The following is a 46,852-nucleotide window of genomic DNA, read 5'->3' as shown; positions in this document are numbered from 1 at the left end:
GCTGGCCGCGCGGCTGCCGGAGGAGGCCGCCGAGGCGCCGGAGGCGCCGATCCCGCCCGCCCCGCGCGACCGGCCCCTGCCGCTGTCCGCCGCCCAGCGGCGGCTGTGGTTCCTGGACGACCTGACCTCCGGCGGCACCGAGTACAACACCGGGGCCGGGCTGCGGCTGAGCGGCCCGCTCGACACCGGCGCCCTGCGCCGCGCGCTCGGCACCCTGGCCGCCCGGCACGACGCGCTGCGCACCACCTTCGTCACCGTGGACGGGCACGGGGTGCAGCGGATCGCCGAGCGGGGCACCGTACCGCTCGACCACGCCGACCTCGGCGGGCGGCCCGCCGCGGAGCGCGACGCCGCCGTCGAGCGGCTGCTGACCGACGAGCTGAACCGCCCCTACGACCTGGCCGAGGGCCCGCTGACCCGGGCGCTGCTCATCCGGCTCGCCGACGACGACCACGTGCTGCTGCTCGCCCAGCACCACATCGTCACCGACGGCTGGTCGGTCGGCCTCCTGGTCCGCGAACTGACCGCGCTGTACGGGGCGGAGGTCACCGGCACCGACCCCGGCCTCCCCGTGCCCGCGCTCCAGTACCCGGACTTCGCCGTCTGGGAGCGGAACCACCCGGTGCCGCCCGGGCAGGACACCGACCTGAAGTACTGGCGGACCCGGCTCGCCGGAATGCAGACCCTGGAGCTGCCCACCGACCGCCCCCGCCCCCCGGTGCGCACCACCGCAGGGGCGGTGCACCGGCGCGAGCTGCCCGCCGATCTGGTGGCCGCCCTCGGGCGGCTCGGCCGGGAGCGGAACACCACGCTGTTCACCCTGCTCGCGGCGTCCGTCGCGGTCCTGTTCTCCCGCTACTCGGGCCAGCGGGACGTCGCCTTCGGCACCGTCACCAGCGGACGCCACCGCAAGGAGCTGGAGTCGGTCGCCGGGTTCTTCGTCAACACGCTGGTGCTGCGCGCCGACGTCGACGGGGACAGCACCGTCGAGCAGTTCGTGGACGCGATGCGCGAAACGGTGCTGGACGCCTTCAGCCACGACCGGCTGCCGTTCGAGCGGGTCGTCGAGGAGCTGGCCCCGAAGCGCGACGCCAGCCGCAACCCGCTGGTGCAGGCCCTGGTCGTCCAGCAGGGCGCCATGGTGCCCGCCCGGGAGGCGGGCGGCGTGACGATCGCCGAGCACTCCCTGCCGCGCCCCGCGGCGCGGTTCGACCTGGTGCTGGAGTTCCTGCCCCGGGACGACGGATCGCTGGGGCTCACCGTCGAGTACAACTCCGATCTGTTCGACGCCCGGACGATGGAACAGATGGCCGGGCATCTGCACCGGCTGCTGACCCGGATGGTGGCCGACCCCGGCAGCACCCTGATCGAACTCCAGATGCTGAGCGACGCCGAGTGGCACAAGCTGCTCGACTCCTGGAACGGCACCGGCCAGGCCCTCACCGACGCGACGCTGCCCGAACTCTTCGCGGCGCAGGCCGCGTCGCGGCCGCGGGCGACCGCCGTGACCTGCGGGGAGACCCGGCTCTCCTACGACGAGGTGAACCGGCGTGCCAACCGGCTCGCCCGGCTGCTGATCGACCGGGGCGTCGGCCCCGAGGGCTTGGTGGCGCTGGCCCTGCCGCGCTCGGCCGACCTGGTCGTCGTCCTGCTGGCGGTGCTCAAGGCGGGCGCCGGATATCTGCCCGTGGATCCCGCGTACCCGGCCGAGCGCATCGCGTTCATGCTGGACGACGCCGCGCCCTCGACCGTCCTCGCCACCGCCGACACCGCGGCCTGCCTGCCCGCCGGCGCCGAACCGCTGGTGCTGGACGACGACGCGGTCCGCGCCGAGCTGGCACGGCGGGCGGACGGCGACATCACCGACGCCGAGCGGACCGGCCCGCTGGACCGGTCCCATCCGGCCTACGTCATCTACACCTCCGGGTCCACCGGCAGGCCCAAGGGCGTGGTGGTCACCCACCAGAGCGTGGCGGGCCTGGCCGCCTGGGCCGAGGCCGAGCTGGGGCGGGAGCGGCTGACCGGGGTCGTGGCCTCGACCTCGCTCAACTTCGACGTGTCCGTGTTCGAGATCCTGTGCCCGCTGCTGGCCGGGGGCAGCATCGAGGTCGTCCAGGATCTGCTGGTCCTCGCCGACCCCGCGAACCGGCCGCGCGCGACCGGGCTGATCAGCGGCGTCCCGTCGGTGTTCGCCCGGCTGCTGAGCGGGGACGCCGGACAGATCGACGCCGGATACATAGAAGCCGGACGCATCGACGCCGGGACCGTCGTCCTGGCGGGCGAAGCGCTGCCCGCCCAGACCGTACGGGACATCAAGGCGGCGCTGCCCTCCTGCCGCATCGTCAACATGTACGGGCCGACCGAGGCGACCGTCTACGCCACCGCCTGGTTCTCCTCGGGCGAGGCGCCGCGGCAGGCGCCGCCGATCGGGCGGCCCGTCGCCGACACCCGCGCCTACGTCCTGGACCCGACGCTGCGGCTGGTGCCGCCCGGGGTGACCGGCGAGCTGTATCTCGGCGGCCAGGGCCTCGCCCGGGGCTACCTCAACCGGCCCGGGCTGACCGCCGACCGCTTCCTCGCGGACCCCTTCGGGACGCCGGGCAACCGCATGTACCGCACCGGTGACCTGGTGCGCTGGGGCAGCGACGGCCAGCTGGAGTACATGGGCCGGGCCGACGACCAGGTGAAGATCCGCGGCTTCCGCATCGAACTCGGCGAGGTCGAGACGGCGCTGCTGCGCCACCCCGGCATCGCCGAGGCCGCCGCCGTCGCGAAGGAGACCGGCGGCCACAAGCGGCTCATCGCCTACGTCGTGCCCGCGCCGGGCAGCACACCGGACCCGGCCGCGCTGCGCACGTTCCTGGGGAGCAGCCTGCCCGACTACATGGTGCCCGCCTCGGTGCTGGTCATGGAGCGGATGCCGCTCAACCCCAACGGCAAGCTGGACCGGAGTCGTCTCCCCGACCCGGACTGGTCCCCGGCGGCGCCGGGCTACGTGGCGCCGCGCACCGCGACCGAACGGACCCTCGCCGCGGTCTGGGCCCGGATCCTCCATGTGGAACGCATCGGGGTGGAGGACAACTTCTTCTCCCTCGGCGGGGATTCGATCCTCAGCATCCAGGTGGTGTCGCAGGCGCGGCAGGCCGGGCTCTCCGTCACCTCCCGCGACGTCTACCGCCACCAGACGATCGCCGCCCTCGCCCTGCACCTGGACACCTCGGCCGCGCAGCCCCGGCCGGACGCCACCGGTGCGGAGGCGGCCACCGGGGACCTGCCGCTGACGCCCATCCAGCACTGGCTGTTCGAGCACGACCCCGAGCGGGCCGGGCACTTCAACCAGACGATCTCCCTCGTCCTGCCCGAGGACGTCGACGAGGACGCGCTGCGCCGCGCCCTGGAGGCGGTCGTGGCCCACCACGACGCGCTGCGCTCCCGGTTCCCCTCCGAGGACGGCGGCGGGAGCCGGTGCCAGCGGATCGACGGCGGCGCGGCACCGGAGCTGACGGACCTGCTGCGCCGCCACACCGGCGACGGCGAACCCCACCTCGGCGGCTTCGACCTGACGGCCGGACCGCTGCTGCGCGCGGTGCTGGAGGAGAACGCCGGGGCCGGAGAGCGGCCGGTGCTCCACCTCACCGTGCACCACGCCGTCGTGGACGGGGTCTCCTGGCGCATCCTGCTGGAGGACCTGGACACCGCCTACCACCGGTCGGCCGGGCTTCCCGCCGCCTCCTCCCCGCTGCGTACCTGGGCCCGGCGGCTGAACGACCACGCGAAGGCCGGGGGTTTCGACGCCGAGGCCGCGTACTGGACCGGCCTGGTCCGGGACTCCGATCCGTCGCTGCCGGTGGACCTGGAGGGGGCGGACGGGGCGAACACCTACGCCTCGGCCCGGTCGGTCACCGTCACGCTCGACCGGGACGAGACCACCGCCCTGCTCCAGACGCTGCCCGAGATCTACCGGACGCAGGTCAACGATGTGCTGCTGAGCGCGCTGGCCCGAGTGCTGGGCGAGTGGACCGGGCGCACCCGTGTACCGGTGGACCTGGAGGGCCACGGCCGCGAGGAGATCTTCGAGGAGGTGGATCTGTCCCGTACGGTCGGCTGGTTCACCACCCGCTTCCCGGTCGCGCTCGACCTCCCCGAGGGTGACTGGGGCGACGTACTCAAGTCCGTCAAGGAGCAGTTGCGGGCCGTGCCGCAGCGCGGCCTGGGGTACGGGGCGCTGCGCCATCTGGCCCGGCCCGAGGACCTTCCGACCGGTCCCACGGCCGGGATCAGCTTCAACTACCTGGGCCAGTTCGAGCTGCCGGGCGACGGCGACGGGCTCTTCCGCGGCCTCCACCGCGAACTGGCCCTGGACGCCGACCCGGAGTCGCCGCGCCCGCATCCGCTGGAGGTGGTCGGCCGGGTCGAGGACCAGCGGCTCGCGTTCACCTGGTTCTACTCGGCGAACCTCCACCGGGAGGAGACCGTCGGGCGGCTGGCCGGGGAGTTCCTGCGGGCGCTGCGCGCCATCGCCGGGCACGCCGCCGCGCCCGGCGCGGGCGGCCGCACCCCGTCCGACTTCCCGCTGGCCTCCCTCGACCAGGCCGCGGTGGACCGGCTGGTGGGCGACGGCAGCGCGGTGGAGGACGTCTACCCGCTGACCCCCACCCAGGCGGGCATGCTGTTCCACGGGCTGTCCCAGGAGGACCGGCGCGCCTACTTCCAGCAGCTCACGTTCGTCCTCGACGGGGTGTCCGACCCGGGCGCGCTGGCCGCGGCCTGGCAGCGGGTCACCGACCGCACACCGGTGCTGCGCAGCCGCGCCGAGTGGGACGGCGTGCCCGAGCCGCTCCAGGTGGTGGAGCGCGGGGTCCGGGTGCCGGTCACCCGTCTCGACTGGCGCGGGCTGTCCGAAGCCGAGCGCCGGGAGGAGTCGCGGCGGTTCCTCGCCGAGGACCGGGAACGGGGTCTCGACCTGGCCGCGGCGCCGCTGATGCGGCTGGCGCTGGCCCGGCTGTCCGACACCGAGGTCCAGGTGGTGTGGACGTTCCACCACCTGATCCTGGACGGCTGGAGCCTGTTCCAGGTGCTGTCCGACGTCTTCGCCTGCCATGCGGCCGGGGCGGCGGCGGCGCTGCCCAGCCGCCGCCCGTTCCGCGACTACGTGGCCTGGCTGCGGGACCGCGACTGGGCGGAGGCCGAGGAGCACTGGCGCTCCCGGCTCGGTGATCTGTCGGAGCCCACCCCGCTGCCGTTCGACCGGGAGCCCACCGAGACCCATCACGCGGAGTCCACCGCCGACGTGCGGGTCACGCTGCCCGCGGACGCCTCCCGTCGCCTCGCGGAGCTGGCCAGGGGCGCGGGGCTCACCATGAACACCCTGCTCCAGGGCGCCTGGACGCTGCTGCTGTCCCGGTACACCGGCCGCGCGGACGTCGTCTTCGGGACCACGGTCTCGGGCCGTCCGCCGGAGCTGCCGGGCGTCGAGGCGATGACCGGCCTGTTCATCACCACCGTGCCGACCCGGCTTCCGGTGCCCACGGGCGGCACCCTGCTGTCGTGGCTGCGGGAGGTGCAGGAGCGGCAGACCGAGGACCGGCGCTTCGACTTCGTACCGCTCACCCGGCTGCGGTCGATGACCCGGCTCGAGGAGCGGGTGAACCTCTTCGACAGCATCGTGGTGTTCGAGAACTACCCCGTCGGCGGAGACCTCGCCGCCGCGCACGGGCTGGCCCTGCGGGACCTCGACGGCGTCGAGACGACGAACTACCCGCTGAGCCTGGTGGTGTACCCCGGCGAGGAGATGGCGCTGCGGCTGGGCTACGACCCGGCCCTGTTCGACGCCGCGACGGTTCGGCGCATGGCCGAGTACCTGTCGGTGCTGCTGACGAACATGGCCACCGGCCCGGACCGGGCGCCCGCGCGCCTCCCGATGCTCACCGACGCCCGGCGCGCCCAGGTGCTCCGCGAGTGGAACGACACCACGGCCCCACTGCCCGAGGGTTCGGTGGCCGATCTGTTCGCCGCCCAGGTGCGGCGTACGCCGGACGCGCCCGCCCTGGACGGCGACGGCGGCCCGGTGAGCTACCGGGAGCTGGACGCGCGCGCCAACCGGCTGGCCCACCGACTCATCGGGCTCGGGATCGGTCCGGAGCGGCCGGTGGCCGTGCTGATGGACCGGTCCGTGGAACTGGTGGTCGCCCAGCTGGCGGTCGTCAAGGCGGGCGGGGTGTACGTACCGCTGGACACCCGCGCGCCCGGGGACCGGCTGCGGCTGGTGCTGGCCGAGGCGACGGCGGACGTCCTGCTGACCGACCGCGCCTGGGAGCGGACCGCCGCCGACATCGGGCACGGCGGGCGGACGCTGCTGGTGGCGCCGGGTGCCGAGGGCGGCGACGGGCCGTCCGGGCCGCCCTCGGTGGAGGTCTTCCCCGACAACACCGCCTACCTGATGTTCACGTCGGGCTCCACCGGGCGGCCCAAGGGCGTCGCGGTCCGGCACCGCGATGTGACCGCCCTCGCCCACGACCGCGCCTTCGCGCGCCACGACCGGGTGCTGGTGCACTCCCCGCAGGCGTTCGACGCCTCCACCTACGAGGTGTGGGTGCCCCTGCTGCGCGGCGGTACGGCCGTCCTCGCCCCGGTGGGCGACGTGGACGCGGACGCGGTCCGCCACGCGATCACCGGGCACGGGGTGAGCTGCCTGTGGCTGACCGCCGGCCTCTTCCGGCTCCTGGCGCAGGAGGCGCCGGACTGCCTGCGCGGCGCCCGGGAGGTGTGGACCGGCGGCGAGGCGGTGCCGCCCGGGGCGGTGCGCCGGGTGCTCGACGCCTGCCCGGAGCTGACGGTGGTGGACGGCTACGGACCCACCGAGACCACGACCTTCGTCACCCGGCGGCCCTTCCGCGCCGGTGAGGAACTGCCCGGGACGCTGCCCATCGGACGACCGCTGGACAACACCCGCGCCTACGTCCTGGACGGCGCCCTCCAGCCCCAACCCCCGGGCATACCCGGGGAGTTGTACATCGCGGGCGCCGGGCTCGCCCGGGGCTACCGGAACCGCCCCGGCCCCACGGCGGAGCGTTATGTCGCCGACCCGTTCGGGCCTCCCGGCTCCCGGATGTACCGCACCGGGGACCTGGTGTCCTGGACCGCCGACGGTGAACTCGCCTTCGTGGGCCGCTCGGACGACCAGATGAAGATCCGGGGCTTCCGCATCGAACCGGGCGAGATCGAGGCCGCGCTGACCCGCCACCCGGCCGTCGCCGAGGCGGTCGTGGCGCTCGCACGGGACGGGGAGCGGAAGCTGCTGGCCGCCTATCTGGTCCCGGTGCGCGATGCCGCGGCGCCCGAACCTACAGAGCTGCGGTCCCTGGTCGGCCGGGAGCTGCCCGACTACATGGTGCCCGCGGTCTTCATCGCCCTGGACGAACTGCCCCTCACCGCCAACGGCAAGGTGGACCGCCGCCGGCTGCCCGAGCCCGACTGGGCGGCGGCCACGGCGGGCACGGAGTACGTGGCGCCCCGCACCGACGCCGAACGGATCCTGGCGGAGATCATGGGGCCGCTGCTGGGCCGGGAGCGGATCGGCGTCGAGGACAACTTCTTCATGCTCGGCGGGGATTCGATCCTCAGCATCCAGGTCGCCTCGCGCGCCCGGCAGGCGGGCCTGGCGGTGACGCCCAGGGAACTCTTCCGGCACCCCACCATCGCCTCGCTCGCCACCGTCGCCACCGCCACCGACCGGCCCGCCGCCGACGCGGGCCCGGTGAGCGGCGAGCTGCCGCTGACCCCGATCCAGCACTGGTTCCTCGGCACGGACAGCCCCCGGCCCGAGTACTTCAACCAGTCCGTCCTGGTCGAACTCGACCGGGACCCCGACCCCCGGGCGCTCCGTCAGGCCCTGCGGGCGCTGCTGGTCCACCACGACGCGCTGCGGACGCGCTTCACGCGCGGGGCGGACGGCACCGTACGGCAGTACTGCCCGCCGCCGGACGAGACCGGCGGCCCGCTGCGGGAGGTGGACCTGTCGGGGCTCGGGGAGCCGGAGCGGCGGGCCGCCGAGGAGGCGGCCATGGCCGAGGCGAACGCCGGGTTCGTCCTGGACCGGGGGCCGCTGCTGGCCGCCCGGCTGCTGCGCCCGGGCCAGGGCTTGCGGCCGTCGCTCTTCCTGACCGTGCACCACCTGGTGGTCGACGGCGTCTCCTGGCGCGTGCTGCTGGAGGACCTGGAGACCGCCTACCGCCAGGTGCTCGACGGCTCCCCCGCCGACCTCGGGGCGCGCACCACCTCCGTGCGGGACTGGTCCCGGCGGCTCGCCGAGCACACCGCGGCCGGTGGCTTCGACGCCGAACTCCCGCACTGGACGGCGGTGGCCGCGGACTGCGCCGCCGGAATTCCGGTGGACAGCGAGGGCGAGGGCGGCAACACCGTCGCGGCCATGGAGTCGGTCACCGTGACGCTGGACCGGGAGCGGACCACCGCCCTGCTCCAGCAGGTGCCCGAGGTCTACCGCACCCGCGTGGACGACGTGCTGCTCTCGGCGCTCGGCCGGGTGCTGGCCGAGTGGACCGGGCGGCGGCGGGTCGCCGTCGACCTGGAGGGGCACGGCCGGGAGGAACACCTGCTGGACGGCGTGGACCTGTCCCGTACCGTCGGCTGGTTCACCACCCTGTTCCCGGTCGCCCTGGACATCCCGGATGCCCCGGGCGGCGGCTGGGGCGAGACGCTGAAGTCCGTCAAGGAGCAGCTGCGGGCGGTGCCCGCCCAGGGCATCGGCTACGGCGCGCTGCGCCATCTGGCCCCGGACGCGCCGCTCGCGGACGCGGCGGAGCCCCGGATCAGCTTCAACTACCTCGGCCAGTTCGACTGGTCGGACACGGGCGGGACCACCGGCGACGACGCCCTGGTCCGCAGCGTGCGGGGCGGTCTGGGCGGTGACGCGGCACCGGAGTCGCCCCGGGCGCACCTCCTCGACATCGTGGGCCGGGTCGAGCGGCGCTGCCTGGAGATCACCTGGTACTACGGCTCCGGGACGCATTCCGAGGAGACGGTGTCCCGGCTGGCCGGGGAGATGCTCCGCGCCCTGGAGGACATCGTCGCCCACTGCGCCGAGCCCGGCGCCGGCGGCCGTACCCCGTCGGACTTCCCGCTGGCCCGGCTGGACCAGGCCGCGGTGGACCGGGTGGCCGCCGACGGGCGGTCGGTGGAGGACATCTATCCGCTGACCCCGATGCAGGCCGGGATGCTGTTCCACAGCCTCGTGGACCCGGCGTCCGACGCCTACTTCAACCAGGTGCAGCTGCGGCTCACCGGGGTGACGGACCCGCAGGCGCTGGCCACGGCGTGGCAGCGGACCACGGACGCCAACCCGATCCTGCGCACCCAGCTGGTCTGGGCGGACACCCCGGAGCCCCTCCAGGTCGTACGGCGGCGGGCCACCCTGCGGATCGCCCACCACGACTGGACCGGACGGTCCGAGGCGTGGCGCGAGGCCGAGCTGAGCAGGCTGCTCGCCGACGACCGGGCCGAGGGAATCGACCTGGGCAGCGCGCCGCTGACCCGCCTGGCCCTGATCCGGCTGTCGGCCGACGAGGTGCGGCTGGTCTGGACGTTCCACCATGTGCTGCTCGACGGCTGGAGCGCGGCGCAGGTCTTCGACGAGGTCTGCGAGCGGTACGCGGCGCTCACCACCGGGCGCGGTGCCGTCGTGCCCGCCCGGCGGCCCTTCCGGGAGTACCTGGGCTGGCTCGGTGAGCAGGACACGGCGGAGGCCGAGCGGTTCTGGCGCGGGGCACTGGAGGGCTTCACCGCCCCGACCGAACTGCCCCGCGACCGGCCCGCGGCCGAGGCGCACCGCACGGCGTCCTCGGGCACGCACCGGGTCACCCTCGGCGCGGAGGAGTCCGCCCGGCTGCGCACCGTCGCCCAGCGCAACGGGCTGACGATGAACACGGTGGTGCAGGGCGCCTGGGGGCTGCTGCTGTCCCGCTACAGCGGGACGGACGACGTGGCGTTCGGCACCACCGTCTCCGGCCGCCCCGCCGCGCTGCCGGGTGTGGAGTCGATGGTCGGGGTGTTCATCAACACCATCCCCACCCGGGTCCGGGTGGACGGCCGGAGCCCGCTGACGAGCTGGCTGCGGGACCTCCAGACCGCGCAGTCGGAGTCCCGGCGCTTCGAGTTCGCGTCCCTGGCGCAGCTCCAGAGCTGGAGCGAGGTGCCCGGCGGCATCGGCCTCTTCGACAGCATCGTGGTCTTCGAGAACTACCCCTTCGACAGCGAGGCCATCGCGGCACACGGCCTCCGCATCCACCAGGAACGGGATCTGGAGCCGACCAACTACGCGCTCAGCGTCGTCGTGGCGCCCGAGGAGCGGCTGTCGATCTCGCTGGACTACGACCCCGCCGCCTTCGACGCCGCCACGGTCGAGCGGCTGGGCGGATGCCTGCACGGGCTGCTGGCCGAGATGGCGGCCGATCCGGAACGGCGGCTGGAGGATCTGCCGCTGATCGGCGCGGCGGAAACCCGCCGGATCCTGGACGCGTTCAGCGGCCCCGTCGCCCCGGCGCCGGGCGCGGTCCTGCCGGAGCTGTTCGAGGCGCAGGCGTCCCGTACGCCGGACGCGGTGGCCGTGCGGGGCGGAGACCTGACGCTGACGTACCGGGAGCTGAACGAGCGGGCCAACCGGCTCGCCCGGCTGCTGATCGGCGCGGGCGCCGGTCCGGAACGCTTCGTGGCGCTGTCCCTGCCCCGTACGCCGGAGCTGGTGGTGGCGCTGCTGGCGGTGGTCAAGAGCGGCGCCGGGTATCTCCCGGTCGACCCCGCGTACCCGTCGGAGCGCATCGAGTTCATGATCGGCGACATCGCCCCGGACATCGTCCTGACCACCGGGGAGACCGCTCCCCGGATCCCGGACGGGCCGGGCCACCGGATCCTGCTGGACGACGCGGAGACCGGGCGTGCGCTGGCCGGGCTGGGCGCCCATGACGTCGGCGACGCCGAGCGCACCGCCCCGCTGGTCCCCGGCCACCCGGCGTACGTCATCCACACCTCCGGATCGACCGGTACGCCCAAGGGCGTCGTGGCCACCCACCAGGGTGTCGCCGCGCTGGCCGCCTGGGCGGCGGAGGAATTCGGCCCGGCGGGGCTCTCCCACGTCGTGGCGTCCACCTCGCTCAACTTCGATGTGTCGGTCTTCGAGATCATCTGCCCGCTGCTGGCGGGCGGTTCGCTGGAGATCGTGGCGGATCTGCTCGCCCTGGCCGAGCGGCCGGAGCCGTGGACGGCGTCCCTGATCAGCGCGGTGCCCTCGGCCCTCGGGCAGGTGCTCGGCAAGGGCGGCGTCTCCGTCACGGCAGACACCGTGGTGCTGGCCGGTGAGGGGCTCGCGGCCCGTACGGTGCGGGAGGTCCGTACGGCCATCCCGGGCTGCCGGGTGGCCAACATCTACGGCCCCACCGAGGCCACCGTCTACGCCACCGCCTGGACGTGCGACCCCGCCGACCCCGGCCGGACCCCGCCGATCGGCTCCCCGGTCGCCGCCACCCGGGCGTACGCGCTGGACGCGCGGCTGCGGCCGGTGCCCATCGGGGTGCCCGGCGAGCTGTATCTGGCCGGTCCGGGCCTGGCCCGGGGGTACTTCGGCCGCCCCGGGCTGACCGCGGACCGCTTCACGGCCGATCCCTTCGGCCCCGCGGGCAGCCGGATGTACCGCACCGGCGACCTGGTGCGGTGGGACGCGGACGGGCAGCTGGAGTACCTCGGCAGGACCGACGACCAGGTCAAGGTGCGGGGCTTCCGGATCGAGCTGGGCGAGGTCGAGGCCGCGCTCGCGCGCCATCCCGAGGTCGCCGAGGCGGCCGCGGCCGTCGTCGAAACCGACGGCCACAAACGGCTGGTCGGCTACACCGTCCCGGCCGCCGGGGCCACGGCGGTCGATCCCGCCGCGATGCGCGCGTTCCTCGCGACGAGCCTGCCGGACCACATGGTGCCCGCGGCCGTCGTCACCCTGGAGCGGCTGCCGCTGAACCCCAGCGGCAAGCTCGACCGGCGGGCGCTGCCCGCCCCGGACTGGGCTGCCCCCGCCACCGGCCATGTGCCGCCCCGTACGGAGACCGAGAAGGCGCTCGCCGGGATCTGGGCCGAGGTGCTGGGGGTGGAGCGGGTCGGCGTCGACGACAACTACTTCACCCTCGGCGGCGACTCCATCCTCAGCATCCAGATCGTCTCCTCGGCCCGCCGGGCGGGCATCGAGCTGACCCCGCGCCATCTGTTCGTCCACCAGACCGTCGCGGATCTGGCCGCCGCCGCGCGGGACGTCCCGGCCACGGCGGTCGCGGCCGAACAGGGGCCGGTCGTCGGCGAGGTGCCGCTGACCCCCGTCCAGCACTGGCTGTTCGACACCCTCACCGACAGCCCCGGCCACTTCACCCAGGCGGTGTCCGCCGAGCTGACCGGGCCGGTGGACGAGGACACGTTGCGCGCCGCCCTGGACACGCTGCTCGACCACCACGACGCGCTGCGGCTGCGCTTCGAGCGCACCGGGAACGGCCGCTGGCGCCAGCACAGCGTGCCGCCGGGCGGCGACCGGGTGCTCGACGTACATGACCTGTCCGCCACCGACCCCGGGTTGCGGGAAGCGGCGATGCGGGAGGCGGAGCAGCGGATCCGGGCCGGATTCCAACTGGACCGTGGGCCGTTGTTCAAGGCCGTGCTGTTCCTGCGGGGCGACGGTGAGCGCCCGGTGCTCAGCCTGATCGCCCACCACCTGGTGGTGGACGCCGTCTCCTGGCGGATCCTGCTGGAGGACCTGGACACCGCCTACCGGCTGCTCGAGGCCGGGCGGCCGGGGAGCCTCGGCCGGAAGACCACCTCGTTCCGCGCGTGGTCGCGGCAGTTGAGCGAGCACACCGTCGCCGGGGGCTTCGACGCCGAACGCGGCCACTGGACCGCCGCGCACGGCTCCCCGGACCTCCCCACGGACGGCGAGGGGCCCAACACCGCCGCCAGTGAGGAGACGGTGACGGTCCGGCTGGACACCGAGGAGACCCGGGTCCTGCTCCAGGAGGTGCCGGGCGCCTATCTGACCCGGATCAACGACGTCCTGCTGTGCGCGCTGGGCCGGGTGCTGGGCCGCTGGACCGGCCGGGACCGGGTGCTGGTCGCGCTGGAGGGGCACGGCCGCGAGGAGATCTTCGAGGGCACCGATCTGTCCCGTACGGTCGGCTGGTTCACCAGCATGTTCCCCGTCGCCCTGGACGGCGGCGCCGAAACCGGTCTCGAGGAGGCGCTGAAGACCGTCAAGGAGCGGCTGCGCGCGATGCCCGGGAACGGGCTGGGCTACGGGGCGCTGCGCCATCTGGCCCCGGACGCGCCGCTCGCCGGTGCGGCGGACCCGCAGATCAGCTTCAACTACCTCGGCCAGCTCGACTGGGACCTGCCCGACGGCGGTCTGCTGCACGCCCTGCGCAACGGCCTGGAGGGCGACATGAGCCCGGAGGCCCCCCGGCCGCATCTGCTCGACGTGGTCGGCCGGGTGGAGGGCAGGAAGCTGGAACTCACCTGGTCCTACTCCCGGGACCGGCACCATCGGAGCACGGTCTCCCGGCTCGCCCGGGAGACCATGGACGAGCTGCGCGCGATCATGCGGCTGTGCACGGGTGAGGGGGCGGGCGGACGCACGCCCTCGGACTTCCCGCTGGCCGCCCTGGACCAGGAGACGGTCGACCGGCTGGCGGGCGACGGCCGGGACGTGGCGGACATCTATCCGCTGACGCCCACCCAGAGCGGGCTGGTCTTCCACGGGCTGGCCCAGCGCGGCCAGGGGCTCTATGTGGAGCAGGCGACCTTCATCCTGGACGGGGTCCGGGACTCCCGGGTCCTCGCCGCCGCCTGGCAGCACGTCGTGGACCGCACCCCGGTGCTGCGCAGCGAGGTGGTGACGCAGGGGGTACCCGAGCCCCTACAGATCGTGCGCCGCGGCGCGGCCGTACCGGTCGAGGAGCTGGACTGGAGCGATCTGACGGAGGACGAGCGCCGGTCCGCGCTGGAGCGGCTGCTCGACCAGGACCGCGCCCGGGGGCTCGATCTCGCCGCGGCGCCGCTGCTCCGCGTCACCCTGGCCCGGCTGTCGCCGACCGAGGTGCAGGTGCTGTGGACCTTCCACCATGTGCTGCTCGACGGCTGGAGCGTCTTCCAGGTCCTGACGGACGTCTTCGCGGCCCACGCCGCCCTGGCCGCGGGGGAACAGCCGCGGCTCCAGGCCCGCAGGCCGTTCGCGGACTATGTCGCCTGGCTCGGACGGCAGGACCGCGCGCAGGCCGAAGCGCACTGGCGCAAGACGCTTGCGGGGTTCACCGCACCCACTCCCCTCCCCTACGACCGCAAGCCGACGGCGGAGGCCCCCACCCGGTCCTCACAATGGCTGTCGCAGCGGCTCGGTGAGCAGGAGACCGCAGCCCTGGAGGACTTCGCCCGACGGCACCGGCTCACTCTCAATACGATCGTCCAGGGCGCTTGGGGATTGCTCGTATCTCGCTTGAGCGGAGAGTCGGACGTCTGCTTCGGGGCGACCGTCTCCGGACGGCCGACCGAACTGCCCGGCGCCGACAGCATCACCGGCATCTTCATCAACACCCTGCCGGTGCGGTGTGCCGTGGACGGCACCTCCGCCACCGTCGACTGGCTGCGCGGGCTCCAGGCCGACCAGGCGGACGCGCGCGGCTTCGGCCACGTACCGCTCGCCCAGCTCCAGGGCTGGAGCGACGTGCCGGGCGGGGCCGACCTCTTCGAGAGCCTGGTGGTGTTCGAGAACTACCCGATCAACAGCTCCGCCGCCGCCGAACACGGGCTGCGGGTGCGTGAACTCCAGGCCCTGGAGAACACCAACTACGCGCTGACCGTGGTCGTCTCGCCCGGCTCCGAGCTGTCCGTCGAACTCGGCTACGACCCCCGGCTCTTCGAGGAGTCCACCGCGCAGGGGCTGGCCGCCCAGCTGACGCACGTCCTCGGCGTCCTCGCCGCGGCGCCCGACGACCAGCCGCTGGACCGGATCGACATCCTGCCGTCCGCGCTGCGCACACGGCTCCTGGTGGACTGGAACGACACCGCCGGCCCGGCCCCGCGGACGACCCTGGCGGAACTCTTCGAGGCCGCCGCGGACCGTCACCCCGACGCGCCCGCGGTCCTCGCCCCCGACGTCGAGCTGTCCTACGCGGAGCTGGACGCCCGGGCCAACCGCCTCGCCCACCGGCTCATCGCGCAGGGCGTGGGCCCCGGGCGGATCGTCGCCCTGGTGCTGCCCCGGTCGGTGGAGATCGTCGTCGCCCAGCTGGCGGTCGCCAAGGCGGGCGGCGCCCATCTGCCCGTCGACCCCGGCTATCCCGCCGAGCGCATCGCCCTGATGCTGGAGGACGCCGCACCGCACCTCACCCTCGACGGCCTCGACGAGGCCGAGGCTTCCGGGGAGCCCGCGCACCGGCCCACCGACCGGGACCGGACACGCCCCGTCGACCCCGACGACCCGGCCTACGTGATCTACACCTCCGGGTCCACCGGCACCCCCAAGGGGGTGGTGGTCACCCACCGCGGGATCGGCAACTTCGCCGCCGCCGAGGCCGAGCACTACCAGGTGCGGGAGGGCGACCGCGTCCTCCAGTTCGCCTCGCCCAGCTTCGACGCCTCCGTCCTGGAGCTGTGCATGGCGCTGCCCACCGGGGCCGCGCTCGTGGTGCCCGAACCCGGACCGCTGCTGGGCGAGCACCTCGCGCGGGTCCTGCGCGAGCGGCGCGTCACCCACACCCTGATCCCGCCCGCCGCGCTGGCCACGCTGCCCGTCGGAACCGAGAAGGAGCTGCCCGAACTGCGCACGCTGATCGTGGGCGGGGACGCCTGCGGTACGGAGCTGACGACCCGGTGGGCCCCGCACCACCGCATGATCAACTCCTATGGGCCCACCGAGGCCACCGTGGTCGCCACCTGGTCCGATCCGCTCGTCGCGGACGGCGCCCCGCCGCCCATCGGGCGGCCCGTCCCCAACACCCGGGCCTATCTGCTGGACGCACGGCTGCGCCCGGTGCCGCCCGGGGTGCCCGGTGAGCTGTGGATCAGCGGCCCGTCGCTGGCCCGCGGCTATCTGAACCGCCCCGGGCTGACCGCGTCCCGCTTCCTCGCGGACCCCTTCGGGCCCGCGGGCAGCAGGATGTACCGCACCGGCGACCTCGCCCGCTACGACGCCGAGGGCCGGATCCACCACCTGGGCCGCACCGACCACCAGATCAAGCTGCACGGCTATCGCATCGAGGCCGGTGAGGTGGAGACCGCCCTGGTCGGCCACCCCTCGGTCGCGGAGGCCGTGGTGACGGTCCGGGAGGACGAGCCGGGCGTCCGCAGGCTGGTGGCCCATCTCGTCCTCACCCCCGGCGCCGCCGCCCCGGCCGACGCCGAACTGCGCGCCGAGCTGGGCCGTACCCTGCCCGGCTACATGGTGCCGTCGGCGTTCGCCGTCCTGGACCGCCTGCCGCTCACCGAGAACGGCAAGACGGACCGTGCGGCGCTGCCCGCGCCCGGCCCCGCCACCGCGGCCCCGGCCGCCGGCCATGTCGAGCCGCGCACCCCCACCGAGGAGGTCATCGCGGAGATCTGGTCCGAGGTGCTGGGGGTGGCGCCGGTCGGCGCCGAGGACGACTTCTTCGCCCTGGGCGGTGACTCCGTCCGCAGCCTGCTGATCGCCTCCCGGGCGGGTGAGGCGTTCGGCCTCGACCTGACCCCGCGGGACATCATGACCGCGCACACCGTCTCCACCCTCGCCGACCTGGTCGAGGAGTACATCCTGCGCGAACTCGAAGACGCCGCTTCGGGCGGCAGCGACCACGACGAACGGTGAGGAACGAGAACATGACGTCCTCGAGGAACAGCCGCGCCTCCGCCCTGCCCGAAGAAATGCGCGAAGCCCTCCGCCGCCGTCTCGCGGGCAAGGCCGGACGCACCGCGGCGATCCCCCGCGCGGACCGCACACAGACCCTCCCGCTGTCCTTCGCGCAAGCGCGGCTGTGGTTCCTGCACACCCTCCAGCCGGACGAGGCGGGCTACAACAGCGCCGTCGCCCTGCGGCTGACCGGCGCCCTGGACGCGGCCGCGCTCTCCCGGGCGCTCGATGCCCTGGTGGAGCGCCACGAGGCACTGCGGACCGTCTTCGAGGAGGGTGACGGGCAGCCGTCGCAGGTGGTGTGCGAGGCCACCGCGGTTCCGCTGCCGGTGGCCGACCTCACCGGCGATCCCGGAGCACTGGACGCCACGCTGCTCGCCGAGTACTCCCGCCCGTTCGACCTGCGGACCGGTCCCCTGCTCCGGGCGCTGCTGGTCCGGCTGGCCGACGAGGACCACGTCCTGCTGCTCACGGCCCATCACATCGTCACCGACGGCTGGTCCATGGGCATCCTGCTGGACGAGCTGTGCGCGCTGTACGGCGCCCGGCCGGACACCGGCAAGGACCCGCTGCCGCCGGTGCCGGTGCAGTACCCGGACTTCGCGGTGTGGCAGCGGAAGCGGCTCTCCGGGGCCACCCTGGACAAGCAGCTCGACTACTGGAAGGGGCGGCTCGCGGACACCGTCCCGCTGGAGCTGCCCACCGACCGCCCCCGGCCCAGGTTGCGCACCTCGGCGGGCGCGGTGTACGAGTTCACCGTGGACCGGAAGGTCGCGGCGCGGCTGAAGGGGCTGGCGGCGGACCGGCGCACCACCCTGTTCTCCGTGCTGGTCGCCGCGTGCCAGGGGCTGTTCGCCCGCTGGTCGGGACAGGACGACATCGCGCTGGGCACCGTCACCTCCGGTCGTGGCCGCACCGAACTGGAGCGCGCCGTCGGGTTCTTCGTGAACACCGTGGTGCTGCGCTCCGGGGTCGACGTCGCGCGGTCGTTCCGCGAGCTGATCGACACCGCCGGTACGACGGTCCTCGACGCCTTCGCGCACGACGAGACGCCGTTCGAGCGGCTCGTGGAGGCCGTGGGGGCGCGCCGGGACGCCGGGCGCAACCCGCTGTTCGACGTGATGGTGCTGCTCCACAGCAATCCGCGGTCCGCGCCCCGCCCGGCCGGGCTGACGGCGACGAGCGTCGATGTGCCGCGGCAGTCCTCGACCTTCGATCTCAGCGTGGAGTTCGTCGAGGACGAACAGGAGCTTCGGGGGCTGCTGGAGTACAGCACCGAGCTGTTCGACGCGGAGACCGCCGAGCGGATGGCGGGGCATCTGCTGGTGCTGCTCGACGCGGCGAGCGCCGAGCCGGACCGGCCGGTGCGGGAACTCCCGCTGCTGACGGAGGCTGAGCGGCGGCAGGTGACGGCGTGGGGCCACGGCCCCGCCCTGGACATCGAGCCGACCACGTTCCCCGCCGTGTTCCAGGCGCAGGCGGCCCGTACCCCGGCGGCGACGGCCCTGGTCGCCGGGGACGAGGTGTACGACTTCGCGGCGCTCAACGCGGCCGCCAACCGGCTGGCGCACCAGCTGATCGGGCAGGGCGTCGGCCCCGAGCGGATCGTCGGGGTGAGGCTGCCGCGCACCGCCGACATGGTCGTGGCGATCCTCGCCGTCCTCAAGGCGGGCGGCGTCTATCTGCCGATCGACCCCGAACTCCCGGACGAACGCGTCGCGTTCCTCATGGACGACGCCCGGCCGATGCTGGTGCTGGACGAGGCGGCGCTGCGTACGGTCCCCGCCACGCTGCCCGCGACCGACCCCACCGATGCCGACCGGACCGGGGCGCTGCACCCGGACGGCGCGGCGTACGTCATCTACACCTCCGGCTCCACGGGCCGCCCCAAGGGAGTGGCCGTGACCCACCGGGCCATGGTGAACCTGCTGGTGGGCCACCGCCACGGCTTCGTGGCCGAGGCGGGCGGCGGTCCGCTGCGCGCCGCCCTGACCGCGTCGTTCTCCTTCGACACCTCGCTGGAGGGGCTGCTGCTCCTGGCGGACGGCCATGAGCTGCACCTCATCGACGAGACCACCCGGCTCGATCCGGCCGCGCTGGTGGACCACATCGCCGGGCACCGGATCGACTTCCTCGACCTCACCCCGTCGTATCTGCGGCAGCTCCTCCCGGCCGGGCTGCTCACCGATTCCCGGCACCGCCCCCGGGTGCTGATGCTGGGCGGCGAGGCCATCGGCCAGACGCTGTGGCGGCAGCTGGCGGAGGCGCCCGGCACCACGGCGTACAACTTCTACGGTCCGACCGAGTGCACCGTCGACGCGCTCGCCGCCCGGATCGGCGGCGCCGGGCGGCCGGTGGTGGGGCGGCCGCTGGGCAATCTGCGCGCCTATGTGCTCGACGCCCGGCTCCAGCCGGTGCCCGCCGGGGTCGCGGGCGAGCTGTATCTGGCCGGTGACCAGCTCGCGCGCGGCTATCCGCACCGCCCGGGGCTCACTGCCGCGCGGTTCGTGGCCGATCCGTTCGGGCCCGCGGGGGCGCGGATGTACCGCACCGGCGACGTGGCCCGCTGGACCGCCGCCGGGGAGCTGGACTACCTCGGCCGCGCCGACGACCAGGTGAAGATCCGCGGCCACCGGGTCGAACCGGGCGAGATCGAGGCCGCGTTGCTCGATCTGCCGTCCGTCGCCGAGGCGGCCGTGATCGCCGTGACCGACGACCGCGACCACGCGCGGCTGGCCGCCTACTACGTACCGGCCGCCTCCGCCGTGCCGCCCACCGTCCAGGAGCTGCGGGCGGCCCTCGGGCGCACGCTGCCGGGCCACATGGTGCCCGGCGCCTTCCTCGCCCTCGACGCCATGCCGCTCACCACGAGCGGCAAGCTCGACCGGCGGGCGCTGCCCGCGCCGGGGCCCGATGCCTCCCGGCGGGAGAACGCCTACGAGGCTCCGCGCACGCCGGTGGAGGAAGAGCTGGCCCGGATCTGGGCCGAGGTGCTGGGCGCCGAGCAGGTCGGGGTGTCGGACAACTTCTTCGAACTCGGCGGCGACTCGATCCTCAGCATCCAGGCCGTCTCCCGGGCGCGCCAGGCCGGGCTGCGGCTCAGCTCCCGGGACGTGTTCCTCCACCAGACCATCGCCGACCTGGCCGCCGCCATCGCCCCGCGCAGCGCGCCCGGTACGGACGACACCGTCCCCGAGACACCGACGGGCCCGGCGCCGCTGACCCCGATCCAGCACTGGTTCTTCGCCACCCACGGCCCGCTGCGCCACTTCACCATGTCGATGGTGGTGGACCTGCCGTACGACGTGGACGAGGCCGCGCTGCACACCGCCCTGGAGGCGGTGGCCGCCCACCACCCGGCACTGCGGACCCGGTTCGTTCAGGAAGGCGGCGAGTGGCGCCAGCACGCGGACGGCTCCGCCGCGGGGCCGCTGATCCGCCGCCACGATCTGTCCGGTCTCACGGGCGACGCGCTGCACACCGCGGCCGAAGCGGCCGCCGAGGCCGCCCGCGCCGAACTCGACCTCGCCACGGGCGCGTTGCTGCGCGCCGCGCTGATCCTGCGCGGCGCGGGCACCCGGCCGCGGCTGTTCCTGACCGCGCACCACCTGGCCGTGGACAGCGTCTCCTGGCGCATCCTGCTCGGCGATCTGGAGAGCGCGTACCGGCAGGCCGCGGCCGGGGCCCCGGTGCGGCTCGACCCGGTCGGCACCCCCTTCACCCGGTGGGCCCACCGGCTGAGCGACCACGTGCTTTCCGGGGAGCTGGACAGCGACCTGCCGTACTGGGAGGGCGTGGCGCGGGCGGGCGGCGCCGACCTGCCGGTGGACCGCCCGGGCCGCGCCACCGCCGGAACCACCCGCACGGTCCGGGTGCGGCTCGACCACGACACGACCGACGCACTGCTGCGCCGGGTGCCCGGGGTGTACCGGACGCAGATCAACGACGTCCTGATGAGCGCGCTCGGCCGGGTGCTCGCCGACTGGACGCGCTCCGACCGGGTGCTGGTGGCCATGGAGGGCCACGGCCGGGAGGAGATCGACGAGTCCGTCGAACTGTCCCGGACCGTCGGCTGGTTCACCACCCAGTACCCGGTGGCGCTCACGCTGCCCGGCGGCGGCTGGGGCGCGGTGCTGAAATCTGTGAAGGAGCAGCTGCGGGCGCTGCCCCGCCGGGGCCTGAGCTACGAGGCGCTGGCCCACCTGAGCGCGCCCGGCTCCCCCGCCCGTGCGCTGCGCGACGCCCCGCTGCCGGCCATCTGCTTCAACTACCACGGCCAGTGGGACTCGGCACCGGGCGACGACGCGTTCACCCTCACCGGCCAGACCCTGGGGCAGGATCTCGCCGCCGATGAGCCCTCGACCTATCTGCTCGATGTCTCGGGCGTGGTGGCGGCCGGGGAACTGGAGCTGACCTGGCTCTACTCCGACCGCGTCCACGACGAGGCCACGGTGCGGCGGCTCGCGGACGCGATGCTGGCGGCGCTGCGGGAGATCGTCGGCCACTGCGCGGAGCCGGGCGCCGGTGGCCGTACGCCGTCGGACTTCCCGCTCGCCCGGCTGGACCAGGCGGGCGTGGACCGGCTGGTCGGTGACGGGCGCGGAACCGAGGACGTCTATCCGCTGACCCCGCTTCAGGAAGGCATGCTCTTCCACCGCCTGGTGGGCGACGGGCAGGACGTGTATCTCGACCAGGCCACGCTGACCCTGGCCGGGGTGAGCGACCCGCAGGGGTTCGCCCTCGCCTGGCAGCAGACGGTCGACCGCACGCCCGTGCTGCGCAGCGGCGTGGTGTGGGAGGACGTCGAGCGGCCCGTACAGTTCGTACGCCACCGGGCCACCGTGCCCGTCACCCATGTCGACTGCCGGGAGCTGCCGGAGGAGCGGCGCGCGGCCGAGCTGGACCGGCTGCGGGAAGCGGATCTGGCGCTCGGCCTGGATCTGACGGCGCCGCCGCTGATGCGGCTGACCCTGGTGCGACTCCCCGACGACCAGGTGGCGCTGATCTGGACCTCGCACCATCTGATCCTGGACGGCTGGAGCCTGGCCCAGGTCTTCACCGAGGTGTGCGAGCGGTACGCCGCGGCCGCCCGGGGAGACCGCCCGGCGCTGACCGTCCGGCGGCCCTTCCGCGACTATCTGCACTGGCTGGACCGCCAGGACGGCCGGGAGGCCGAGGAGCACTGGCGGGCGCTGCTCGCGGGGGTCACCGCGCCCACGCCGCTGCCGTACGACCGCAAGCCCCTGGAGTCCCACCGGGCCGGGTCCTCGGCGACCGTGGCGGTGGCGCTCGGGGCCGGGGTCTCGGCGGAGCTGCGCGAGGCGGCCCGGCGCCGCGGGCTCACCGTCAACACGATCGTGCAGGGCGCCTGGGCGCTGCTGCTGTCCCGGTACAGCGGCGAGGACGACGTGGTCTTCGGCACCACCGTCTCGGGCCGCCCGGCGGAGCTGGCCGGGGTCGAGTCCATGGTGGGCATGTTCATCAACACCCTGCCCACCCGGGTACGGGTCGACGGCGCCCGGAACACCGCCGAGTGGCTGCGGGAACTCCAGGTGGCACAGGCGCGGGCGCGGGGCTTCGAATCCGTGTCGCTGGCCCAGCTGTCGGCGTGGAGCGAGGTTCCGGCCGGTACGCCGCTCTTCGACAGCATGGTGGCGTTCGAGAACTACCCCTTCGACGACTCCTCGGCGCGCGAGGCGGGGCTGCGGATCCTCGACGTCGCGTCGACCGACGCCACGAACTTCCCGCTGAGCCTGCGCGCCCATCTCTCCGACCGGCTCGGCTTCGACCTCGGCTATGACCCGGAGCTGTTCGACACCGGGACCGCGGCCGACCTCGCCGACCGGCTGTGCCGACTGCTGACGGAGATCGCGGCGGACCCGGACCGCCCGCTGCGGGCCCTGCCGTGGCTGACCGCCGAGGAGCGGCGGCGGATCCTGGTGGAGTGGAACGGCTCGGCGGAGGGCGTGCCGGAGCGGACCGTGGTGGACCTGTTCGAGGAGCAGGCCTTCCGTACCCCGGACGCGATGGCCGTCACCTGTGGCGCGGAGTCGCTGTCGTACGCGGAGCTCGACGCGAGGGCGGGCCGGTTGGCCCACCGGCTCGCCGCCCAGGGCGCGGCGCGGGAGCGGTATGTGGCGCTGGCCCTGCCCCGCTCGCTCGACATGATCGTGGCGATCGTGGCCGTGCTGAAGACCGGGGCGGCCTATCTGCCGATCGATCCGGACCAGCCGTCCGGGCGGATCGCCCATATGCTCGCCGACACCGAACCCGTGCTGCTGCTGACCACCGGCGACCTGGACGAGCGGATCGCGGCGGACACCGCCGTGCCCCGGCTGTGCCTGGACGACCCGGACGTGGCCGCCGATCTGCGGAACCGCCCCGCCACCGTCCCGGCCGCCGCCCGGCCGCTGCCGGACAGCCCCGCCTACGCCATCTACACCTCGGGATCGACCGGGATGCCCAAGGGCGTGGTCATCCCGCACGCCAATGTGGTGCGGCTGTTCTCGCACACCCGGCAGTGGTTCTCGTTCGACGAGGCGGACGTGTGGACGCTGTTCCACTCCTACGCCTTCGACTTCTCCGTCTGGGAGATCTGGGGACCGCTGCTGCACGGTGGTCGGCTCGTGGTCGTCCCCTATGCCGTATCGCGCTCCCCGGAGGAGTTCCTGCGGCTGCTGGCGGACGAGCGGGTGACGGTGCTCAACCAGACGCCGTCGGCGTTCTACGCGCTGATGCGGGCGGACGAGGAGAACCCCGGGGCGCAGCTTTCACTGCGCCGGGTCATCTTCGGCGGTGAGGCGCTCGACCCGCGTCGTCTGGAGGGCTGGTACGCGCAACACGCGAACTCCGACACCGCGCCCGTGCTGGTCAACATGTACGGGATCACCGAGACCACCGTGCACGTCACCCATACCGCCCTCGACCGCGCGACCGCGGCCCGCGCCACCGGCAGCGGCATCGGCACCGGCATCCCCGACCTGCGGATCTACGTCCTCGACGCGGCCCTCGAACCGGTGCCGCCGGGCGCGGTGGGCGAGCTGTACGTGGCGGGCGCGGGGCTGGCCCGTGGCTATCTGCGCCGCCCGGGGCTGACCGCGTCCCGTTTCGTCGCCGACCCGTTCGGCCCGCCCGGGAGCCGGATGTACCGCACCGGCGACCGGGCCCGGTGGAGCGCGGACGGGGAGCTGGAGTATCTGGGCCGCGCCGACGACCAGGTGAAGATCCGTGGTTTCCGGATCGAGCCCGGTGAGATCGAGGCCGCCCTGACCGCGCATCCGGCGGTGGCCCACGCGGTGGTGACCGCGCGCGAGGACCGGCCCGGGGTGCGGCGGCTGGTGGCCTACACCGTGGCCGCTCGTACGGTGGCCACCGGTCAGGGCGCGCCGCCGTCCGCCGCCGAGCTGCGGGAATTCCTCGGGCGCAGCCTGCCCGAGCACATGATTCCGGCCGCCTACGTCCCGCTGGACACCCTGCCGCTGACCGTCAACGGCAAGCTGGACCGGGCGGCGCTGCCCGCCCCGGGCGCGGACGGCTTCGCCACGAGCGCCGAGCGGATCGCGCCGCGCACCGAGGCGGAAGCCACGGTGGCCCGGGTGTGGGCCGAGGTTCTGGGTCTCGAGGAGGCGGGGGCCGAGGACAACTTCTTCGCCCTGGGCGGCGATTCCATCCTCGCCATCCGGGTGGCGTCCCGGCTGCGCACCGCCTTCGGCACCGATGTCTCGCCGCGGTCGCTGTTCACCCATGCCACCGTCGCCGGCCTCGCCACCGCCCTGAGCGCACCGGATAACGCCGCGCCGCGCGAGGTGATACCGGCCGTGGCGCGGGGAGGGGACCTGCCACTGTCGTACGCGCAGCAGCGCCTGTGGTTCCTGGACGGCTTCGACGACCGCGACACCGAGTATGTGACCCCGTTCGCGCTGCGGCTGCGCGGCCCGCTCGACACCGGCGCCCTGCGCGCCGCGCTCGACGGCCTGGTGGCCCGGCACGAGCCGCTGCGCACCACGTTCGCCGAGGTGGACGGCCGCGGTGTGCAGCGGATCCACGACCCGTACCGGGTCGAGCTGCCGCGCCACGACCTCACCGCGCTCCCCGCCGCCGAGCGGGAACGGGAGCTGGAGCGGCTGCTGGAGCGGGAGGGCGCCACCGCCTTCGACCTGAGCCGTGGCCCGCTGCTGCGGGCGTCCCTGATCGGGCTGGGCGACGAGGAACACGTCCTCACCCTGACGATGCATCACATCGTCACGGACGGCTGGTCCACCGCCGTCATCAGCGACGACCTGGGCGAGCTGTACGCGGCGGCGCTCGAAGGCCGGGCGCCGGAACTCGCCCCGCTGCCGCTGGGGTACGCCGACTACGCGGCCTGGCAGCGCGATCCGGACGGCGGCGCCGCCGCGCTGGAACCGCAGCTGGACCACTGGCGGAAGACGCTGGCCGACCTGGCGCCGCTGGAGCTGCCGACCGACCGGCCGCGCCCGGCCGTGCAGACCAGGAACGGGGCGCTGCTGGACTTCACGCTGGACGCGGAGCTGGTGGACCGGCTGCGCGAGACCGGTCGGCACGGCGACGCCACCCTCTTCATGACCCTGCTCGCCACCTGCCAGGTGCTGTTGGCGCGCTGGTCGGGGCAGGAGGACATCGCGGTGGGCACCGTGACCTCCGGCCGCGAGCGGCCCGAGCTGGAGCGCCTGGTCGGGATGTTCGTGAACACCCTCGTGCTGCGCGGCCGGGTGCGCGCGGACCGCCCGTTCGGCGAACTGCTCCAGGAGGTGCGCGACACCGTCCTCGACGCCTTCGCCCACCAGGACGTGCCGTTCGAGCGGATCGTGGACGCGCTCCAGCCGGAGCGGGACACCAGCCGCACCCCGCTGTTCCAGGTGATGGTGGCGCTGCACAACCTGGGCGGTGAGGTGCCGAGCCTGCCAGGGCTCGCCGTGGAGGCCGTACGGATCCCGAGCCGGACCGCCGCCTTCGACCTCGGCTTCGACTTCGTGGAACACCGGGGCGCCCTGACCGGGTACGTGGAGTACAACACCGATCTGTTCGACGCGGCGACCGTGCGGCGGATGATCCGGCAGCTGCGGCTGCTGCTGGAGACGGTGGCGGACGACTCCGGCCGTCCGGTGGGCGAACTCCCGCTGCTGACCGCGCGGGAGCGGCACACCGTGCTGGAGGAGTGGAACGACACCGCGCTCCCGGTGGCGGACACCACCTTCCCGCGCCACTTCGAGGAGCAGGCGGCCCGCACCCCGCACGCCACCGCGCTGGTGGCGCCCGACGCCACCTACGACTTCGCGGAGCTGAACGCCCGCGCCAACCGGCTGGCCCACCATCTGATCGGCCTCGGGGCCGGTCCCGAGAAGGTGGTCGCGGTCAGGCTGCCGCGCACCGCCGACCTGATGGTGGCCCAGCTCGCGGTCCTCAAGGCGGGCGGCGCGTATCTGTACCTGGATCCCGAACTGCCCGCCGAGCGCGTCCGGTTCCTGCTGGACGACGCGGCGCCCGAGGTCGTCCTCACCCCCGAGGCGCTGCGCGACGCGCCCCTCGACGGCCTTCCCGCCACCGACCCCACCGACCGGGACCGGCGCTCCCCGCTGCGCCCGGCGAACACCGCGTACATCAACTACACCTCCGGTTCCACCGGCCGTCCCAAGGGCGTCGCCGTCGAACACCGCCAGCTGGTCAACCTCTGCCACGACCACGTGGCCGGGCTCATCGGGCCGCACGCGGCCGAGGCGGGCCGTCCGCTGCGCGCGGCGCTGACCGCCGCGTTCTCCTTCGACACCTCCTGGGAGGGCGCGGTGTTCCTGGCCGCGGGCCAGGAGGTGCATCTGATCGACGACGCGGTGCGGTTCGACCCGGCCGCCCTGGTCGAGCTGATCGGCGCCCGGGAGCTGGACTTCCTCGACCTCACCCCCTCGTACCTCCACGAGCTGATGGCCGCCGGGCTGTTCGACGGCCGCCACCGGCCACGGATCGTCATGGTGGGCGGCGAGGCGCTGGGGGCGGCGCTGTGGCGGGAGCTGCGCGCGGTGCCCGGAGTGGCGGCGTACAACTTCTACGGGCCCACCGAGTGCGCCGTCGACGCGGTGTACGGGCGCCTCGCCGACCTCGGGGACCGTCCGCTGATCGGGCGTCCCGGCCACAACCTGCGGGCGTACGTCCTGGACGGGGCGCTGCGCCCTGTACCCCCCGGCGTGCCGGGCGAACTGTATCTGGTCGGCGCCCAGGTGGTGCGCGGCTACCGGGGCCGTCCGGGGCTGACCGCGCTCCACTTCGTCCCCGACCCGTACGGCCCGCCGGGCTCGCGGATGTACCGCACCGGCGACCGGGCCCGCTGGACGGCGGACGGGGTGCTCGAATTCCTCGGCCGCGCCGACGACCAGGTCAAGATCCGTGGCTTCCGCATCGAGCCCGGTGAGATCGAGGCCGCCGTGCTGGACCATCCGGCGGTCGAGGACGCCGTGGTGGCGGCCCGCGAGGACTCCGGCCACCGGCGGCTGGTGTGCTACCTCGTGGCCACGGGGGCGGACGCCGCGCCCGGCGCGGTGGAGCTGCGCGCCCTGCTCAAGCGGACCCTGCCCGACTACATGGTCCCGGCGGCGTTCGTGACGCTGGACCGGATGCCCCGTAACGACGCCGGAAAGGTCGACCGGCGGGCGCTGCCCGCGCCGCCCGCGCAGCCGGAGGCGGAGACCGCGTACGTGGCGCCGCGCACCGAGGCGGAAACCGTGCTCGCGCGCGTGTGGTCCGAGGTGCTCGGCACCCCGCGGATCGGGGTGGAGGACAACTTCTTCGCCCTGGGCGGCGATTCGATCCTCAGCATCCAGATCGTCTCCCGCGCCCGCCAGGCCGGACTGCGGATCACCTCCAAGGACATCTTCCGCCACCAGACCATCGCGGAACTCGCGGTGACCCTCGGGTCCGCGCCGGCGCCGGAGCGCGCTCCGGCCGCCGCACCGACGGGCCCGGCACCGCTGACCCCGATCCAGCACTGGTACCTCGACGGGCGGCGGCCCGGCGACCCGCACCACTTCACCATGACCCACCGGCTGCGGCTCGCCGACGACCTCGACGAGGCCGCGCTGCGGCGGGCGGTGGACGCGCTCGTGGCGCACCACGCGGCGCTGCGCACCCGGTTCGTCTTCCTCGACGGGCAGTGGCGGCAGGACGTCCTGGCCACCGCGCCCGGGCCGCTGCTGGAGCGGCACGATCTGTCCGGCCTCGGCGAGGAGGCGCGGTCGCGCGCCGTGCGGGAGGCCACGGTCGCGGCACAGACCGGGCTGGACATCGCCGAGGGCGCGGTGCTGCGGGCCCTGCTGTTCACCCACGGTCCGGGGCAGCCGCCGGAGTTGCTGATCACCGTCCACCATCTGGTGGTGGACGGCGTCTCCTGGCGCGTCCTCCTCGGCGACCTGGAGACCGCGTACCACCAGGCCGCCGCCGGAGCCACGCCCGCGCTACCCCCGGCGAGCAGCGCCTACGCGCACTGGGCGGCCCGGCTGGCGGACCACGTGCGGTCCGGCGGGCTCGACGGCGACCTGGCGTACTGGACGCGCACCGCGGACACCACACCCGCGCCGCTGCCCGTCGACCGCCGGGGCGCCAACACCCAGGAGACGGCGGCCACCGTGACCGTCGGCCTCGGCCGCGACGAGACCGAGGCCCTGCTGCGCGACGTCCCGGACGTGTACCGCACCCAGATCAACGATGTGCTGCTCAGCGCGCTCGGCCGGAGCCTGGCCCGCTGGACCGGCGGCGACACCGTGCTGATCGGGGTGGAGGGACACGGCCGCGAGGACCTCTTCGAGGAGCTGGACCTCTCCCGTACGGTCGGCTGGTTCACCGCCGAGTTCCCGCTCGCGCTGACCGTCGCGCCCGACGCGGAGTGGCGGGAGACGCTCCGTTCCGTCAAGGAGCAGCTGCACGCCGTCCCGCACCGCGGGCTGAGTTACGGCGCGCTGCGCCACCTCTCCCCCACCGCGGGCGAGCAGTTGCGGGGCGGCCCCGCCCCGCAGATCGGTTTCAACTACCACGGCCAGTGGGATGCCGCTTCGGGTGACGCCTCCGGGCTCTACCGGGACGCCCTGCCCTCGACGGGTCGGGACGCGCCGGACGGCGAGACGCGCACGTATCTGCTGGAGGTCACCGGAGCCGTCCAGGGCGGCCGTCTCGAGCTGGGCTGGACCTACCCGACGCTGATGTACGACGAGGCGACCGTGCGCCGCCTCGCCGAGGACGTGGTCGCCGCGCTGCGGGAGATCGTCGCGCACTGCGCGGAGCCCGGCGCGGGCGGCCGCAGCCCGTCCGACTTCCCGCTCGCCCGGCTCGACCAGCGCCAGGTGGACCTGATCGCGGGCGACGGCCGGGACGTGGAGGACATCTATCCGCTGACCCCGTTGCAGGCGGGCATGCTCTTCCACGGCCTGGTCGATACCCAGGGCGCCTACTTCGACCAGATCGCGCTGCGCATCGGCGGCATCACCGACCCGGACGCGTTCGCCGCCGCCTGGCAGCGGGTCGTGGACCGGACACCGGTGCTGCGCAGCGAGGTGCGCTGGGAGGGGCTTGAGGAACCCGTCCAGGTCGTACGCCGCCATGTCGCACTGCCCACCGCCCGCCACGACTGGCGCCGCCTGTCCCCGGACGGGCGACAGGCCGCGCTGGAGCGGCTGCTCGCCGAGGACCGGGCGGCCGGGATGGAGCTGACCCGGGCCCCGCTGACCCGGATCGCGGTGGCGCGGCTGACCGACGACGAGATCATGCTGGTGTGGACCTCCCACCACCTGATGCTCGACGGCTGGTCCACCGGGCAGCTCTTCGCCGAGGTGTGCGAGAACTACGCGGCGCTCACCGAGGGCCGCACCGTCGCCCCGCCCGCGCGCCGCCCGTTCAGGGACTTCCTGCGCTGGCTGCGGGAGCAGGACCAGGAGCGGGCCGAGCGCCACTGGCGGGACGTCCTGGCGGGCTTCGGCGCCCGGACCCCGCTGCCGTACGACCGGCCGCCCCGGGAGGCCCACCGGGCCGCGTCGGGCGCGCTGACCCGGCTGGAGCTGCCCCGGGAGGTGTCCGCGCGGCTGCGCGAGACTGCCCGGAGCCACGGGCTGACCGTCAACACGGTGGTGCAGGGCGCCTGGGCGCTGCTGCTGTCCCGGTACGGCGGCGAGCCGGACGTGGTGTTCGGCACCACCGCCTCGGGCCGCCCGGACGGGCTGCCGGGGGTGGAGACCATGGTCGGCATGTTCATCAACACGGTCCCCACCCGGGCCGTGGCCGACGGCGGCCGCGACGTGATGCGGTGGCTGCGGGAACTCCAGGACCAGCAGAGCGAGTCCCGCCGCTTCGACTTCGTCTCGCTCGCCCGCATCCAGGGATTGAGCGAACTGCCCGCCGCGGAGGCCCTGTTCGACTCCATGGTGGTCTTCGAGAACTATCCCTTCGACGAGGAGTCGGCATCCGGCGCCGGGATCGCCATCCGGGAGGTGCGGGCCGAGGACGCCACGAACTTCCCGCTGTGCTGCCGCGCCTACCTCGGCGACCGGCTCGGGTTCGACATCGCCTACGACCCCGCGCTGTTCGACGCGGCGACGGCGGAGCGGGCCGCGCGCCATCTGGGGACGCTGCTGGAGGGCATGGCCGACGGCGCCGGGCGCACCCTGGACGATCTGCGGCTGCTGACCGACTCCGAGGAGCGCCGGGCGGTGCGGGAGGGGAACGACACCGCCCGCCCGCTGCCCGCGGGCTCGCTCGCGGAGCTGTTCGCCGAGCAGGCCGCGCGGACCCCGGACGCCATCGCCGTCACCGACGGCGCCACCGCACTCGGCTACCGCGACCTCGACGCGTGGTCCGGGCAACTGGCGGCGGTCCTGGCCGACTCGGGGGTGCGCGCCGAGGACCGGGTGGCGCTGCTCATGGACCGGTCGGCCGCACTCGTGGTGGCGCAGCTCGCGGTGGTCAGGGCGGGCGGGGTGTACGTACCGGTGGACGCCCGCGCGCCGCGCGCACGGCAGCGGGAGCTGCTGGAGCAGGCGGGCGCGAAGATCGTGCTGACGGCGGACGACGTGGCCGCCGCGCGCGACGGCGAGCGGACCCCGCCCGCCGTGCCGGTGGACCGGGACAACCTGGCGTACGTGATGTTCACCTCCGGGTCGACCGGGGTGCCGAAGGCCGTGGGGGTGCGCCACCGCGATGTGGCGGCGCTCGCCCTCCACCGGGCCTTCGCGAGCGGCGGGCACGAACGGGTGCCGCTGCACTCCCCGGTGGCGTTCGACGCCGCCACCTACGAGGTGTGGGTGCCGCTGCTGCGCGGCGGCCGGGTGGTGGTGGCCCCGCCGGGCGAGCTGGACGCGGCGGCGCTGCGGCGGCTGGTGACCGGGCACGGGGTGACGGGCCTGTGGCTGACCGCCGGGCTGTTCCGGCTGCTCGCCGGCGACGACCCGGACTGCTTCGCGGGGCTGCGCGAGGTGTGGACCGGCGGCGATGTGGTGCCCGCAGCGGCCGTGCGCCGAGTGCTGGCGGCCTGCCCCGGGCTGACCGTGGTGGACGGCTACGGGCCGACCGAGACGACGACCTTCGCGACCGCCTTCCCGATGGCCGCGGCCGACGAGGTGCCCGAGGTGGTGCCGATCGGCGGGCCGCTGGACAACATGCGGGTGTACGTCCTGGACGCGCGGCTGCGGATCGTCCCGCCCGGTGTCGTCGGTGAACTCTTCGTCGCCGGGGAGGGCGTGGCCCGCGGCTATCTGGGGCGGCCGGGCGCGACGGCGGCGGCCTTCCTCGCCGATCCGTACGGGCCCGCCGGGGAGCGGATGTACCGCACCGGGGACCTGGCGCGGCGGCGGTCGGACGGCACGGTGGAGTTCGTCGGCCGCGCCGACCACCAGGTGAAGGTCCGGGGCTTCCGGATCGAGCCGGGCGAGGTGGAGAGCGTGCTGACCGCGCACCCCGGGGTGGCGGACGCGGCGGTGGTGGCCCGGGAGGACCGGCCCGGGGTGAAGCGGCTGGTGGCCTATGTGGTGCCGGGTGGCGACCGGGCCGTGGACGGTGCGGAGTTGCGTACCCATGTGGCGGCCGTGCTTCCGGAGTACATGGTGCCGTCCGCGGTCGTCCTGCTGGACGCGCTGCCGCTGAGCCGCAACGGCAAGCTGGACCGCGCGGCGCTGCCCGCCCCCGGTGCCGACCCGGACCGGGCGGCGTATGTCGCCCCGCGTGACGAGGCCGAGCGGCGCACGGCGGCGGTCCTGGCCGAGGTGCTGGGGGTCGAACGGGTCGGTGCCGAGGACGACTTCTTCGTCCTCGGCGGGGACTCCATCCTCAGCATCCGGCTCACCTCGCGGCTGCGGGAGGCGTTCGCCGCGGAGGTCTCGCCCCGGTTGGTGTTCGCCCACTCGACGGTGGCCGCGCTGGCCGCGGCCCTCACCGAGGCGAGCGGCCGCCCCCGGTCCGCGCCGATCACCCCGGTGCCCCGGGACGCGGAGCTGCCGCTGTCGTATCCGCAGCAACGCCTGTGGTTCCTGGACTCCTTCGCACCGGACAGCACCGAATACATCACCCCGCTGGCGCTGCGGATGCGCGGCATCCTCGACGTCGCGGCGCTGGAGGACGCGCTGACCGCGCTGGTGGCCCGGCACGAGTCGCTGCGCACCACCTTCGACGCGGTCGACGGGCGCGGGGTGCAGATCGTGCACGAGCCCTCCGCGGTGCGGCTCGCCCGCCACGATCTGTCGGACGTTCCCGCCGACCGGCGGGAGGCGGAGCTGACGGAGCTGCTGGCGCGGGAGCGGGAGCGCCCGTTCGACCTGCGGCGCGGCCCGCTGCTGCGGGCCGGGCTGATCCGGCTGGGCGCCCAGGACCACGCCCTCACACTGACGCTGCACCACATCATCACCGACGGCTGGTCCACCGGTGTGCTCATCGGCGATCTGCGCGAGCTGTACCGGGCGGCGCTGACCGGCGACGTGGCGGTGCTGCCACCGCTTCCGGTGCAGTACGCCGACGTCGCGGCCTGGCAGCGAGCCGAACTGTCCGGCCCGCAGGCCGATGAGGAACTGACGTACTGGAAGCGGCAGTTGAGCCAGGTGGAGCCGCTGGAGCTGCCCACCGACCGGCCCCGTCCCGCGGTGCGCAGCGGACACGGCGCGACCGTGGAGTTCGAGGTGCCCGCGGCCGTGAACCGGCGCCTCAAGGAGTACGGACAGGCCCGTGGCACCACCCTGTTCATGACGCTGGTGGCGGCGGCCCAGGTGCTCCTGTCCCGGCTGTCCGGCCAGGAGGACATCACGGTGGGGACGGTCACCTCGGGGCGGGAGCGCGCCGAGGCGGAGCATCTGATCGGCTTCTTCGTGAACACGCTGGTGCTGCGCTCCTCGGTCGACCCCGAGCGCGGCTTCACCGACTTCCTGTCCGAGGTGCGCGGCACCGTCCTGGACGCCTTCGCCCACCAGAACGTGCCGTTCGAGCGGGTGGTGGACGAGGTGCAGCCCACCCGGGACACCAGCCGGACACCGCTGTTCCAGGCGATGGTGGTGCTCCAGAACATCCCCGGCGGGCAGCTGGACCTGCCCGGTCTCACGCTGGAGGACATCGCCCCCGAGACCGGCACCGCGAGTTTCGACCTCACGCTGGAGTTCGCCGAGGCCGACGGGGGCGTCCTGCGCGGGCTGATCAGCTACAGCACCGATCTGTTCGACGAGCCGACGGCCGAGAGGATGGGCGCGGCCCTCCGTACGCTCCTCACCGGCATCGCCGACGACCCGGACCGGGCGGTGGGCGCGCTGCCGCTCGCCACCCCGGCCGAGCTGCGACGCACCCTGGTCGAGTGGAACGCCACCGGACACCCTGTGCCTCCGGCCACGCTGGCCGAGCTGTTCGAGCGTCAGGCGGCGGTGTCCCCGGACGCCCCGGCCGTGGCGTCCGGGGCGGGCGGGCTCACCTTCGCCGAGCTGGAGACGGCGGCGAACCGGCTGGCGCACCGGCTCATCGGGCGCGGTGTGGGGCCGGAGAAGCTGGTGGCGCTGGTGCTGCCGCGGTCGGTGGAGATGGTGGTGGCGCAGCTGGCGGTGGTGAAGGCGGGCGGCGCGTTCCTGCCGGTCGACCCCCACTACCCGGCGGAGCGGGTGGCGTTCATGCTGCGGGACGCCGAACCCCTGGTCGTCCTCGACGACGTGGCGTCGGTGTGGGCCGGGGACGGCCCCGCCGATCCGCCGGCCGTCCGCGCGCTGACACCGGACCATCCGGCGTACGTCATCTACACCTCCGGGTCCACCGGGGTGCCCAAGGCGGTCGTGGTCACCCACGCGGGGCTGGCGAGCTTCTCGGCCGCCGCCGCGACACACTACGGCGTCCGGGCCGGGGACCGGGTCCTCCAGTTCGCCTCGCCGAGCTTCGACGCCTCCGTACTGGAGCTGTGCGTCTCCCTGCCGAGGGGCGCGGCGCTGGTGGTCGCGGAGGAGGGACCACTGCTGGGCGAGCGGCTGGCCCAGGTGCTGACCGAGCACCGGATCACCCACGCGCTGATCCCCCCGGCGGCGCTGGCCACCGTGCCGGAAGCGGCGCGGGAGGCCGGGATGCCGGAGCTGCGCACCCTGATCGTCGGCGGTGACGCGTGCTCCGCCGAACTGGTGGACCGCTGGGCGCCGGGCCGCCGGATGATCAACTCGTACGGTCCGACCGAGGCGACCGTGGTGAGCACCTGGTCCGGGCCGCTGACCGCCGGTTCGGGGGTGCCGCCGATCGGCGGGCCGATCCGTAACACCCGGGCCTATGTGCTGGACTCCGCGCTGCGCCCGGTTCCGGTGGGCGTGGCCGGGGAGCTGTACGTGGCCGGGGCGGGACTGGCCCGCGGCTACCTGGGCCGCCCGGGGCTGACCGCATCCCGCTTCCTGGCCGACCCGTTCGGCCCGGCGGGGAGCCGGATGTACCGCACGGGCGATGTGGTGCGCTGGACGTCCGACGGCGAGCTGCGGTTCGTCGGCCGGGCCGACGACCAGGTCAAGGTGCGCGGGTTCCGGATCGAGCCGGGCGAGGTGGAGAGCGCGCTGCGGCGCAGCCCGGACGTACGCGAGGCGGTGGTGGCGGTGCGGGACACCGGGCCCACGCCCGAGCACCCGACCGGGCTGAAGCGCCTGGTCGGCTATGTGGTCCCGGCGGAGGGCACCGCCCCGACCGCCGCCTCGCTGCGCGATTTCCTCGGCCGGATCCTGCCGCCCCACATGGTGCCGTCGGCGTTCGCCACCCTGGAGGAGCTGCCGCTCACCCCGAACGGCAAGGTCGACCGCCGCGCCCTGCCCGATCCGGATCCCGCTCCGGACCCGGGCGCGGACCACGTCGCGCCGCGCACCCTGATGGAGAGCCGGATCGCGGCGATCTGGGCGGACGTCCTCGGCCTGGACCGGGTCGGCGTGCACGACAACTTCTTCGACCTCGGCGGGGATTCCATCCTGAGCATCCAGGTCGTCTCCCGCGCCCGCCAGTCGGGGCTCGGGCTGACCACCAAGGATCTGTTCAGCCACCAGTCGGTGGCCGCCCTGGCCGCCGTGGCGACGACGGAACGGGACGAGGGCGGTGCTGAACCGGTCACCGGAGACCTTCCGCTCACCCCGATCCAGCGGTGGTTCTTCGCCACCCACACCGTCAACCCGCACCACTTCAACCAGTCCACCCTGCTGGAGCTGGACCAGGAGGTGGACGAGGCGGCGCTGGAGGGGGCGCTGGCCGCCCTGCTGGTCCACCATGACGCGCTGCGGATGCGGTTCACGCACGAGGACGGCGAGTGGCGGCAGTTCGACCCGGAGCCCGAACCGGGGGCCGTCCTCGCCCGGTACGACCTGTCCGGGCTGCCCGCGCACGAGGCGGACGCGGCGATGGAGCAGACCGCCGACGCCCTGCACGCGGGCTTCGACCTCGGCAGCGGCCCGCTGCTGAAGGCCGCGCTGTTCCGGTTCGGCGACGACCGGCGGCCGTTCCTCTTCCTGACCGCCCACCATCTGGTCATCGACGGGGTGTCCTGGCGGATCGTGCTGGACGACCTGGACACCGCCTACCAGCAGGGTGTGCGGGGCGAGCCGGTCGACCTCGGCGCCAAGTCGACCTCGTTCCGGGACTGGGCCCGGCAGCTCGCCGAGCAGGTCGCCGACGGCGCCCTGGACCACGAGGCCGACCACTGGGCAGCGGCGCTGGACGCGCGGCCGCTGCCGGTCGACCACGAGCCGTCCGCCCAGGGAGCCCCAGGAGCCTCGGGGGCCTCGGGAGCCGAGACCCGGGCGGTGCCGGTGGAGATCGACGAGGCGGACACCGAGGCGCTGCTGCGGGCCGCCCCCACCGCGTACCGCACCCGCATCAACGACGTGCTGCTGGCCGCCCTCGCGCTGGCGCTGTCGCACTGGACCGGCCGGGACCGGATCTCCGTCGAACTGGAGGGCCACGGCCGGGAGGACGTCATCGAGGGCGCCGACCTCTCCCGTACGGTGGGCTGGTTCACCACGATGTACCCGGTCTCCTTCGACCTGCCCGCCACCCGGGATTCCGCGTCCGTCGACTGGCGCGGCCTGGTCAAGTCGGTCAGGCGCCATCTGCGGGCCGTCCCCGGCAACGGCTTCGGCTTCGGGGCGCTGCGGACCTTCGGCACGGACGCCGTACGGGAGCGGCTGACCGGCACCGGCACCGGGCCCCAGGTCGTGTTCAACTACCTCGGCCAGTGGGACGCCCGGTCCGCCGAGGCCAAGGACGGTCTCGTCCACGCCGAGCACGGCTCCTTCGGCCAGGACCACGACCCGCGCGAGGGCGGTTCGCATCTGCTGGAGGTCGTGGGCGCGGTGCAGAACGGACGGCTCGGCTTCACCTGGTACTACCGTCCCGGCGTCCACGAGGAGTCGACCGTGGCGGCGGTGGCCGCGGACTTCGCGGACGCGCTGCGCCGCATCGCCCAGGACTGCCGGGGTGCCGTATGAGCGGGGACCGCGCCGTTCCGTCGGGCCCGGTGGAGGCGCCCCCGTCCGCGTCCGCGTCCCCGCCGGTGCCGCTGTCGCGCAACCGCGGCTACCGGCTGCTGTGGGGCAGCCAGGCGCTCTCGGAGTTCGGGTTCCACGCCTCGATGATCGCGTTTCCGCTGCTGGTCCTGGCGCTCACCGGCTCGGGCGCCGCCTCCGGGCTGGTGATGGGCACGATCGCCGCCGCGCAGATGCTGGCCGGGCTGCCCGCCGGGGTCCTGGTGGACCGCTACGACCGCAAGGCGCTGATGCTCGGCTGCGAGGCGGCCCAGGCGGTGTCCGCCGTCAGCCTCGTGGTGGCGGTGTGGAGCGACGCGGCCACCGTGCCGCACATGGTCGCCGTCGCCGCGGTGTTCGGGGCCGCCGCCGCGCTCTTCGAACCGGCGGAGAACGCGGCGCTGCCGCTGCTGGTGGACGACGCGCAGCTGCCCGCGGCGGTCTCGATGAACACGGCACGGGCGTCGATGGGACAGCTCTCGGGCACCGCGACCGGCGGGTTCCTGTTCGCCGTGGGGCGCTTCGTCCCCTTCCTGGCCGACGCCGTCATGCACACCCTCTCGTTCGTCGCGCTGCTCTTCCTCCGGCTGCCGAAGCCGGAGCGGCCCGCCGCCGCGCCGGGCAGGCTCGGCCACGCCATGCTGACCGGCCTGCGGTGGGTGTGGCAGGAGCGCCGGATCCGGGTCACCATCCTGTGCGCGGTCGTGCTGAACCTGTTCTTCAGCGCCTTCTACCTCGTCGTCATCGTGCTCGCCGGAACCAGAGGGGTGCCCTCCGGGGAGGTCGGGGTGATGGCGGCCATGCTCGGGGTGGGCGGGGTCGCGGGCGCGCTCGCTGCGCCCGTACTCCACGGCCGCCTCGGCGCCTACCGAGCCATCGTGGCGGTGTTCTGGGCGCTGACCGTGCTCACCCCGGTCGCCGCCGTCGTGCACAGCGGCTATCTGACCGGGGCGCTCTTCGCCCTGATGGCGCTGTTCCCGCCCACCGCGAACACCGCGATCATGACGGAGCAGCTGCTGCGCACCCCGGACCGGCTGCGCGGCAGGCTCACCAGCGTCCTCGCCCTCGCCTGCGGGGCCGCGGGCGCGGCGGGCCCCGCGCTGGGCGGCCTGCTCACCCAGGCCCTGCCGGGCGACCGGGCCATCCTGGTGTGCTCGGCCGGGATGGCGGCCGCGGCCGTCCTCGCCACCGCCAGCCCGACCCTGCGCGGGCTGTCCCCGAACCCGCCGCCCGGCAACCGGCCGACGGCGGCCTGAGAACCACCTCCACGCAAAGATCCCTACGAAAAGATCCACACGACAGGAGAGAACAGCTCATGGACGACAACGCCCGCTTCCAGGTGCTCCGCAACGACGAGGACCAGTACTCCCTGTGGCCCGCCGACCTCGACGTCCCCGACGGCTGGCAGACCGTCGGCAAGGAGGGCACCAAGGACGAGTGCTCCGCCTACGTCGACGAGGTGTGGACCGACATGAGGCCCCGCAGCCTGCGCGAGCGCATGGCCGACTCGGCTTCCTGAAGCACCACCCGGCACCCGCCGGGGAATCTCCGGGGCGCGGTGTCCGTTTCCGCCTGAGGAGGCCGGACGCCCGAGGAGGCCGGACACCGCACCCGCAGGAGGAATCCATGTACGGCGACGCAGCGACGATCCGCACCATCCTGGAGGACCTGGGAGACACCTGGGCGGTCGTCGGCCTGTCGTCCAACCAGGCCCGCGCGGCGTACGGCGTGGCCGGGGTGCTCCAGCGCCACGGCAAGCGCGTCGTGCCCGTGCACCCGAAGGCCGAGACGGTACTCNCCACGGCAAGCGCGTCGTGCCCGTGCACCCGAAGGCCGAGACGGTACTCGGCGAGCCGGGGTACGCCACGCTCGCCGAGATCCCGTTCCCGGTCGACGTGGTCGATGTGTTCGTCAACTCCGAGCTGGCCGGGCCGATCGCCGACCAGGCGGTGGAGATCGGCGCCAAGGCGGTGTGGTTCCAGCTCGGCGTCGTCGATCCAGCGGCGTACGAGCGGACCCGGGCGGCGGGGCTGGAGATGGTGATGGACCGCTGCCCCGCCATCGAGATCCCGCGGCTGGGCCGGTAAAGGGCTTGGGGGCGGCGCGGCCCGGCGGCTGGCTTCGCCCCATGATCCCGATACGCGCCGCCCGCCCCGCCGCCGAGCTGGTCCGGCTGCGCCGGCTGATGTTCCTCGCGATGCACGGCGAGGACGACCCGAAGCGCCCTCGGGGCCGCGGTTACGCTCGCGCCACGACGGAGGCGCTGCTCGACTGGTTCGCCGGGCAGGGCGTCACCCGCGTCGATCTGCATGCCACGGAGGGCGCCGAGGAGCTGTACCGGAGCCTGGGCTTCGCCGAGCACTCCATCGCGCTGTCGCTGGACCTGTCCCGGCGCCGCGGCTGACCGCTGCTCGACCGCTACGCGCCGAGCCCCTCCAGCACGACCGCGCCCGGCAGCCCGGCGAGCACCTTGCCCGGCACGATGAGCTTGCCCCGGCGGCTGCCGCTGCCGATGAGCGCGTACGGGATGTCGGCGACGGCGGCGTCCAGCAGGAGCGGCCAGTCGGCGGGCAGCCCGATCGGGGTGATGCCGCCGAACTCCATGGCGCTCTCGCCGGTCGCCGTACTCGTAGGCGCGAACGACGCCTTGCGGGCGCCCAGATGGCGGCGTACGACACCGTTGACGTCCGCGCGGGTGTGGGCGAGGACCAGGCACGCGGCGAGCGTGACCTCACCGCCCCGCTTCCCGGCCACCACCACGCAGTTGGCCGACTGTTCCAGCAGCCAGGAGCCGTAGTTCTCCACCAGCACGGCGGTGTCGGCCTTGTCCGGGTCGGTGTCCACGTACAGCACCTGCTCCACCGGGTCGGTGCCGCGCCAGTCGCGCAGTGCGGCGGCCACCGGGGCGGTCAGCAGGTCCAGGCACTCCACGGCGGGACGGACCTCGTCGAAGGCATCCATCGGGGTAGGCATGCGGCTCAAGCTAGCAGGTCGGAGGGGGTGCGCAGGCCCGCGTTTCAGCGGGCGGGCGGCACCGACACCGCCATGGTCATCTCCACCGGTACGTCCCCGTCGTTGCGGTACGTGTGCGGGGTGTTGGCCTCGAACGCGGCCGAGGTGCCCGTCGGCACGGTGTGCGTCCGGTCCCCGACGACCAGGGTCAGTTCGCCCGCGGTCACCCGCAGCAGCTCGAAGGTGCCGGGCGGGTGCGGATCGGAGCTGCTGCCGTCGCCGGGCATCAGCCGCCAGTCCCACATCTCCAGCGGCCCGTTCGCCTCGGTGCCCACCAGCAGCGCGGTGTAGCTGCCCGCCTCGGTGGACCACATCCGCACGGCCTGATCGGCGGGGACGAAGGTCACCTGGGGTCCCTGCTCGTAGTCGAGCAGCGTCGTGATGCTCACGCCGAGGGCGTCGGCGAGCTTCACGGTGGTGCCGACGCTGGGGTTCGTACGGGCCTGCTCGATCTGGATGATCATGCCCCGGCTGACCCCGGCACGGGCGGCGAGGGCGTCGAGGGTGTAGCCGCGATCGTTGCGCCAGCGCTTGAGGTTGCGGGCGAGCGACTGCGTGAGCTGATCGAGGTCCGTCACGGGCATCCCGTCCATCATCAGGGCCGTCCACTATTGTGAATGGCATAGTCGAACAAAGTGAACTACGGTGGGGTGTACTCCAGCGTCCATCACACTGTACGGCGAGGTCTCTCCATGTCCGCACTCTTCGCTCTTGCCACCAGCCTCATGTGGGGGCTGGCCGACTTCGGCGGAGGGCTGCTCACCCGGCGCACCCCCGCGCTCACGGTGGTCGTCGTCTCGCAGGTCATCGCGGTGACCGTACTCGGCGCCATCGTGGTGGCCACCGGCGGCTGGTCCGAGGCCGGGCCGCAGCTGTGGTTCGCCGCGGCGGCGGGCGTCGTGGGCCCCGCCGCCATGCTCTGCTTCTACCGGGCGCTCGCGCTCGGCCCGATGGGCGTCGTCTCCCCGCTCGGCGCCCTGGGCGGCGTCATGGTGCCGCTCGGGGTCGCGATCGTGCTCGGCGAGCGGCCCGGGCTGCTTCAGCTGGCCGGGGTCGTGGTGGCGGTGGCCGGGGTGGTCCTGGCCGGCGGGCCGCAGACCGGCGGAGCCCCCGTCCAGCGGCAGACCCTGCTGCTCACCCTGGTCGCCGCGCTGGGCTTCGGCTCGGTGATGGCGCTGATCGCCGAGGCGTCCACCACCCTGACCGGGCTCTTCCTCGCGCTGTTCGTGCAGCGGGTGTGCAACGTGGTGGTCGGCGGCACCGCGCTGCTGATCTCCGTACGGCGCGGCACCCGCGCACTGCCCGAGGGCGGCCTGCGCGTGGTCGCGGCGTCCCTGCCCGCGCTGGCCTTCGTGGGGCTGGCCGACGTCGCCGCCAACGGCACCTACAACCTGGCCGCCCACTCGGGACCGGTCACCATCGCCGCCGTCCTCGCCTCGCTGTACCCGGTGGTGACCGCGCTCGCCGCCCGCGGGCTGCTGGGCGAGCGGCTGCGCGCGGTGCAGGCGACCGGTGCCGGGCTCGCCCTGGTGGGCACCGTGCTGCTGACGACGGGCTAACGTGCCGGGAAACGAGAGTTCGCGGACCGAAGGAGACGGCAGTGGCGGAGCGGGCGCTGATCGCGGGAGTGGGCGGCAAGGAGCCGAAGGTCGATCCGGAGGCGTTCACCGCCCCGACCTCCGTGGTGATCGGCGATGTGTCGGTGGCCGCGGGAGCGAGCGTCTGGTACCACGCCGTGCTGCGCGGGGACGCCGAGTCGATCAGCGTGGGCGCGCACAGCAACATCCAGGACAACTGCACCGTCCACGCCGACCCCGGCTTCCCCGCCACCGTCGGCGAGCGGGTGACGGTGGGCCACAACGCGGTGCTGCACGGCTGCACCGTCGAGGACGACGTCCTGGTCGGCATGGGCGCCACGGTGCTGAACGGCGCGCACATCGGCGCGGGCTCGCTGATCGCCGCCCAGGCGCTGGTGCCGCAGGGGATGCGCGTGCCGCCGGGCTCACTGGTCGCGGGGGTCCCGGCGAAGGTCCGGCGCGAGCTGACCGAGGAGGAGCGGGAGCACGTGCGGCTCAACGCCGAGGGCTACGTGGAACTGGCCCGCCACCACCGCGCGGCGACGGAGGAGCGGGCCGGTCGGGAGTGACGGACCAGACGGACCAGGAGTGACGAAAAGGTGCTACTCGGCGGCCGGGACGGGCTCCGGCTCGGCCGCCTCGGCGCCGGTCCCGGCGGTGGCCGCCACCGGCTGCGCCGCCGCCTTCTGCTGCGCCTTCTTCGTACGCCACTTCATCAGCAGCATCGAGCCGAGGCCGAAGCACAGGGCGGCCACGAGCCCGAGGTAGGAGAAACGCTTGAGCCAGTCCTCGGCGACCTTGCCGACGGAGTAGATGACCGCGGTGGTGCCGCCCGCCCAGACGATGCCGCCGAGCACATTGGCGATGGCGAACTTCCAGTACGGCATGCGCAGCACGCCCGCGAGCGGGCCCGCGAAGATGCGCAGCAGCGCGATGAAGCGGCCCACGAAGACCGCCCACATGCCCCACTTCTGGAAGGACCGCTCGGCGCTCGCCACGTGCTCGGCGCTGAAGTGCTTGGGGAATTTACGGCCCAGCCAGGCGAGCAGGGGCTGACCGCCCTTGCGGCCAATCACATACCCGATGGAGTCGCCGATCACGGCACCCGCGATGGCGCAGCTGCCGAGGATGTAGGGGTTGATGTGGTCCTGCGAGGCCGCCAGCAGCGAGGCGGTGACCAGGATGATCTCTCCGGGGAGCGGGATGCCCAGGCTTTCGAGGCCGATGACCAGGCCGACGAGCAGATACACACTGATCGCGGGTACGGTTTCGAGCCATTCCTCGATGTGCAACGCCGGTTCCCTCCCGTATGCCGATCCATGGTCGGCGCACGCCCGATCGAGCGCACTCGGGAAGCGTACTCAATCGGCGCGTCCGCCACATTCCACGATGGGTGGTCCCGGCCACATCGGCTCGCCGGACGGCGCCGTACGAGGGGGAGGTACGCCCGTATGAGGGGACGGAGGCCGGCCCTCAGCCCTGCGGCCGCAGCGTCCAGGTGATGGACATCTCCCCGGTGACCGCTCCGTCCTCACGCGTGATCTCGATCCGTACGGGAAATTCCGGGCGCTCGCCCGCGTCGAGTCCGGCCACCACCTCGGCCACCGGCCGGCCGAGCCGGGCGGTCGCGGTGACCGGCCCCTTGGCGAGCTTCTTGTAGTCGATCCCGGCGCGCACGGCCAGCGGCACGGCGCGCTGGAGCTGGTCGCCGAAGGCGGCGAGCACGACCGCGCCGGACGCGGATTCGGCCAGGGTGAACATCGCCCCCGCGTGCGGTCCGCCGACGTGGTTGTGGAAGTCGGGCTGGTCGGGCAGGCGCACCACGGCACGTTCGGCCGACGCCTCGACGAACTCCAGGTTCAGGGTGCGGACCATGGGCACGGTGGCCGCGAGCATGTCGCCGATGGACGGCAGGGTCTCTGACATGACCTGGAAGTTACCACCCAGTAGAAAACTCGGGAAAGGGGCGGCCGTAGCCGCCGCCCGCGCCCCCATCTATCGTTATCGGCCATGTGGCCAGGACAGCAGCCGCCCGGGGGCGAGCAGAACCCGCAGGATCAGAATCCCTATCAGCAACCGGGGTATCAACAGCCCAATCCGTACCAGCAGCCGGGTTACCAGCAGCCGAATCCCTATCAGCAGCCACAGCCGGGCTACCCCGGCCAGCCGGGGCAACAGCCGGGTTACGGACCGCAGCAGCAGCCCGCACAAGGCTGGAACACGTCCTCCGGACCGGCCGGGGCGCCGCAGCCGCCACAGGACAAGAAGAAGCGCACGGCGACCATCGCCATCGTCGCCGCGGTGGCGGTCGTCGCGGCGGCCGTGATCACCGGCGCCGTCTTCCTGAACCAGGACGACGGCGGGGACGACCAGGCCAAGGACGGCAAGAAGCCCGCCGCCTCCTCGTCCGCCGCCTCCTCCGACCCGGGCGGGGCCCCCTCCGCCGGTGAGGAGGACAACCCGCGCGCCGGCGGCGACGCGGCCGAGGTGAAGCCGGTGATCCCGGGCTGGAAGACGGTCGTCAACCCCAAGCGGCACGACGCCTTCGACGTGCCCGCCAACTGGGCGGTGAAGAAGCCGGACCTGAGCATCGGCTTCGAGGACGACAAGGGCAACCCGCTCGTCATCATGTCCGCCCCGGCCAAGTACAAGGAAGAGGCCTGCACGGTCAAGGACGACGACGGCGAGGAGAACACCAGCGGCATCGCCGGAGTCGGCACCAAGGGCGCACAGGGCGCCAAGACCCAGGCCGAAGCCGCCGAGACCGAGGCCAAGAACTGGGTCTTCGCCGGCTTCGACCAGAAGGAGACCGGCACCCGCAAGGTCACCAAGGCCAAGCCGTTCAAGAGTGACCACGGGCTGAAGGGCCACACGGCCACGGCGACGGTCACCGGCGTCAAGAAGACCGACAAGTGCGTCACGGACGGCAAGGCGGTCACCGTCACCTACACCGACATCAACGGCGACTTCGCGACGTGGGTGCTCTACTCCGCCAAGGGCGTCAAGGACGAGGTCCCGGACGCCACCATCAAGAAGATCATGAGCACGCTGCGCCCGGTGAAGTCCGAGGGCTTCTGATCGACGCGGCCGGAAATGGGTTGGACGCCGGGGCCCGCCCCCGGGGATAGTTCCGCTGCGTGACCACTCCCCCGGCCCCGCGTCCCCGACCGCACCGCCCCGCCTGGGCGGGTCGCAACTACACCCTGCTGACCGCCGCCGCGGTGGTGGCGGGCCTCGGAAACTCCGGGGCCCTCATCGCGGCGGCGTTCGCGGTGCTGGACGCGGGCGGGGACGGCGGCGACGTCGGGCTCGTGGCCGCGGCCCGTACCCTGCCGCTCGTCGCCTTCCTGCTGATCGGCGGCGCGTTGGCGGACCGGCTGCCGCGGCACCGGGTGATGGTCGCGGCCAACGCCCTCAACTGCGCCTCGCAGGGCCTCTTCGCGGTGCTGGTGCTCTCCGGCGAGGCGCGGCTGTGGCAGATGGCCGGGCTCGCCGCGCTCGGCGGCATCGGCCAGGCGTTCTTCGGCCCCGCCGCCGAGGGCATGCTGTTCTCCAGCGTCACCTCCGAACAGTCCGCCCGCGCCTTCGCGTTGTTCCGGATGGGCCTCAACGGCTCGCGGATCGGCGGCGCCGCGCTCGGCGGCGCGCTGGTGGCGATCGTCGGCCCGGGCTGGGTGCTGGCCGTCGACGCCGCCGCCTTCGCCGTCGCCGGTGCGCTGCGCGCGCTGCTCGACGTCAGCCACATCGCGCCGCGCGAACCCGGCGGCGGCATGCTGCGCGATCTGCGCGAGGGCTGGCAGGAGTTCATCGGCCGGCCCTGGCTGTGGTCCATCGTGGTGCAGTTCTCGGTCGTCAACGCGGTGGTGGCCGCGGCCGAGGCGGTGTACGGGCCGCTGGTCGCCGAGGAACACCTGGGCGGCGCGCGGCCCTGGGGGTTCGCGCTCGCGGCGTTCGGCGCGGGCACCGTCGTCGGCGGGCTGACGATGATGCGCTGGAGACCGCGGCGGCTGCTGCTCGCGGGCACCTTGTGCGTGCTGCCGTTCGCCCTGCCGTCGGCCGCGCTCGCCGTCCCGCTGTCCGCGCCCGCGCTGTGCGTGGTGATGTTCGTCGCCGGGGCGTCGGTCGAGGTGTTCGGGGTGTCCTGGATGAGCGCGCTGCACCAGGAGATCCCCGAGAACAAGCTGTCCAGGGTGGCGGCGTACGACTGGCTGGGCTCCATCGCCATGGTTCCCGTCGCCACCGCCCTCGCGGGCCCGGCCGAGAGCGCCTTCGGGCGGACCACCGCGCTGTGGGGCTGCTCGGCGCTGATCCTGCTGCTGACCCTGGCGGTGCTGTGCGTACCGGACGTACGGCGGCTGCGGCGCCGCGAACCGAAGCCGGTCGCCGAGGGGGCGCCCGCCACCGAGCTGACGGCGGCGCAGGACCGCTGAGCCCGCCGTACGTGCTGCGCGTGCCGTACCGTCAGCCGACGCTGAACGCGCCGCCCGGCGGCTCCGGCGACGGCACCGCGTCCTCGTCCCGCACCGGCGCCGCGTCGCCGGTGAACCGCTCCAGCGCCGCCCCGTACTCCACCCGCGCCGGGAACGCGTCGGCCGCGGTACGCCGCGCCAGCGCCCCGACCGGCAGCTCGCTCTGCGAGGCCACCAGCACCGCGTTCCCGAACCGGCGGCCGCGCAGCACCGCGGGCTCCGCGATCAGGCACACCTCCACGAACACGCTGCGGAACGTGGCCAGTTGGGAGCGGAGGAAGGTGAACGGAGCGCTGTCGGCGAGGTTCGCCGCGTAAGCGCCCCCGGGGCGCAGCACCCGGGCCGCGGCGCGCGCGTACGCGACCGAGGTGAGGTGCGCGGGCACCCGCGACCCGCCGAACACATCGGCCACGATGACGTCGGCGGACGCGTCGGGCGCGGCCTCCAGCGCCGCGCGGGCGTCCGCCCGGCGCACCGTGATGCCCGCGCCGTCCGGCGGCAGCGGCAGCTGCTCGGCGACCAGCTCCAGCACCCCGCCGTCCGCCTCGATCACCTGCTGCCGGGAGCCGGGCCGGGTGGCGGCCAGGTAGCGGGGCAGGGTCAGCGCCCCGCCGCCCAGATGCAGGGCGTCGAGGGGCGCGCCGGGCTCGCCGGTCGCGTCGAGGACGTGGGCGAGCCTGCGCGCGTACTCGAACTCCAGGTGGCCGGGATCGTCCAGGTCGACGTACGACTGCGGCGCGCCGTCCACCGTGAGCAGCCAGGCGCGCGGCCGGTCCAGGTCGGGCATCAGCTTGGCGGTGCCGTGGTCCACGGTCCGGGTCACGGGTATCGGCTCGTTCACCGTCCCATTGTGCCGTCCCGGGCGGACCGCGGCTCCCGCTCGCCCTCCCCGGCGGG

General features: G+C 74.1%; 14 protein-coding genes and 1 pseudogene. 10 read left to right on the top strand and 5 right to left on the bottom strand.

The features are described from left to right. From EEJ42_RS26005 to EEJ42_RS25975, 6 genes and pseudogenes are all read left to right on the top strand, one after another. The coding region (locus EEJ42_RS26005; RefSeq protein WP_123103464.1) for a non-ribosomal peptide synthase/polyketide synthase at positions 1-16,873 on the top strand (16,873 nt) is incomplete at its 5' end. Between the two features lie 11 nt (positions 16,874-16,884). Further along, positions 16,885-36,861, top strand: coding sequence for a non-ribosomal peptide synthase/polyketide synthase (locus EEJ42_RS26000; RefSeq protein WP_123103462.1), 19,977 nt, complete (start codon positions 16,885-16,887; stop codon positions 36,859-36,861). Further along, on the top strand, positions 36,858-38,153 hold the full coding sequence (locus tag EEJ42_RS25995) for an MFS transporter (protein ID WP_123103460.1): 1,296 nt from the start codon (positions 36,858-36,860) through the stop codon (positions 38,151-38,153). Before EEJ42_RS26000 ends, EEJ42_RS25995 begins: the two co-directional genes overlap by 4 nt. A gap of 59 nt (positions 38,154-38,212) precedes the next feature. Continuing rightward, a complete protein-coding gene (locus tag EEJ42_RS25990) occupies positions 38,213-38,416 on the top strand; it encodes an MbtH family protein (RefSeq protein WP_123103458.1) in 204 nt (67 codons plus the stop codon). A 107-nt stretch (positions 38,417-38,523) separates the two neighbouring features. Next, positions 38,524-38,984 (top strand): annotated as a pseudogene (locus tag EEJ42_RS25980) (CoA-binding protein). 41 nt (positions 38,985-39,025) lie between these two features. Further along, positions 39,026-39,301: a GNAT family N-acetyltransferase gene (locus EEJ42_RS25975; RefSeq protein ID WP_123103454.1), complete on the top strand. Its 276-nt coding sequence runs from the start codon at positions 39,026-39,028 to the stop codon at positions 39,299-39,301. A gap of 14 nt (positions 39,302-39,315) precedes the next feature. Here the strand turns inward: EEJ42_RS25975 and EEJ42_RS25970 are convergent, their stop codons facing one another. Continuing rightward, positions 39,316-39,870: a YbaK/EbsC family protein gene (locus tag EEJ42_RS25970; RefSeq protein WP_123103452.1), complete on the bottom strand. Its 555-nt coding sequence runs from the start codon at positions 39,868-39,870 to the stop codon at positions 39,316-39,318. 44 nt (positions 39,871-39,914) lie between these two features. Next, entirely contained in the window at positions 39,915-40,487 is a 573-nt protein-coding gene (locus EEJ42_RS25965) for a helix-turn-helix domain-containing protein (RefSeq protein ID WP_123103466.1), read from the bottom strand. Between the two features lie 114 nt (positions 40,488-40,601). Here EEJ42_RS25965 and EEJ42_RS25960 point away from each other — a divergent pair, with 114 nt between their 5' ends. After that, complete coding sequence (locus EEJ42_RS25960) at positions 40,602-41,468, top strand: EamA family transporter (RefSeq protein ID WP_123103450.1); 867 nt, start codon at positions 40,602-40,604, stop codon at positions 41,466-41,468. Positions 41,469-41,509: 41 nt separating this feature from the next. Then, positions 41,510-42,055, top strand: a complete 546-nt coding sequence (locus tag EEJ42_RS25955) for a gamma carbonic anhydrase family protein (RefSeq protein ID WP_123103448.1) — start codon at positions 41,510-41,512, stop codon at positions 42,053-42,055. A 33-nt stretch (positions 42,056-42,088) separates the two neighbouring features. Here EEJ42_RS25955 and EEJ42_RS25950 read toward each other — a convergent pair whose 3' ends face one another. Further along, the gene (locus EEJ42_RS25950) at positions 42,089-42,778 is read right to left on the bottom strand and encodes a DedA family protein (protein ID WP_123103446.1); all 690 of its coding nucleotides are present in this window, start codon (positions 42,776-42,778) and stop codon (positions 42,089-42,091) included. Between the two features lie 181 nt (positions 42,779-42,959). After that, positions 42,960-43,412, bottom strand: a complete 453-nt coding sequence (locus tag EEJ42_RS25945) for a DUF4442 domain-containing protein (protein ID WP_123103444.1) — start codon at positions 43,410-43,412, stop codon at positions 42,960-42,962. An 84-nt stretch (positions 43,413-43,496) separates the two neighbouring features. Between EEJ42_RS25945 and EEJ42_RS25940 the strand changes: the two genes are divergently transcribed. Further along, positions 43,497-44,564: a DUF8017 domain-containing protein gene (locus EEJ42_RS25940; protein ID WP_123103442.1), complete on the top strand. Its 1,068-nt coding sequence runs from the start codon at positions 43,497-43,499 to the stop codon at positions 44,562-44,564. Positions 44,565-44,623: 59 nt separating this feature from the next. After that, positions 44,624-45,916 (top strand): MFS transporter, encoded by a 1,293-nt coding sequence (locus tag EEJ42_RS25935; protein WP_123103440.1) that lies wholly within the window; start codon positions 44,624-44,626, stop codon positions 45,914-45,916. A 31-nt stretch (positions 45,917-45,947) separates the two neighbouring features. Here EEJ42_RS25935 and EEJ42_RS25930 read toward each other — a convergent pair whose 3' ends face one another. Further along, positions 45,948-46,796 carry a spermidine synthase gene (locus EEJ42_RS25930; RefSeq protein WP_123103438.1) on the bottom strand — a complete coding sequence of 283 codons (849 nt, stop codon included), beginning with the start codon at positions 46,794-46,796 and terminating at the stop codon, positions 45,948-45,950. Positions 46,797-46,852 lie beyond the last annotated feature (56 nt).

Origin of the sequence: Streptomyces botrytidirepellens (genome assembly GCF_003721215.1) — a bacterium.
GTDB lineage: Bacteria > Actinomycetota > Actinomycetes > Streptomycetales > Streptomycetaceae > Streptomyces > Streptomyces himastatinicus.
Note: the sequence above shows the minus strand (reverse complement) of the source record. Positions and strands in the feature narration are given on the sequence as shown.

Coding starts and splice junctions, on each gene's coding strand:
- EEJ42_RS26000 (WP_123103462.1), top strand. CDS start 16,885: ATGACGTCCTCGAGGAACAGCCGCGCCTCCGCCCTGCCCGAAGAAATG.
- EEJ42_RS25995 (WP_123103460.1), top strand. CDS start 36,858: ATGAGCGGGGACCGCGCCGTTCCGTCGGGCCCGGTGGAGGCGCCCCCG.
- EEJ42_RS25990 (WP_123103458.1), top strand. CDS start 38,213: ATGGACGACAACGCCCGCTTCCAGGTGCTCCGCAACGACGAGGACCAG.
- EEJ42_RS25975 (WP_123103454.1), top strand. CDS start 39,026: ATGATCCCGATACGCGCCGCCCGCCCCGCCGCCGAGCTGGTCCGGCTG.
- EEJ42_RS25970 (WP_123103452.1), bottom strand. CDS start 39,870: ATGCCTACCCCGATGGATGCCTTCGACGAGGTCCGTCCCGCCGTGGAG.
- EEJ42_RS25960 (WP_123103450.1), top strand. CDS start 40,602: ATGTCCGCACTCTTCGCTCTTGCCACCAGCCTCATGTGGGGGCTGGCC.
- EEJ42_RS25945 (WP_123103444.1), bottom strand. CDS start 43,412: ATGTCAGAGACCCTGCCGTCCATCGGCGACATGCTCGCGGCCACCGTG.
- EEJ42_RS25940 (WP_123103442.1), top strand. CDS start 43,497: ATGTGGCCAGGACAGCAGCCGCCCGGGGGCGAGCAGAACCCGCAGGAT.